This window comes from Lysinibacillus sp. UGB7 (assembly GCF_049058285.1).
GTDB classification, from domain to species: Bacteria; Bacillota; Bacilli; order Bacillales_A; family Planococcaceae; genus Lysinibacillus; species Lysinibacillus sphaericus_B.
Window position 1 is genome coordinate 1 of record NZ_JBMGUV010000025.1, and the last position, 57,671, is coordinate 57,671.

57 protein-coding genes and 2 pseudogenes (1 of these 59 running past the window's edge) are annotated in these 57,671 nt (G+C 35.0%); 20 read left to right on the forward strand and 39 right to left on the reverse strand.

Translation table 11 applies throughout. The features are described from left to right. Window positions 1–242: 242 nt before the first annotated feature. The 3 genes from ACOMCU_RS19525 to ACOMCU_RS19535 all read right to left on the reverse strand — a co-directional run bounded on the left by ACOMCU_RS19525 (window position 243) and on the right by ACOMCU_RS19535 (window position 1,731). Window positions 243–764: a hypothetical protein gene (locus tag ACOMCU_RS19525; protein ID WP_010859545.1), complete on the reverse strand. Its 522-nt coding sequence runs from the start codon at window positions 762–764 to the stop codon at window positions 243–245. 6 nt (window positions 765–770) lie between these two features. Then, entirely contained in the window at window positions 771–1,238 is a 468-nt protein-coding gene (locus tag ACOMCU_RS19530; protein ID WP_421051170.1) for a toxin C-terminal domain-containing protein, read from the reverse strand. 277 nt (window positions 1,239–1,515) lie between these two features. Further along, a complete protein-coding gene (locus ACOMCU_RS19535; RefSeq protein ID WP_421051124.1) occupies window positions 1,516–1,731 on the reverse strand; it encodes a hypothetical protein in 216 nt (71 codons plus the stop codon). A gap of 39 nt (window positions 1,732–1,770) precedes the next feature. On the opposite strand from ACOMCU_RS19535, the gene ACOMCU_RS19540 reads away from it, so the two are divergent. Then, on the forward strand, window positions 1,771–2,061 hold the full coding sequence (locus ACOMCU_RS19540) for a hypothetical protein (RefSeq protein WP_421051126.1): 291 nt from the start codon (window positions 1,771–1,773) through the stop codon (window positions 2,059–2,061). 108 nt (window positions 2,062–2,169) lie between these two features. On the opposite strand, the gene ACOMCU_RS19545 is transcribed toward ACOMCU_RS19540, so the two are convergent. From ACOMCU_RS19545 to ACOMCU_RS19570, 6 genes are all read right to left on the reverse strand, one after another. Beyond that, a complete protein-coding gene (locus ACOMCU_RS19545) occupies window positions 2,170–2,649 on the reverse strand; it encodes a GNAT family N-acetyltransferase (RefSeq protein ID WP_421051127.1) in 480 nt (159 codons plus the stop codon). A gap of 1,217 nt (window positions 2,650–3,866) precedes the next feature. Beyond that, window positions 3,867–4,541 (reverse strand): hypothetical protein, encoded by a 675-nt coding sequence (locus tag ACOMCU_RS19550; RefSeq protein WP_421051128.1) that lies wholly within the window; start codon window positions 4,539–4,541, stop codon window positions 3,867–3,869. Window positions 4,542–5,008: 467 nt separating this feature from the next. Further along, on the reverse strand, window positions 5,009–6,301 hold the full coding sequence (gene hemL / locus ACOMCU_RS19555) for a glutamate-1-semialdehyde 2,1-aminomutase (RefSeq protein ID WP_421051172.1): 1,293 nt from the start codon (window positions 6,299–6,301) through the stop codon (window positions 5,009–5,011). Window positions 6,302–6,686: 385 nt separating this feature from the next. Further along, window positions 6,687–6,857, reverse strand: a complete 171-nt coding sequence (locus ACOMCU_RS19560; RefSeq protein WP_155242438.1) for a hypothetical protein — start codon at window positions 6,855–6,857, stop codon at window positions 6,687–6,689. Between the two features lie 284 nt (window positions 6,858–7,141). Then, complete coding sequence (locus ACOMCU_RS19565; protein ID WP_010859551.1) at window positions 7,142–7,432, reverse strand: hypothetical protein; 291 nt, start codon at window positions 7,430–7,432, stop codon at window positions 7,142–7,144. Between the two features lie 542 nt (window positions 7,433–7,974). Beyond that, the gene (locus ACOMCU_RS19570) at window positions 7,975–11,190 is read right to left on the reverse strand and encodes a collagenase (protein ID WP_421051129.1); all 3,216 of its coding nucleotides are present in this window, start codon (window positions 11,188–11,190) and stop codon (window positions 7,975–7,977) included. A gap of 532 nt (window positions 11,191–11,722) precedes the next feature. Here ACOMCU_RS19570 and ACOMCU_RS19575 point away from each other — a divergent pair. Further along, a pseudogene (locus ACOMCU_RS19575) lies at window positions 11,723–11,833 on the forward strand (IS3 family transposase); the annotation flags it as partial. A 263-nt stretch (window positions 11,834–12,096) separates the two neighbouring features. On the opposite strand, the gene ACOMCU_RS19580 reads toward ACOMCU_RS19575, so the two are convergent. Both ACOMCU_RS19580 and ACOMCU_RS19585 read right to left on the reverse strand, forming a co-directional pair. Further along, window positions 12,097–12,498, reverse strand: a complete 402-nt coding sequence (locus ACOMCU_RS19580; RefSeq protein ID WP_421051130.1) for a hypothetical protein — start codon at window positions 12,496–12,498, stop codon at window positions 12,097–12,099. Window positions 12,499–12,966: 468 nt separating this feature from the next. Then, entirely contained in the window at window positions 12,967–13,419 is a 453-nt protein-coding gene (locus ACOMCU_RS19585; RefSeq protein ID WP_010859555.1) for an OsmC family protein, read from the reverse strand. 1,769 nt (window positions 13,420–15,188) lie between these two features. On the opposite strand from ACOMCU_RS19585, the gene ACOMCU_RS19590 reads away from it, so the two are divergent. The 3 genes from ACOMCU_RS19590 to ACOMCU_RS19600 are packed head-to-tail and all read left to right on the forward strand — an operon-like array spanning window position 15,189 to window position 17,133. After that, the gene (locus tag ACOMCU_RS19590; RefSeq protein ID WP_155242442.1) at window positions 15,189–16,256 is read left to right on the forward strand and encodes a hypothetical protein; all 1,068 of its coding nucleotides are present in this window, start codon (window positions 15,189–15,191) and stop codon (window positions 16,254–16,256) included. Between the two features lie 26 nt (window positions 16,257–16,282). After that, complete coding sequence (locus ACOMCU_RS19595; RefSeq protein ID WP_010859558.1) at window positions 16,283–16,675, forward strand: hypothetical protein; 393 nt, start codon at window positions 16,283–16,285, stop codon at window positions 16,673–16,675. Then, a complete protein-coding gene (locus tag ACOMCU_RS19600; RefSeq protein ID WP_421051131.1) occupies window positions 16,672–17,133 on the forward strand; it encodes a hypothetical protein in 462 nt (153 codons plus the stop codon). The genes ACOMCU_RS19595 and ACOMCU_RS19600 overlap by 4 nt, the downstream gene beginning before the upstream one ends. A 153-nt stretch (window positions 17,134–17,286) precedes the next feature. Here the strand turns inward: ACOMCU_RS19600 and ACOMCU_RS19605 are convergent. Beyond that, window positions 17,287–17,567 (reverse strand): annotated as a pseudogene (locus tag ACOMCU_RS19605) (transposase); the annotation flags it as partial. 314 nt (window positions 17,568–17,881) lie between these two features. Beyond that, complete coding sequence (locus ACOMCU_RS19610; RefSeq protein WP_421051132.1) at window positions 17,882–18,049, reverse strand: hypothetical protein; 168 nt, start codon at window positions 18,047–18,049, stop codon at window positions 17,882–17,884. Window positions 18,050–18,854: 805 nt separating this feature from the next. Here ACOMCU_RS19610 and ACOMCU_RS19615 point away from each other — a divergent pair. Next, a complete protein-coding gene (locus ACOMCU_RS19615) occupies window positions 18,855–19,727 on the forward strand; it encodes a DMT family transporter (protein ID WP_010859560.1) in 873 nt (290 codons plus the stop codon). A gap of 315 nt (window positions 19,728–20,042) precedes the next feature. Here ACOMCU_RS19615 and ACOMCU_RS19620 read toward each other — a convergent pair whose 3' ends face one another. Both ACOMCU_RS19620 and ACOMCU_RS19625 read right to left on the reverse strand, forming a co-directional pair. Continuing rightward, window positions 20,043–21,707 (reverse strand): methyl-accepting chemotaxis protein, encoded by a 1,665-nt coding sequence (locus ACOMCU_RS19620; protein WP_421051133.1) that lies wholly within the window; start codon window positions 21,705–21,707, stop codon window positions 20,043–20,045. A 651-nt stretch (window positions 21,708–22,358) separates the two neighbouring features. Continuing rightward, a complete protein-coding gene (locus ACOMCU_RS19625) occupies window positions 22,359–23,372 on the reverse strand; it encodes an alpha/beta fold hydrolase (RefSeq protein WP_010859562.1) in 1,014 nt (337 codons plus the stop codon). Window positions 23,373–23,727: 355 nt separating this feature from the next. Between ACOMCU_RS19625 and ACOMCU_RS19630 the strand changes: the two genes are divergently transcribed. Next, window positions 23,728–23,844: a YjcZ family sporulation protein gene (locus ACOMCU_RS19630; protein WP_010859563.1), complete on the forward strand. Its 117-nt coding sequence runs from the start codon at window positions 23,728–23,730 to the stop codon at window positions 23,842–23,844. A 420-nt stretch (window positions 23,845–24,264) separates the two neighbouring features. On the opposite strand, the gene ACOMCU_RS19635 is transcribed toward ACOMCU_RS19630, so the two are convergent. From ACOMCU_RS19635 to ACOMCU_RS19645, 3 genes are all read right to left on the reverse strand, one after another. Further along, entirely contained in the window at window positions 24,265–24,573 is a 309-nt protein-coding gene (locus tag ACOMCU_RS19635) for a hypothetical protein (protein ID WP_036130254.1), read from the reverse strand. Window positions 24,574–25,009: 436 nt separating this feature from the next. Then, window positions 25,010–25,483 carry a glutathione peroxidase gene (locus ACOMCU_RS19640; RefSeq protein WP_421051134.1) on the reverse strand — a complete coding sequence of 158 codons (474 nt, stop codon included), beginning with the start codon at window positions 25,481–25,483 and terminating at the stop codon, window positions 25,010–25,012. Then, window positions 25,480–25,935 carry a MarR family winged helix-turn-helix transcriptional regulator gene (locus ACOMCU_RS19645; protein WP_421051135.1) on the reverse strand — a complete coding sequence of 152 codons (456 nt, stop codon included), beginning with the start codon at window positions 25,933–25,935 and terminating at the stop codon, window positions 25,480–25,482. The genes ACOMCU_RS19640 and ACOMCU_RS19645 overlap by 4 nt, the downstream gene beginning before the upstream one ends. A gap of 726 nt (window positions 25,936–26,661) precedes the next feature. On the opposite strand from ACOMCU_RS19645, the gene ACOMCU_RS19650 reads away from it, so the two are divergent. Together ACOMCU_RS19650 and ACOMCU_RS19655 are read left to right on the forward strand one after the other, a co-directional pair. Further along, complete coding sequence (locus tag ACOMCU_RS19650) at window positions 26,662–26,766, forward strand: YjcZ family sporulation protein (RefSeq protein WP_080647666.1); 105 nt, start codon at window positions 26,662–26,664, stop codon at window positions 26,764–26,766. A 1,050-nt stretch (window positions 26,767–27,816) separates the two neighbouring features. Continuing rightward, window positions 27,817–28,236, forward strand: a complete 420-nt coding sequence (locus ACOMCU_RS19655) for a hypothetical protein (protein WP_421051136.1) — start codon at window positions 27,817–27,819, stop codon at window positions 28,234–28,236. Between the two features lie 679 nt (window positions 28,237–28,915). On the opposite strand, the gene ACOMCU_RS19660 is transcribed toward ACOMCU_RS19655, so the two are convergent. The 4 genes from ACOMCU_RS19660 to ACOMCU_RS19675 form a co-directional block, all read right to left on the reverse strand. After that, window positions 28,916–29,554, reverse strand: a complete 639-nt coding sequence (locus ACOMCU_RS19660; RefSeq protein ID WP_010859568.1) for an O-methyltransferase — start codon at window positions 29,552–29,554, stop codon at window positions 28,916–28,918. Beyond that, window positions 29,541–29,957: a hypothetical protein gene (locus ACOMCU_RS19665; protein ID WP_421051137.1), complete on the reverse strand. Its 417-nt coding sequence runs from the start codon at window positions 29,955–29,957 to the stop codon at window positions 29,541–29,543. Before ACOMCU_RS19665 ends, ACOMCU_RS19660 begins: the two co-directional genes overlap by 14 nt. 372 nt (window positions 29,958–30,329) lie before the next feature. Next, window positions 30,330–30,488: a hypothetical protein gene (locus tag ACOMCU_RS19670; protein ID WP_155242448.1), complete on the reverse strand. Its 159-nt coding sequence runs from the start codon at window positions 30,486–30,488 to the stop codon at window positions 30,330–30,332. Between the two features lie 265 nt (window positions 30,489–30,753). Next, window positions 30,754–31,533 carry a TrmB family transcriptional regulator gene (locus tag ACOMCU_RS19675; protein WP_421051138.1) on the reverse strand — a complete coding sequence of 260 codons (780 nt, stop codon included), beginning with the start codon at window positions 31,531–31,533 and terminating at the stop codon, window positions 30,754–30,756. A 125-nt stretch (window positions 31,534–31,658) separates the two neighbouring features. On the opposite strand from ACOMCU_RS19675, the gene ACOMCU_RS19680 reads away from it, so the two are divergent. Beyond that, entirely contained in the window at window positions 31,659–32,423 is a 765-nt protein-coding gene (locus ACOMCU_RS19680; protein ID WP_010859571.1) for a TSUP family transporter, read from the forward strand. A gap of 125 nt (window positions 32,424–32,548) precedes the next feature. Continuing rightward, window positions 32,549–33,376, forward strand: a complete 828-nt coding sequence (locus ACOMCU_RS19685; protein ID WP_421051139.1) for a DNA alkylation repair protein — start codon at window positions 32,549–32,551, stop codon at window positions 33,374–33,376. Window positions 33,377–33,457: 81 nt separating this feature from the next. Here ACOMCU_RS19685 and ACOMCU_RS19690 read toward each other — a convergent pair whose 3' ends face one another. The 4 genes from ACOMCU_RS19690 to ACOMCU_RS19705 form a co-directional block, all read right to left on the reverse strand. Next, window positions 33,458–34,078, reverse strand: a complete 621-nt coding sequence (locus ACOMCU_RS19690; RefSeq protein WP_421051140.1) for an NAD(P)-dependent oxidoreductase — start codon at window positions 34,076–34,078, stop codon at window positions 33,458–33,460. 108 nt (window positions 34,079–34,186) lie between these two features. After that, window positions 34,187–34,612 (reverse strand): hypothetical protein, encoded by a 426-nt coding sequence (locus tag ACOMCU_RS19695; RefSeq protein ID WP_421051141.1) that lies wholly within the window; start codon window positions 34,610–34,612, stop codon window positions 34,187–34,189. 657 nt (window positions 34,613–35,269) lie between these two features. Continuing rightward, window positions 35,270–35,476, reverse strand: coding sequence for a hypothetical protein (locus ACOMCU_RS19700; protein WP_421051142.1), 207 nt, complete (start codon window positions 35,474–35,476; stop codon window positions 35,270–35,272). 577 nt (window positions 35,477–36,053) lie between these two features. After that, a complete protein-coding gene (locus tag ACOMCU_RS19705; protein ID WP_010859576.1) occupies window positions 36,054–36,347 on the reverse strand; it encodes a hypothetical protein in 294 nt (97 codons plus the stop codon). Window positions 36,348–37,148: 801 nt separating this feature from the next. On the opposite strand from ACOMCU_RS19705, the gene ACOMCU_RS19710 reads away from it, so the two are divergent. Then, the gene (locus tag ACOMCU_RS19710; RefSeq protein WP_010859577.1) at window positions 37,149–37,373 is read left to right on the forward strand and encodes a hypothetical protein; all 225 of its coding nucleotides are present in this window, start codon (window positions 37,149–37,151) and stop codon (window positions 37,371–37,373) included. A gap of 379 nt (window positions 37,374–37,752) precedes the next feature. Then, entirely contained in the window at window positions 37,753–38,052 is a 300-nt protein-coding gene (locus ACOMCU_RS19715; protein WP_329600452.1) for a transposase, read from the forward strand. Window positions 38,053–38,193: 141 nt separating this feature from the next. On the opposite strand, the gene ACOMCU_RS19720 is transcribed toward ACOMCU_RS19715, so the two are convergent. From ACOMCU_RS19720 to ACOMCU_RS19755, 8 genes are all read right to left on the reverse strand, one after another. Next, entirely contained in the window at window positions 38,194–38,394 is a 201-nt protein-coding gene (locus ACOMCU_RS19720) for a cold-shock protein (RefSeq protein WP_010859579.1), read from the reverse strand. Between the two features lie 517 nt (window positions 38,395–38,911). Next, a complete protein-coding gene (locus tag ACOMCU_RS19725; protein WP_010859580.1) occupies window positions 38,912–39,496 on the reverse strand; it encodes a DNA-3-methyladenine glycosylase I in 585 nt (194 codons plus the stop codon). Between the two features lie 218 nt (window positions 39,497–39,714). Further along, on the reverse strand, window positions 39,715–39,855 hold the full coding sequence (locus tag ACOMCU_RS19730; RefSeq protein ID WP_421051143.1) for a hypothetical protein: 141 nt from the start codon (window positions 39,853–39,855) through the stop codon (window positions 39,715–39,717). Window positions 39,856–40,395: 540 nt separating this feature from the next. Then, window positions 40,396–40,587: a hypothetical protein gene (locus tag ACOMCU_RS19735; RefSeq protein WP_010859583.1), complete on the reverse strand. Its 192-nt coding sequence runs from the start codon at window positions 40,585–40,587 to the stop codon at window positions 40,396–40,398. 635 nt (window positions 40,588–41,222) lie between these two features. Continuing rightward, window positions 41,223–42,878: a right-handed parallel beta-helix repeat-containing protein gene (locus tag ACOMCU_RS19740; RefSeq protein WP_421051144.1), complete on the reverse strand. Its 1,656-nt coding sequence runs from the start codon at window positions 42,876–42,878 to the stop codon at window positions 41,223–41,225. Window positions 42,879–43,115: 237 nt separating this feature from the next. Continuing rightward, a complete protein-coding gene (gene ade, locus ACOMCU_RS19745; protein WP_421051145.1) occupies window positions 43,116–44,861 on the reverse strand; it encodes an adenine deaminase in 1,746 nt (581 codons plus the stop codon). 346 nt (window positions 44,862–45,207) lie between these two features. Further along, window positions 45,208–45,336 carry a hypothetical protein gene (locus tag ACOMCU_RS19750; protein ID WP_421051174.1) on the reverse strand — a complete coding sequence of 43 codons (129 nt, stop codon included), beginning with the start codon at window positions 45,334–45,336 and terminating at the stop codon, window positions 45,208–45,210. 119 nt (window positions 45,337–45,455) lie between these two features. Further along, window positions 45,456–45,875 carry a pyridoxamine 5'-phosphate oxidase family protein gene (locus ACOMCU_RS19755; protein ID WP_010859587.1) on the reverse strand — a complete coding sequence of 140 codons (420 nt, stop codon included), beginning with the start codon at window positions 45,873–45,875 and terminating at the stop codon, window positions 45,456–45,458. A 163-nt stretch (window positions 45,876–46,038) separates the two neighbouring features. Here ACOMCU_RS19755 and ACOMCU_RS19760 point away from each other — a divergent pair, with 163 nt between their 5' ends. After that, window positions 46,039–46,665: a YczE/YyaS/YitT family protein gene (locus ACOMCU_RS19760; RefSeq protein WP_010859588.1), complete on the forward strand. Its 627-nt coding sequence runs from the start codon at window positions 46,039–46,041 to the stop codon at window positions 46,663–46,665. A gap of 125 nt (window positions 46,666–46,790) precedes the next feature. On the opposite strand, the gene ACOMCU_RS19765 is transcribed toward ACOMCU_RS19760, so the two are convergent. From ACOMCU_RS19765 to ACOMCU_RS19775, 3 genes are all read right to left on the reverse strand, one after another. Then, on the reverse strand, window positions 46,791–47,423 hold the full coding sequence (locus ACOMCU_RS19765) for a 50S ribosomal protein L25/general stress protein Ctc (RefSeq protein ID WP_421051147.1): 633 nt from the start codon (window positions 47,421–47,423) through the stop codon (window positions 46,791–46,793). A 155-nt stretch (window positions 47,424–47,578) separates the two neighbouring features. Next, window positions 47,579–48,493, reverse strand: a complete 915-nt coding sequence (locus ACOMCU_RS19770) for an S-layer homology domain-containing protein (protein ID WP_421051149.1) — start codon at window positions 48,491–48,493, stop codon at window positions 47,579–47,581. A 207-nt stretch (window positions 48,494–48,700) separates the two neighbouring features. Continuing rightward, the gene (locus tag ACOMCU_RS19775) at window positions 48,701–49,390 is read right to left on the reverse strand and encodes a YjjG family noncanonical pyrimidine nucleotidase (protein ID WP_010859591.1); all 690 of its coding nucleotides are present in this window, start codon (window positions 49,388–49,390) and stop codon (window positions 48,701–48,703) included. A 267-nt stretch (window positions 49,391–49,657) separates the two neighbouring features. On the opposite strand from ACOMCU_RS19775, the gene yfkAB reads away from it, so the two are divergent. Continuing rightward, window positions 49,658–50,770 carry a radical SAM/CxCxxxxC motif protein YfkAB gene (gene yfkAB / locus ACOMCU_RS19780; protein WP_421051152.1) on the forward strand — a complete coding sequence of 371 codons (1,113 nt, stop codon included), beginning with the start codon at window positions 49,658–49,660 and terminating at the stop codon, window positions 50,768–50,770. 244 nt (window positions 50,771–51,014) lie between these two features. Here yfkAB and ACOMCU_RS19785 read toward each other — a convergent pair whose 3' ends face one another. After that, window positions 51,015–52,007: an LLM class flavin-dependent oxidoreductase gene (locus tag ACOMCU_RS19785; RefSeq protein ID WP_421051153.1), complete on the reverse strand. Its 993-nt coding sequence runs from the start codon at window positions 52,005–52,007 to the stop codon at window positions 51,015–51,017. A gap of 75 nt (window positions 52,008–52,082) precedes the next feature. Next, on the reverse strand, window positions 52,083–52,514 hold the full coding sequence (locus ACOMCU_RS19790; RefSeq protein WP_230491850.1) for a hypothetical protein: 432 nt from the start codon (window positions 52,512–52,514) through the stop codon (window positions 52,083–52,085). Between the two features lie 240 nt (window positions 52,515–52,754). Here ACOMCU_RS19790 and ACOMCU_RS19795 point away from each other — a divergent pair, with 240 nt between their 5' ends. From ACOMCU_RS19795 to ACOMCU_RS19815, 5 genes are all read left to right on the forward strand, one after another. Beyond that, window positions 52,755–53,522, forward strand: a complete 768-nt coding sequence (locus tag ACOMCU_RS19795; protein ID WP_010859595.1) for a TSUP family transporter — start codon at window positions 52,755–52,757, stop codon at window positions 53,520–53,522. Window positions 53,523–53,846: 324 nt separating this feature from the next. Continuing rightward, entirely contained in the window at window positions 53,847–54,365 is a 519-nt protein-coding gene (locus tag ACOMCU_RS19800; RefSeq protein ID WP_010859596.1) for an RNA polymerase sigma factor, read from the forward strand. Next, window positions 54,358–55,245, forward strand: a complete 888-nt coding sequence (locus ACOMCU_RS19805; protein ID WP_421051154.1) for a DUF3298 domain-containing protein — start codon at window positions 54,358–54,360, stop codon at window positions 55,243–55,245. Before ACOMCU_RS19800 ends, ACOMCU_RS19805 begins: the two co-directional genes overlap by 8 nt. A 263-nt stretch (window positions 55,246–55,508) precedes the next feature. Continuing rightward, complete coding sequence (locus tag ACOMCU_RS19810) at window positions 55,509–56,633, forward strand: endospore germination permease (RefSeq protein ID WP_010859598.1); 1,125 nt, start codon at window positions 55,509–55,511, stop codon at window positions 56,631–56,633. Next, on the forward strand, window positions 56,633–57,671 hold the 5' portion of the coding sequence (locus tag ACOMCU_RS19815) for a spore germination protein (RefSeq protein ID WP_010859599.1). It continues 422 nt past the right edge of the window; 1,039 of the gene's 1,461 nt are visible here — the first part of the coding sequence; it begins with the start codon at window positions 56,633–56,635; the stop codon falls past the right edge of the window. The genes ACOMCU_RS19810 and ACOMCU_RS19815 overlap by 1 nt, the downstream gene beginning before the upstream one ends.

Here is a 57,671-nt window from a genome sequence, read left to right on the forward strand (position 1 = left end):
TGAGGAGGGTTTTTTGTCTTGCGCATTTTTAGTATAACATGAAGTGTTTTTCGATTAAAAATGTTTTTCTTGACATTCTATTAGCTGGTTTAGTTTAAGTATATTTGTTCACAATGTTATTCTTTTCCCACTTCATTTAATACAAGAACGCTGCCCCTTTAGCTACATAACAAAAGGACTCCCCTTTTTCAAGGAAAGCCCCTAAGTACAATACTGCTTTAGTAAATTAACAAATGTTTTAATTATTCATTAGAGATCTCATAATACGTATCATAAAGGTTTTTATAGTTACCTTTTAGCTTATTAATATTAGTGGAGTCATTTGAAATAATATCAATAACATCACTACTTACATATAATAAATATTCATTGGAATAGAATGAAATATATGCTCCTATTAATCTTCTTTTAACATTAAAACAGTAATTATATACATCTAAAGGATCTAAGTTTTTTATAGAAGCATAAATTACCCCATCATTTGTATCGCCTTCTAATACTACATCCTCTTTCCAATTTTTCAAATGAATAATTTGACCAATCTTTGTTTTGGCTGACTTACGTTTTTTATTGAAAATATATTCAGAAACAAAGATAGCATTAATATCTTTATTCCCATTAAATATTTGATTAATAATTAATTGTAGGTTAACACTACTTAGCTCCTCAATATCAAATCGTATCCGATTGTCTTCATGGACTTGGAAAAAAGGTGTCACTTGAGTACAGTCAAAATCAATATTAAAGTCTTTTAATTTTACCAAATTGTATCAATCTCCTATTCTATTTAATTCGGCATCATAGGTTCCTGAACGTGTTTTCTTTGAACCTAAATTTTTTATAGAGTCGGCGCCTTTCCTTACTCCTCCATTATGACCATCTTGATCTATTGAAATATATTTAGGTTTTCCTTTTTTATTATAAAATATATCAATAGAATTACCATATTTATCATCTAATTTGGCACTTACTGTTATAGTATCTGTATCTTCATTAAACTCTAACATACTAATAATAGTAATTTCTTCTGTATTTAAACTAGATTCAACGTATTTAGAGTCGCCTTCTATAAAATAATTATGTTCTACTATTGCACTATTAGAAACTAAATTATTCTCTTCAGTATTAAGTTGAACTATTTCTGGCCCTTCATTTTCAATCGATATTGCATACCCTACACCACCATAAACTATAAATAATGACACAGAAAGTAGTATCGCTATGAATTTTTTCATTATTCTTCCCCCTTATATTGTATTAACCCTTTCCCATAAATACTTGTAGGACCAAGTTCTAATGCTGTTCCATTTAAAAACTGGTTAAGAGAATAGACTGTAGTCAACACCACCAACATATGTCGAAAAGGAAAGATTTGTTGTTTTCATAAATATTTTTCATCAATAAAATTTATAAGAGATATCCTATTTACATAAATCTGCTGCGTTAGTTTAAGTACATTTCTTCCCAAAATTGAAAATCACCTCTAACTAAAAAAACTGCAATAGGCGGTGCTCATTAAGGTGTATCTGGTTCAGATTTTTCAACTAACGCTCGTGTGAAGTTTGTATGCCAAGTTTCCGCAATTTCTGGATCTTCTAACTCAGCTGTAATCGCCTCATAGTAGAATTGGCCATGTGTATCAGCAACTGCACTAAATGCTAGTTCAAGCATCGCTAACTCTTCTTGTGACGTATCAATGTTGATGGTAAATCCACCCGCATTAGAATGCAAATGCTCAAACTCAAGTTTTTAATGAAAGTATTTATCAAGATGTCGATGTCACGGAATCCTCGGAAAATACAAATTATTAAATATTTAGCAAATGACTCCATTTCTAGCAGTCAAATGATTTTAAATTATTCAAATGCAAATTTAGACTTTGGTAATGCAAAATTTATAGATATTAACGATGATCAGAACAAATACACATCTATTACAATTCCTGTCATTGGAGATAAATATAGTTTGTTAAGTAACGTAACTTTAGTTTTTGATTCAAATACGATTGTCGTTAAGGTAGTTGATAACTACGGTGCAAAAGCAAGCAAGACGATAACTTGATGCTAAATTACCGCAAAACAGAAAACCAGAGTTAATCTACAAAATGTAGAATCAACTCTGGTGACGAAGAAAGTAGAAAGTAACCTTACTTTTATTTGTGGTATATTATTATTTTATTAATTGTCTCATGATAATTTCTTCGCCGATACGTCCTATTAATCTCTCATTTGTATCTTCAAATCCCACTTTTAAATATAGTTTTTGTGCCGGTATATTATCTTTGTCTACAACTAAAACAATTTCATCGAAATTAGGAAATTCTGTTTTAACAAACTCAACTAGTAATGTCATTCCTTGTTTTGCGTAACCTTTTCCTTGTTCAGTATGATTAATTGATAGTGCAGTTAATAACATAGCATTCAAATTATTAGAGTATTTCTTTACTCTTTCATTTGAATTTAGGAGAAAGAAACCAACGGGTGTATTATCGCTTAAAATTACAATACGATACTGTCCTTCATTAATTTCCTCAAATTTGCTTGGAAGTGCAGAAAATTGTTTTTGTTCTTCTGTAAGTACAAAAGAGTTCAATTCTTTCATATATTCATTTGAAAAATGCTTTAATTCAACCCTTTTCAATTTTTCCATAACATAATTCTCCATTCATTTTTTCTATACTTTACCACCTAATTAGCTTTTGGTCATTCATTTGTTTGAAATTTCAAAAATATATTATCGACTTAAATATTTTGCTTTTTCAAAAGTCTATTGCTCCGTTAATTTAAAAACAAATAGGGGCACTACGCCCCATCAACATCTGTTTAACTATACAGTCTCTTGTACGAATAATCGTTGTGCTGGAAAGTTTCATGTGCTTGCCAATAGCTCTCATGCTATCACCATCTAGCAATCTATGAAGTACTTCAACCTCTCTGTCGCCAATCACATAAGGAATCGTTTTTGCACCTCTGCAATCTTTTCCTCATATTCCTTGATACGCTAATTTAGTGAATAATCACGGCGTTGTACCTCTGTAAATACCGGATCACTTGTACCACCGGATGCTTTTGGTAATGTCGCTTCAAATCCATACATTGCTGTTTTTGTACAGTCAAGTCACTAAAATACTCACTAGCCTTTTTCCATTTAACAATGGTTATTTTTTGATTCGCCAGTACCCTTTTAAGTTTGAAATAATCGTTTCGTATGGCCTTTAATAATCCGTCCAATATCGGTAAATAAACATTTTTCATTTTTAAGTTTTCGATGAATTAATAATCACGTTGCAAGGATTGTTGTTAACCCCATAATCTTTACGATATCTCCATTTACAGCACTTGTTCAATTTGTTGTTTTTCCAGAGAAGAAGTGCTGTAACCCCGTCACCTTGTTGGTAAATTTCATTAGTTCCCCTGCTTTACATATAATCTAAAACTCCAACCCTATCATAGGTTGATAGATAAGGTAATAATACAAGTAGTATATGGAATAATTGGAAGATATAATAGTTAAAAACTGTAGTTTTAAATAAATGTTGATTTTCTATTTTCTAATAGAATAGTGTAAACAAAAACCCACCTATAATCTCCAAATCAGATGGATTTAGGTGGGCTTTGTATGTGCTAATTAAGTTATCGATTCTTCTTGAGAAATAAAACTAATGCTAACGAAGCCAAAAAGAATAAACTTAGATGGAAACTCAACAAATTAGCAATGTATTGAATGTAATAATGTGTATTAAGTATTGTGCTTTGTTGTAGCATTAAAGAAGAAACAATGATCGGACTAAATAACGTAATTATAGCTATGAAAATTATGCAAATCGAAAAAATTTTTTTATCCAAAAAATCACCTACCAATTCTGTCTATAAGTATCTATAAGTTTTAGTATAAGATACTCCTACTGGTTTTCCTGCAACCCCACTCCCAGCACGTACATATTTAGTAGAAATAATTTGTCTTTCCGGAACCCAATAATCAAAATGATACTGATCGAGTACAGGATAAGCGCTTAGTTCTACCCGTCTTACTTTTTTTTCATTGTGGATAACTGGGGCTGTATATTTACCAGTATAGCTTACTGTATGCGTACTTGACACACTAAATCCAACTGCAATTGAAACTGCATTTTTATTAAAACCGCTCATTGTACCATCCAGAGTAGCTGAAGCCGAAAAAGTATTAGTTAAGCTAATCTCTATTCCAGGTTCTCCCCATAACGTATTAAGTAATTGTGAACCTTGAGTTCTACCTGCATGAAATACATTGTCTGCATACGGTATGAATGCACTCATTGGTTGGACACTTAAGTTATCCTCGAAGTTTTCTTCAATTGTACTATTACTATCAATAACTGTAACAGTTAAAATATTTTCATCGTTCATATAACCATTGACTGCATTTTCGAAATCTAATCCAGAATTGTAATTTGCTCTATCAACTACTATTTCCCCTTCATTTAATTCTGCTGCTGAACTTGGTGTAATTGAAAATCCTAAAAATAACATTAATCCAAAAAATGGTGATAATAAGTATCTCATTTCCTCACTCCTATTTTTATTTTTTGGTATAAAACAACCAATTAACTAACAGATTAACATATTTAGAAAATATTTCAAATTAAATCTACAAAAGCACTCAATCGTTACTAAGTGGTTTAATGGAATTAAACATCATGAGTAAATATAAACTGAGCCGAGTATTATGAGCTGCTCTAAATGACGTTAAAAATAAATAATTAAATGAAGGAAACGGTTTTTATGCACAAAAAAGACTGTCTTTAGACAGTCTCATTACCTGTATTTCAACCAATTATGTCAGTGCTCCGGTATTCTCCATAAAGGTTGCTATAAGCCTTCAATCAATTGTTATAGTTTTTTCATTTTTATTGAATGAATTATTATTTCAATCTTTTGTATTCTGCTATAAAGTTCGAAGTAAAAAAAATTTTCTTCCCCAAAAGATTGTTTTGTCATTACTCCTGTTCTATTTAAAGAAAATACATCTTCTAAATAAATGATAAAATCCTTTTAAAAGCTACATCTGCAGCATTAATGGTTCTATCAATATCATTTATTGAATGGGCAGTCGATATAAATATACTTTCATATTGAGATGGAGGTAAAAGTATACCTTGTTTAAGCATTTCTACATAGAAACGCCGAAACATCTCAGCATCTATTTTTCGAGTATCATCAAAATTTTGTAAGGGATTTTCTATGAATGAGAAACCAATCATCGTTCCAGCTTTAGTTGTTTGAAGTGGGATATTATACTTAGTAGCGACTGTTGATAATCCTTGAATAAGTCTGTCTGCTAGCTCTTCTATATACTTGTAACTGCCATGATCTAATTTATTTATTGTGGTATAGCCAGCTACCATAGCTATTGGATTACCCGATAAAGTTCCAGCTTGATAAATATCACCTTCAGGCGCAATTAGATTCATAATCTCTTTTCTTCCTCCATATGCACCAACAGGCATCCCTCCACCAATTATCTTTCCTAAACAAGTTAAGTCTGGTTTAATGTTATAAAGCCCTTGAGCGGAGTGGTAATCTATACGGAAACCAGTCATTACCTCGTCAAGAATAAATAGCCCACCATATTTTTTAGTTAATAAACGTATAGCTTGTAAGAATTCGGGGTCAGCAGGTATTCCTGCCATATTACCAGCAAAGGGTTCTACTATAACTGCTGCAATTTCTGACCCAAATTTTTCAAATATTTTATTAAGTGCTTCAATATTGTTATATTGAACTGATAAGGTATTTTTTGTTATCTCTAAAGGTACACCAGGACTATCTGGAAGGCCTAATGTAGCAATTCCTGAACCTGCCTTTACCAATAGATCGTCACTGTGTCCATGATAATTTCCATCAAATTTAACAATAATGTTTTTGCCAGTAAAACCTCTAGCCAGCCTAATAGCACTCATTGTTGCTTCTGTACCCGAGTTAACCATTCTAATCTTCTCTATGGAAGGAATCCGAGTTGTTATTAATTTTGCTAGTTTATTTTCTTGCAACGTAGGCAACCCAAAACTTGTCCCACTATTTATTGCTTTAAGTAGTGCACTTGAAACCTCTTTATCTGCATGGCCATGAATTAATGGTCCCCAGGAAAGAACATAATCTATATAACTATTACCATCAATATCATATATTTTCGAACCTATCCCATGGCTAATAAAAATTGGTTCGATACCAACAGATTTAAATGCTCTTACTGGGCTATTTACTCCACCTGGCATAAGTTTGTTTGCTAATTTGAAGGCTTCTGTTGATTTGATTGTATTTATTTTAAAAACCACCTTTATTATTTAGATGTTTTGGAACGATGAAGTAATTTTTTGTCTAACAATCTTCTTTCTTGCGTCCTGAAGCTTGGCAAGCTAATTCCATCTTCTTCCTTACAGTTGCATACTGTCTTCAACTAAATAGACTAATATATGATGCCCCCTCTTTGTTCGTTGCCAGTTCTATGAAATGAACGCTCTAATCATAACGAATTAAGGATTGATAAAAAACATCCAAAAACATATTTTTCAGCAGTCCATAATTGGATTCATACTTTTCTCGTTTACAATCCACTTACCGGAAAATAGAACCTAAAGTATAAGAAAGTGAGAAAAGACGATTATTTTTACACATAAAGAAAAGCCACTCAATTGAGTGACCCAAAAATTAAACCTTTTGAATGTAAACTACACTTAGTATAGGTGCACTAAAAATCATGTCCCCATTTGTATCATATAAAAAGTATGCCTCATCTTCCACTACGATTTCATCTACACCATTTACAATTTTTTTAATTAAACCTTCATTCCCATAAGCAACTGCCACTTCATAATTCACTAGTATGCCCCCTAACTCACTTATAAAATAAAGTAAATTATACCATTTATTATATAACTAGGTAAATATCTTGCTCTGAAAATGATACCTAAATCTTTAAATGCTGTACTTGGTATATATCTGACGACGATAATCAAAAGATGAAAGTATCATTTTTGGCAGTGGTCGGTCGCTGGTCTGTCCTTCTCCAAATATTTTGGTTTTTATAAATACCAATGGAAGAAAACTTTCCACACCACTTACCTCAAACTATCGTACATGTATACCATCTGTTCCTTTTAGCCTTAGCCCATTGATATCTTTCCTTTATCTTTCAATACGATTATTAACATATATAGGCTAAATAATAGAAAGATTGCAATTGTTATTGCAAAAGAGTATGTATCGTTCATCTTAAAGTAAAAAGTATTTATAGAATTTAATAGACCAAGTATTACTAAAAATCCCCAAAAAGTGTTTTGTCTTTTGGAGTTATCTCTTTTTGATTTATTCATATAACTAGCAGAAAGCCAGATAAAGAAAGGTAGATAACATACAATTGCAAAAGTAAGAATAATCCATCCACTAAACGTCATAGTATACACCTCCTTGAACCTTCTTTATTTTATACGAATAGCAAGTTCAATAGTTTCATTTTATTATTCTAAAAAAACGAATTCACTCTTCGAATACTTCATATATTGCCTCTCACCTTGAATATTATCGTACTTGATAGTTTCATGTACTTGCCAATAGCTCGCATGCTATTCCTTTTAAGGAGTCAGTGAAGTCTCTCTATCCCTACGTATAACCGATACGCTATTGTAACTCAGCAACCTTAAATTCATATTTAAGAATGCGTTTGTTACTTGAATACACTCGTCGTTGTACCTCAATAAAAACTGGTCATGCGTACGAAATATTGCCTTTATTCCATACACCGCATAGAAAATGACTCCGGCACAATACCGAAGTCATTTAATTGCAGCTTAAACTATTAAGGTAGCTTTTATTAAACTATCCATCCAATGGATTAAGTGTGTTGCCTATCATCTCTTTAGGTATCATATGATAGATATTTGCACAGTGGCACCTCTACTATTGAAACTTAAACTTTCGTATACGCTTAAACATATAATTATTGTACTTCTACTGTATATGTCCCGTTTTCATTATCGAATTTATAAATACATAAATAATACTTTCCTGGTTCCGCTTTATAGTTAGCTTTTATAATATTTCCATCTTCCTGTCCATATGATGCGTAATTTTGCATATCAGACTCATGGAAAAGGACCCATGTCATGCCAATGTGATTTTCATTTACGACTGAAATATCTATGTCTTTTGGAGACGTAACATCGAATGTGTATACATCCGTTTCATCAGCATCAATCAAACTACCTTTGAGGAGCAGATTAAATGGAATCATATTCGCTTCTTCTGGACGATTATTTGGTTCTATCTCTGTTTGTGCTCCATTCCGTACATTTACTGTATATGTTCCGTTGTCATTATCAAATTTATAAATATATAAATAATACTTTCCTGGTTCCGCATTAAATTTACCTTTTATAGTATTTCCATCTTCCTGTCCATAGGTTGCGTAATTTTGCATATCAGACTCATGATAAAGCACCCATGTCATGCCAATTTGATTTTCATTTAAGACAGAAATATCTATTTCTTCTGGAGACGTAACATCGAATTGATATACATCCGTATTATCATCAACCAAACTACCTTTTAGGGGCATATTAAATGGAATTATCTTCGCCTCTTCTGGATGATGTGCTCCCTTCCGTACAGTTACAATTGCTTGATCTTTACTTTCTATTCCCATATCATCTTTCACTGTTAATGTCACATTATATGTTCCTTCTTTTTCGTATACATGAGTAGGGTTTGCCTCATCACTTGTTTTTCCATCACCAAAATCCCAAAGGTAAGAAACTATTTCCCCATCCTCATCTTTTGAACCATCGCTTTTGAACTGGATTGTTTCATTTTCGATTCCAGCATATGGACCATTTACATTGACAATAGGTGCTTGATTTTCTCCCTCATCCGTTGCAACGCCGTGGAAAACAATATCATATTCAAACTGGTTTGCTGCATTCACACGGTAGTTTACAAAATACGCTGTCAATGTTTTATAGCCGCTCCACTCTTTTTGCGATAGTTGCTCCAGTACTTGGTTCACTTGTTTACTCATCGTTTTCCAATCGTTTGATTCACCGTTTGTTTCACTTCCTACATAGGTACCTTCGACTGTAAATGTATCAAAAAATTGAGAGTTATGTTTTGTAATTTTTGCATCTTTTACGTTAGCAACATCGGCAATTTCTTGCTGCACTTCGTTTAACGCTTTCGGTTTATGTTCCACTAAATAATCTTCTGATACTTGTGGCACCTCGTATTTTTCTTGATTATCAATCAATTGCTGCATATAGGCTTGGTACTCCGTATTCAGTTGTGAATCTTTACTTAAAGCGTCACGATACGCATCATAATTTTTCACATCGTTCGCACGAATTAAATCTTGAATCCTATCAAATGTATCAAATTGATGATTATACATATAAGACTGTAGTGCAAATGAATAATTATAAAAATCCCATGATCCATATTTTGCAAACATTGTTTGTTCAGCTGTATAGCGTTGTGATGGTTCATCTGATAATCCACTAATAATGCTCTTACGTGGAACAACGTCATTTGTACGTGTTGATCCTGCAAAGAATTCTGCATTTCCTTCTTGGAACCATGTTAGTCGTTCATTTTGATACATATCTCCTGTTCCAAATAAACCAGGAACCTCATACCTTCCCTGTAAATAATGTGTAAATTCATGGCGGAACAACTCTTCTAAACTATAAATACTTTGCTCAGGCGTACGTTCATATGTAAAGAACGTTCCCTTCTCTTCAATATAAATACCACCATTATTTGTTTCATACCCGTACAATTGACGGTTTAATTGATATTGATCTGGAGAGTCATAAATTACAACTGTTAATACATCGTCAGCATTGCCTTGTTCTAATGCTTTATCATTCCCAATTACACGGTGATATTGTGCTTTTACTTCTTTTGCAGCCCAGTATAATCTTTGAATTTTGTCTTCTGTTACTTTGTCTCCCGTCTTAAATACAATTGATCCATCATCAAATGTATATGTTTTGGGTAAATACTGCTTCTTTCCTTCTTCACGTATTTTCTGTAAATCTACTGTATTTCCACTATAGTCTTTTCCACCATAATTTGTTGTAATTTGCTCTACTGCTACAAAATAAGCTTCACTTAAATAAGGATATATATGCATCGCTTGTGTAACCACTTCTAAACCTTTATCCGGATTACTATGGAATCCTCCTAAACGTCCTGCATAATAAATGCCATTATTGATTAACCAACCATTGTCATCAGTCACATTATGCATAAGAGCAATTGTATTAACTTCATCTATGAAGCTATCAATCTTTCCATACCACATCGTCGTATTAGGTTCTTTACGTGTCTCATACAAATACGACTGCAAGTCATAATCAATCCCTTGCATTAAATCATATATAGCTTGTCCTTTTAAAGGATCGCTTTCATATGTAGAGAGATTTTCGTTATACTGTTTTAAAATCTTCGCAGCATACTGAACTGTTGCTACATCACTTGAGGCATTACCTATTAATTTTCCATAGGCGGATACCACTTTATCTTGCTCAGCTGTACCAAGTTTAAAGTTTGGATTCTTAGCCATTTCCGTTAATGCTGATAAACACTTATCGTGAAAACTTCTGTCGTTTAAATAACCTAGTTCGTTATTATAAAATGCTACATAAAAAGCAGAACGCAATAGCTCAACAAATGTCTCAATACCCTTTGAATCATCTTTCGTAAAAGTACTTCCTCTTTTCCCTAACTCATTGATGATCACTTGCATGCGCTCTTCATTTTGATAAAAAACTTTTGTTTCCTCACTGAATTGGAATAAGTCTGTAATTTGATGCCAACGAATATTTCCTAGCGTATCAATTAGCTCACTATCGCTCATGCTATTAAGCTCTGCCATCGAGTATTGTTGCTGCAATTGCTTCGTATCAGCACGTTCTATAATTGGAGCTGGATGTTGCGAAAAATCGCCAATTTCCAATCGTTTTTCAAATGATAATGTTTCATCAGCCTTTGTAGAATGTACAATTTCATCTTTCGGAGTTTCTATGCCAATAGGTTTCATTTGTAATACATTATAAGGCGTTTTTTCTGCTGCTGATACTTCTGCTTGTAACCCTCCTAGAGATAGTGCCATTGTACTGATCCCAATTAACATTTGATTGAATTTTAATTTTTTCTTCATAACAAGTCCTCCTCTAGCACCACATTAGTTATTTGGTACTACATTCATTATTCGGTAATATATTAATTATTTGGTACTATATTACTCCTCTAAAAATAACATATTATGTGAATAAAACAATATAAAATGTTATATTTAGTAAAATTTTCTTGTATAATTTGAACGCTAAGACACAATTAGACCATATACATAAAAAAAGAATCCGAAATTCAGATTCTTTTTTTGTTAAAGCGAACTTTATAGCATTTTGATGAAAAATATGTAGAAAAATTTTAATATTATTTGAATAAGTGTCCTGTTTTATACATTGTGCTGCTACTTCCAAGAGTTAAATGTTCATAGATGTCATTATTAGCACTTAATAGAGCTTTCAATTCTATGACTTGGCTTATATATACTTCATCTACATCCTTTTTAGATTAGTAGTATTAGTAGGTCAAAGTTTTATAGTTTTTACGCACCAGAACCAAGATTTCTTTTATATTTAATTGTTGTTGATTTTACAAGCTCTATCACTTTTTTATACCAATATTTAAAAAACAGGATTAACGAATACATTGAGGTATATAACACAAGAAGATATCTATGGGACTTAAAGGAAATGACTCCGGCACAATACCGAAGCCATTTAATTGCAGCTTAAACTGCACAGGTAGCTTTTATTAAACTGTCCATTTTTTTAGGGCGCAGTTCAATTAGCCACTTTATGGAGGTTTTTTTATATGAAGTTATACTAAATTTGTTTGCAGAGGTAACCTTTACGGTTGTTAATACGAATTACTTGGTCTATCCATATCTTACATTGTCCGAACAATTTAGACTATCTGTATCTTGTGAAGAAGCTATTGCGCTTGTTGAAAATAAATTCGCTGTAGCAGTTCTTGAATGGCCTGTTGATAGTGTTTTTTAAATAGCTAAATACATTTCTTTTACATATCTTGAATACTCATTTTGCCAATTTTCATTTGAGTCCTCGATATTATTTAATTCTATAGAATCCCCATTTGCGAATGTAGCTTTTAGATAATGTTCTTCATTTGAAAAATGAGGGATTTGAATTTCTTTCGTAACGACTCCGCTTTGATTGTAATGACAAACAAAGCTATTTTGGTTAACGAGCACTCTCAATATTCCTTTAGAACTAAAATAAAATAACTCAGTCTGTTTTTGATTTAAAAGATTCTTGGCATAAAAAGCTTTTATATCTTCTCCTAAAAGATCGTCTATGTATTTAATTACTTTATTAAGCGTAACTCGATCATCAAGTATGCCCTCAACTACATTTTTTCTAAAATCTTGGTATTCCATCTCCTTCACCTCTAACTCAATCATAATCCGAGAGGGACTAGATTGGAACAATTTTCTACAATAAAATAACCTCCATCCCCGCTCAGGATAAAGGCTCGTCTATTGTGGTAAACCTATTTAATTGACGATAGCTCATTTTTAGAAAAAACGTGGAGCTCGCCATATTTCGATGTATGGGCATTGTGTTTTTATCGTGCACTTTTAGTCAGTTTGGTTGGAAAATAGAAGAAGATCACATAATCTCTTAAAAAATATGAGCCGGCCAGGTATGTCATGACTCGGACACGTATATGGAGCGCTGGTCGGTCGTCAGTCTATCTATAATACCAAGGGAGGAAAATATTGCCTCGTCGTCCCCCCTCTTTACACTATAGATTGCTTAAAAAATACGCTTGGAACATTTGTCATTCGCTCTTAAACTCACACCACTAATCAGACTTATTCGATATTTTGGAAATAAAAAATAGATTAAATTATAGGATTCTCCATAACAATCCCTGAAGAGACAAGATTTACTGTATTAGTAATCGTATCACCTACAGGGCAATGGGCTTCAATGAATTTTTTAAATTCCTCTACCTTTTCTTCTGATGCGTTCGTTTCGATATGAAAAGTATATCGAATTGCTAAAAATCCAGGTCTTACATCGGATTTCCCTAAAAAGCCATCTGTATCAAGGTCTCCTTCTAATTCAACCCAAAAATTTTGAAGGTCTATATCAAATTTTTTAGCAAAAGTTCTCGCTACTATTGATTGACATGCACCTAAAGCAGCAAGAAGGAGTTCTACAGGATTTGCACCTTGATTATCTCCACCTAATTCTTTTGGTTCATCTACAATAATTTTATGTCCTCTTACATTAGCTTCTACTAAAACCTTTTCTTTTAAATATGTGTTTGCCTTAAATGTTGTTACCGCCATTTAAAATCACTCCTAATTATTACAATTTTTTCCTCTATGTTACTTGTAGCTCTTTCTTTAGTCAACTACTAATTATTTAATTTAAATTGCAATAATACATATTATAATTTCTTACAACATCAAACATGCCCTTAAAATACAAAAATGATGAAGCATCTGGAAATTCACTTCATCATCAGATCAATTACTCGTTCCCGCACTCGCTGTACACTTGTATGGCACATATTAGGCTTTGCTGCAATCACTGAACAGGCATGGCCTCTAGCAATCGGAAAGCACTTCCCTGTTCAATGTTTACCAGTTAAATTGTGTACCATCATCATTTCATCGTTGATTTATTGATACGAACTTTGCGTAAGCTTTGATTGAACTTGTGCATGGATTAGATTACTTTGGCCAGCAATAGCTTTAGGCATTTTTGCTTAAATACCGTATTTGGCGTTGGCTGCAGTTGCCGTTATTGAATCAAGCTCGTCCTTCATTCTCATGACCTTACACATATTTGTCGTCCTAGTCTAGTTGATAACGGTTTAATTCTGTTTCCCCTCCTAAGTTGTGGTATAATATCTTTCTGACTAACCGTCAAAAGGGCTTGAACCAATTCTAGGCTGCAGCGTCTACAAACGTTGCGGCTTTTTTTAATTTATTTCTCAGGCAATTAACTATACAAAAATAGCTATCACATCATATTAATAATGGGGTGGTGATGCTAATTTTGCCTTACTCACTTTTTATACTGAGGGTTACTTTCGTCGAGTGACCCTTTTACTATTTTCTTTTCTCGTGCAGCGCAATATCAATTCCCGAAACTTTTTTCAATTTCATCCGTACATTAACTAGGTATGGTTCTCCTCCCTAATTTCTTATTTAAAAATTACTTTCCCATATACTAGGAAGTATTCAATGTCTTTTGCACTGATAGCTTTTTTGCTTGTCTGGCATTTGCACTTGCTACTTCGGCTGATTCTAATATTAAAAAGTTGAAAAATGAGTTGATGAACTTACAAAAAGGTAATCATCTTAAAATTACATAATGAGGTAATGCTATGGACATATTTTCATGGATTTCAGTTGTTGGAAATCTGCTACATTTTATACCACCTATGATTCTGCTACCTATTGTGATGGTAGTCTGTGTGGTCTTTTACAAGATGATATTCGGTAAAATCTTACCTACAAAGATCTATAATTTCTTTATTGGTCCCATCGCCCTTCTTGGTTTCTTCGTATGGGCTATACCAATGAATATGGGATTTTACGCATTCTTTAGAGCGATGTTTTGATCGCTCTTTTTTCGTTTCCCACATGTGCAGTAAAAGTGCATTTTTACATTGCTTTATTTACAAGCTAAAACAACTTCAATGCTTGCTCCACCAAAATGAAAGTTTCTTTCAACCTTTATTGTCGCGTTAGATGTTTCCACTATTGAAAGATCAACCTGTTGATGAATTATTTCGCATATTGTCTACGCTTTTCACCATTACTAAAAACCAATAGAGAGGTATTAGTAAAAGGCTGTAAATCGTAAGGCATTATTCCAATGGTATTTTGTCGTGAATTTTATATTTTTCTTACTTCTATTTTTGCCTATGACGGCATAAATCCTTTTTACGTGCATATGTTCTAAATAAGGAAATTAAAATATTCCATTCAACTGTATATTCAATACTTATTTATGATTTTTTGTCATTCTTAACAAATAATTATCTTTTTATGGTAATATATAGAATATATTATTAAATTCGACTATATAATTCCAGAGGTGAGAAATGAATACAATTAAATCTTTGATTTTCCCCCAAGACTTGAATAGATTAAATAAAGCCCTACTCAAAGAGGTCTGTAATGGTATGACTTTAGATTCAACAGGAAATGTAAATGAATTAACAAGTAGAGTGTGGACAGCGTTTGAGCATATTGAAGGTGATGCCCTGGAAATAATAAGCAATAACATTTTTTCAGGAGTTGTTTCTTTAGCTTGGTATCAAACTACAAATCAATCTGGTTTATCGGGGCTTAAACAAAGTATTATTGATAATATGCCATTTGATCCTTTTGAAACAGTAATTACGCCAAACAGCGAGAATATTCCAAATGAACCTACAATTATTGCTGCAGCCGAAATCGAAGGGTCACAGGCTTATTATTTAAGGTTTATTCATCGTACAGGGGTTAATGTTGATTACTTTTTAGCTAACCGTAGAGAATACGTTAAACACGAAATTACGACAGTTTATATTGATGAAATTAAGGGAATAATCGAAGTACGAGCAAGTTTAGCTGTTGCAAAGAAAATTATTGCTGGATTAGCCGAAATTGTGGATGAGGAATACGAATTCAAACAGTTTGATTTTTTAGAGAGATACGGTGGTACTCTTGATTCTTTAGTTGATGTTCTTGAAGGAAAGCTTATTGATGCTACAGGAAGACCAGCAGGAATAGTAAGTACATTTGAAGAAACACAAGGTAAATCTTTTGTAAGTATACTTTCTGCAATTGATGAATACTATACTAATGGTGAATTAGCCGTTCTTGAGCAAAATTTAAATAGCGAGAATATTACCGGTACATTACAAACCACACCTTTTACTATGTTACTTTTAAGTGGTCTTGAAACAATAGGATTAGGTAGTATTAGAGAACTAAGAGGGTTGCCATTATATGATTATTTAGAGCCTTACTTAGCCAAACAAAAAGGATCTATAATATTTGAACATAGTGTTGGTGGCGTAGTACAAGAATATTCTATAAGAATTGGCTTAACGACAAAGACATTTAAATTCAATGTATTTGCGTCTGAGCATGTATTGCATTATATTAGAGAAAAATTGATTTAACAAATTTATTCTGTGAGGTAAAAGTTGTGAGCAATTTAAAACCATGGGAAATTTCTCAAAAAATTGATAATGCACTTGAGGCAATTGCGAATAGTAAGATTGAAAAATTTTACCATAGTTATATTGCAAAAATAACTGACTTACCTCTCGGAGTAGTTATTGATAAATTATCTGAATTGGAAGAACAGGAAGCGCTTATCATAAAATTAGAGTTCCTCTGCGAGGAATGCAGTAGAAGCATCTTAACTACTACTAAATGTGAACTAGATAATATTGATTCTGAAATTACTTGCAAATATTGTGGAACAGAAAATTGTTTTAATCCTTTAGACACTATTCCAATAATTGAATTAAGTGAGGATTTCAAACAAAATTTTTCAAAAAAAAAACCAATAACAAAAGACTACATGGTGGTTTGAATCAACAAATTAAACCTAAGAGTTTAAGAGAAATGATCGATATTTTAGAAAAAGAAAATTCTAGTCAATTATTAGATTTAGTATCAAAGCTTGGGAGTTTAACTATAATTTTAGGAGATGGTTATATGAGTGAATCTAGTAAATATGGTGGGTTAACTTTTGGAGAAAACAAAGGGAATATAACTATTGAAAACAACGGTACCCTCAATCAAGGGATAGCTAGCCATTCTGATGATATTATCAATGCTTTACAACAATTACACGAAGAAATTCAACTACTATCAGATGAGCAACGAGAAATTGCAGAAGCCAATTTTGAGCTACTTCAAACTCATATAGAAAACGGAGATAAAGAGAAAGCTAAAAAACCATTAGAAAAATTGAGTAGTTTATTAGGTGTTATTACCTCTATTTTATCTATCGCTTCATTCGTAGGACTTAGAATACCTATCAAATAATACTTTAAACAATAACATGTTAGAAATGTTATTAGATAAGTAGCTTCGAAGGATTGAGTTCCGGTATTATACCGGACTTAATCCTTTTAATTTTGCCTTACTCCGTTACCTGTGCAGTTTCCTTTATGAGACATATTTTGTGAGTATATTGTTTCAACGTTTAAAACTCAACGCAAATATTGTTGTATCTCCTTGGATTTCCAGGCCAAATAAACCCGCCCATTTTGCTTTATTGTAGCCATGCGGATTTTTCAGCTTACTATTCTTCGATTCAATCTTATAGCCCTTTTCGCTAAGTCTTTGAATTTTTCCGTTTCTTGCAAAGCTGCTTGCTCTTCATGTTCGGTTTATTATATTGAAACTGAATACGTTTTGCTTTTGGCACCGTCTTTATAACAGCCATCTCATAGTGGACAAATCTTACATTTTTCTATGTGAGCGCCGAGGAGGCTCAAGGTTCTCCCCCAGGAAAGCGTCCGCAGAAACGGCAATCAAAGGCATCGAAGAAAAAGCTACGGCGGAAACGTTAATCGTTTCCGCCATGGCTAAAATTCATTTTATTGACTTTTTCAGTGTCCCACATTAGTGTAAGTGCCTGTTCACTCTGCCCATATCGTCCTCAAATTTAAATACTTTAGGCTGTCAAACACCTATCTCAATGTTTATACGCCATTATCATTCTTTCTCACTTTTTCGGCTCCCGCTCTATGTACAATAACCTAAATACTGTTTTGGCATCAAAAAGACGTCACTCAGACTTCCTCAGTGTTTTATCAATACTGTCAATCAATCGGTCAACGCATTCTTTAGTGATTTTTGTATTACTCATGGCTTTACTGTTGTTCAGACTTTTATGCCCACTATGTGGTGTGTTGTTTACGAGATTGTTAAAATCTATTGTAATATCTTTCGCCATAAAATCACCTCATTAACAAAATAGCATAAAATCCACTATTAATCATCATAAAGTTTAGGCATTATATCCCCTTCATAAGCACGAATTCGTTTGTTTAATAACAAGAGGATGTCTGCTTGCTGTTCACTTTTTAGAACAAAACAAAAACACCCTCATGGTTTTTATTACGCTCGAATTGTTTTTTAATAACATCCCGATTAAATTGAGCCTAATATTGCATCATTTTTATGTTAAAATTTACATAACGAGATGATATTATGGAAGACAGCAAATTAATTTGTAAGTCCTGTGGCAATGATTCCTTTTCTAAAGGTAAACTTGATGGTTATGCTGCCTTAAGACCAATTGACACGATATTTTCTTCAGGTTCTCCACTTATTTTTACGGTGTGTCAAAATTGCGGAGAAGTAGCTTCCATCAAGGTTTCAAAGCCTAAAAAATTCATTAGTACTTTGTAGTATGGTCTAGGGTCAGTCTCAGCCTAGTGATCCTTTCAGTACATCAACGTATGTCGATAATCGTGAAGTAAACATTGGACAGATTTAACCCCTTAATAACAAAGAATTTAAAAAAACAAAGCTCTTATACTGGGGTTATTATATCCATTGTTGAACGCTTTAACTATGCCTATTCAAACGATTGCACTTGAATTATACTAAATAAAAAATGAAAACAGAATGGAGTGATTGATATGATGTTTTCACCATTATTTGAACAAGACGTACCAACAATCCTTCTTCCTTAACGGTAGAAGTGTTTTTCTCCGTTAAGGGCATAGATACCTATGAAAAACGGAGGAGAAAATATGAGCATTAAAGTAATAGGCGCCTTATTTTTATCACTTGCAGCAAGTATTTGGGGCGCAATGTATGTTGTTGTAAAAGTAGTGGTTGATGTTGTTCCACCTTTGGAACTTGTCTGGATACGTTATGTGATTGCTGTCATGGTGCTTGCAATTGTTGGTTTATGCATGAAGCAATCATGGAAAATAGCTAAAAAAGACTGGTTGATTATTTTTCTTGTAGGTCTCATCGGTAATACAATATCGATTGTCACACAAGAAATAGGCACGATGTTATCGACTGCTCAAATGGGTGCAATGATTACAGCAACAACACCTGCCTTTATGGTCGTGTTTGCACGCTTTATTTTAAAAGAAAAAATAACGATAAAAAAATGTATTTCCATCCTGCTAGCAACATTTGGGGTTGTCATTATTGTTGGAAATGGACAAATTGACGGGACGCAACAATTAGGCGGCTTCTCCTTATTAATTGCTGCATTATCATGGGCATTGATGTCCGTTTTAGTCAAAAAAGTTCCTGGTCATTATTCACAAATTGTTTTTACAACTTATTCAGCTATGATCGCAGTAATTTTATTGACGCCATTTGTTCTACCAAAGTTAAATGATTTAAATCTATCTAGCCTATTACAACCGACAATTTCAGGAGGATTACTGTATTTAGGCGTTATTTCAACAGCTGGTGGTTTTTTATTATGGAACAAAGGCCTACAATTAATGAATGCTTCTAGTGGTGGATTGTTCTTTTTCTTCCAACCAATTGTCGGGACCTTCTTGGGTTGGCTATTGTTAGGAGAGACAATAGGAATGTCTTTTTGGTTTGGTACAATTTTAATTTTTAGTGGTGTTTTTATAGTTATTAAAGACGAATAACTAATGTACGTACACTAGTTTATTGGAGCGCAGGCGGCGACTTCTGCAAGGAATAGCATGAGCGAAAAGGCCGCAGGAGCGTAGCGACGAGGAGACTGAAGCCATGTCAGCGAAAAACGTCCGCCGTAGCGGAAAACAACGGATTCATATAGATACTTCTATTTGAAAAAAAATGACTGTAAACAAACTCCATTTTTGAGTTTGCTTACAGTCTGAAGTGCGTTTCTATATTATATAGAGACGCACTTTATTCATTACAAGTTTTATTGTCAGCTGCTTAGAGTTAATGACTGACTGGATGTATCTTTACTTCTTTCAAATAGTGAACTTTTTCATTTCTCCACTTAAAGTATCGGCAATTGTATTTAGATCCTTCGCTTTTTCTGAAACGGTTTCAATACTTTTTAGCTGTTCATGTGCTGAAGCAGAAACTTGTTCTGTGCCTGCAGAGGTTTCTACTGCAGAAGCTGATATGTTTTGAACTACACTAATGATTTGCTCCTTGCGTTCATTCATCTCATTTGATAAATGTTTCACCTCTTGCGCAACTTTACTTGTTTGGTCTAGAGCAGTCTTTATGGTATTAAATATCTCACTCGTATTTTCCGTAGCTTTAGCATTTTGTTCGACAATGCTAAGGCTCGTACCAATTTCATGCACAGCACTTTTGGAAATATCTTGAATAGCAGCTATTTTATTTTTAATATCTTCAGTGGCATTCGATGTCTGTTCGGATAATTTTCGAATTTCATCTGCAACTACTGCGAAACCTTTTCCAGCTTCGCCTACGCGAGCTGACTCAATAGATGCATTCAGTGCCAATAAATTTGTTTGAGTTGCAATTTCTGTAATTGTATTAATAATACTTGATATATCAGATGAAGTTCTATCTACTTCTTGAACGATGCTACTTACCTGTTGTGAAGACACGCGATTCTTTTCTGACCAAATAGAGAGTTGGTTGACGGTTTCCACACCCTGATTACTTAAATTATCAATATCCTCTGTCATGGACGCTATCTTCTCTGTACGATTAATAACATTATCAATATTCACTGAAAGTTGATTCAATTGTTCAGCACCTTTTTCTGTATCATTAGCCTGTTCTTCTGTTGCTTTTGCTATTTCATTAATGGCAGAGCTAATTTCATCAGTTGTACGTACCGTATCATCTGATATTTGCATAAGGATTTTGGAGGAATCTGATAACTCGAAACTGGTATTTTGTATGTTAACGGTAACATCCTTTAATGCCGTCCGCATGCCAGAAATACCTTTTGACATGAGTCCAATTTCATCCTGTCGATTTAATAACGTTTCAAGTTCTGGGCTTTCTGTAAAATCTAAACTTGCGGTTTGATGAATGACGTTTTCAAGATTTTTAATTGCCGCTACAATGCGCCCGATAATCCACCACATTAAAGCACCTATAACTAAAAAACTTACGATGCCTGTAATAATCTGATAACTTAGAACAGAGTTGATAATTGATTTAATGCCGCTTTCAGGCACTCCAATGTCAATAACCCCATAAAGCTCGCCGTCTTTAAATACAGGTTCCATAATGTCATACGTCCATATACCTTGGACTTCAGCATACCATCTTGTAAATTGGTTTTTCCCGTTTTTAGCACCATCTATCGTGTAGTCATCCTCATACACTTTTCCTAATTTTTGTTTATCACTATGCGCCACCGCCTGAACATTGGTATCAATGATAACAGCATACGTCACATTGTCTTGTTTTTCCTTTAATTCCACAAATTCTTGTAATGATGAAATGGGGTCGCTCTCTGAATTTAATATCGTTTCCACTTGCTTGGCCATTTCAAAAACCTGTTCCTTGGCTTTCTCAATTAATACTTCTTGACTATTCTTGCCAACAATCCATACACCTAATACAGAATTTAGTACTGATGACAATAACAGTAAACCTAATGTAAAAAACAATAATTGTCGCTTAATACTTTTGCTTTTCATCTAATCTGCCCCTTTCCAAACCGCTATATATCTTGTATCGTCATAATTCTTTATACCTAAAAAACTATAACAATTACTGAAGTATAGTATTATTCAAAAGAACTATAATGTCAACGTAAAATTATCAATATAGCGCCTTAAACTCTAATATTATTAGACAAAATAGCGGTAATATAATGTTAATTTTTCACTTATAAATAAATAAAAATACCTATATTTAGTGAATGAATTGGATCATGATAATTAAACTTAAATAGTAAAGTACACAAAAGCGGTTTCAGCTACCGCTCTACTGTATGGACAGCCTTGTGCTTAAAGAACATTGAATCCCGACAGCTTCCGTTGTTTCAGCTATCAAGCGATGCTTGGACTAATTGGAATCCAGTACCTATATTCACGGATAACTACCAACTAACATAATAAACAGAAATAAGTTACTCATTTTTTTCAAATTTAAATGAGTGACTTTTTTTATATTAAATCATCGGAGAATATTTATTGAGATAAGTATCGTCGTTTTCATTACGTTTAATAGGTAACAAAAAAACTGCAAACATCTTGCCATGATGTTCGCTAGTTTTAGCGGCAATACAAGATGCGAAACTCCAAGGACCTTTAAAAGTTATTGAGTCCATTTCACAATCAATTTATTTAATCAGTCATGTTCAGTACTGCTTCTATTATTGCCTCGGGCTGGTCATACATAACAGAATGACTACTATTAGGAACTGAAACGAAATTACTATTAGTTGATAATTTGGTCAATTGTTTTTGGGAATCATTCCATTGCTTGTTCAGTTTACTCTCCTCTTGTTGCGAAAAACCTAATTCTGACGCAAATAATTCTACCTCCATTGGTGTGATGATTGTTAATGGCTTATCCCCTAATGGCTGAATGTCTTTTAGTAACTTTTCAGAAACTTTAATTTCCTTAATTTCTTCATCTAATACTTTAAAAAATGGTGCGTCCCAATGAACATTGATATATTTATCTGCGGAAATGTAATCAGGCATAGAATTAGAGAACATATTTTTTCCAATTAGTCGTACGATTCCAAACTGAGATAAAATACGATTCATAGTTTGGTCTTGTGTCTCGAAAAACTTGTTATTAAATTCTGTAGCTTGATCTGCAAAATATTCATTCCTGGAATCCACAAGAACTAATCCAAATACCTTTTCTGGGTACTTGTCTGCAAAAAAACGAGAATAAATCCCGCCAACAGAATGACCAACTACTATCACAGGCGTGTCAATTTTAGAAGATTCGAGAATCTTACTTAAATCTTCTATCGTCTCATCGACAGAAAATCCATTGGGTGGTGGGTCACTCCAGCCATATCCTGCTCGGTCATATGTGATAACTTGGGTATGCTTTGATAATGCTTTCTGAACTTTTTCCCAATCATAGGACCAAGTACCTGTTCCCGTTTCAATGACAACGGGTGGGAGATTCGTTTTGGTTCCTTGAATTTTCACATGGAGTTCTCTATTTCCAACATCAATCATTTGTCCATCTGGTGGGAATTTACTTTTAACATTTTTATAACTGCTATACTCATAAAGGAACCCTGACATCAATGCGAGTGAAATGAAAATAATAAAAGCTAGCCCTAGCAATTTTAACCTTCGAAATGTTTTACTTACTGTCGAATACTGACTCACCAACCTACCACATCCTTTCCTAAACTCTTTCATAGATATCGCTATTATGTAAATCACTCTAATTATTTCAAAATTCATACTTTACATCAATATTTATTTCATAAATGGCAATACACTCCTAATTTTTGGGGATTCAAGCAAAGTGAACTCGCTATGTTTTCATACCAGTGTATGCAAAAAAGTGTTCGTGGTGACTTCGAACTGAGGCAATTGGCTATTAAAATACGTTTTTGATACTAAGGGTCACCTTCACCCGAGTGATCCTAAGTATCGATTACTTGATATAGATAGTTGAATAACACTGCTCATTTTTACAACGTTACATATTATAAAAAGCAGAGAGGAGGGAATTTCTATGGGTTACAGCTGTGGTTATGATGGTGGCGGCAGCAGCTATAGTGGTTCAACATTCGTTCTAATCGTTGTACTATTTATTCTGCTAATTATTGTCGGCGCTAGTTTCATGTATTAACAAAATGATTTTTTGCTAGCAGTTAGCCAAATAACAGTTTGGCACCTCCTGGTTGCGAGTTAGGGTCACTTTTCATCGTGACCCTTTTATAGTTGCCTTTTTTAGAATTTCATATCCTTACTAAAAGAGTTATGGAAATGAAGAAACTAAAGTATAAAAGATTCAGCATCTCAACAATACCGTATATTATATGTATCACACAAAAAGACCAAAACTCATTTAATTATGAGTGATTGGTCTTTTATGCCTATAAATAGCAGAAAAAATTAAAAAAATTTCCGTTATCCCTTAGACATTTTCTCTCCCACCTGCTTTTATTTAGTTTGTGCTGAATACAATTTGCAAGGAAAATAGCTTAATAAATTTTATCGCAGTCATTATGATAATTACTTTGCTTTTCGCTCATTGACTTGGGATATTTTATTTTACGTACTTCAAATGCTTTTTAACAAAATTTACGATGTAATGTACTTCATCATCTGTAATGTTTAATAAATGACAAACTCTTTGTATTTTAGCAGGTGACTTTAATTGTTCTCGCACTTTATCAATCCACATGTATTTACACTTACGGGGATTTACACAATTTCTTATCTGCTTGTATCGAAAGTAAGCATAGCGAGCAAATGCATTCAGCATGTCTCGCTCATCCCCTTCTCGTTGTGGATTCTTGACAGCAGCTTCTATCTCTTCTGTATCAAATGTCCTTGTGTCATCTGTAAATTGCATCTTACCACCTCTCTTCATGAATAAACTTAGTGCTCTTGTTTAATTCCAAACGCTTATGCATATCGTTATAACGCTTGAAGCATAGGCATTGTCAGTTGCTTAGAGTCAATGATAGATGTGGATGCGTCTTTACTTCTTTATAAGTGCTGAACGTTCTCTGTCTTGTGAGAACGCCCAACTGCTTTACACAGTTGGTATCCAGGATGATTTTGTTGCTATGCTTTTTGCTGTACTACATCTATTCACTTACTCTTATAAAACCTCTTCAACTTTCCAGTCTGGATGAAGATGATGAGGTGTTGTTTGCGTGTTACCTTAATCATTTATCATCCCTTCACACATAGTTATTAAATGCACAATAAAAAGCCACATCTGGTTAGATGTGACTCTTTATGTATATTTATAATGACGCCTATATCGTAAAACGAAAACATATTCAGTCTAAAATTTTTTTAATATTGTCCTCAAAACTTTTAGGTTTATCAGTTGAAGCGAAGCGAGATACTACTTCTCCATTTCGATTGACTAAAAATTTTGTAAAGTTCCACTTAACGCTTCTTCCTAAAAATCCCTTTGAATGCGTTGTTAAATGCTCAAAAAGAGGATGTGCATCTTTACCGTTTACCTTTACAATTTCATGCATTGGGAAGGTAACTCCATATGTCAAACGGCAAGCTTCGGCAGCCTCTGTGGCAGAATCAACCTCTTGTTTAAACTGATCAGAAGGAAATCCTAGTACCTCAAAGCCCTGTGCTTGATATTTTTTGTACAATTCTTCTAACTCCTCAAATTGTGGTGTAAAACCACATTTTGTTGCGGTGTTCACAATGAGTAACGCCTTACCCTTGTATTGCTCTAAACTATATTCTAATCCATCTTCTAATTTTACATTGATGTCGTAAATACTCATCTTTTTTCCTCCCTGTCATTCAATTGAGATAATGTCTCGTTTAAATTTTGTAACTGTGCTCTGAGATCTCCATCAATAACAGTTAATGCATCACAACGAGTCAATTTTTCAACTAGCTTTTCTGTAATAGCTGTTTCCATCGATCTGGCTTTCTCTGTTAATGAAATGACAACAGCCCTTTTGTCACTTGAAGAAGTTTCTTTCTTGACCCAGCCTTTAACAACAAGCTTATTTAATATTGGATTTAACGTACCTATTCCGAGACTCAATTTTTCACTAATTTGCTTTACGACAAGATTATCTTGTTCCCATAATGCAAGTAGCACCAAATACTGCGGGTAGGTCAAATCAAATGGTTCAAGTACTTGGCGATATAATTTTGTAAATTGATTAGCTGCTTTATATATCGCAAAACATAGCTGATTCTCTAGTAAAAATGCTTTAATTTTCAAGTCACCCCCCATATACATCGTATGCGATTCATTATATATCGCACACGATATAATTTCAAGAAATAGCATTTTTGCTTCCCAATCGATATTATACTGTCGCCATTCAACAATCTAAGCAACTTGAACCAATCGGGCTTTTACGGTCAGTTGATAGACCACCACGTTAATTTCCATTTGAGGTGGGCGGCGGCTTACTGACCGTTCATGCGGGATATACACTGAAACACTTGTGTCATCACTTGCGGCAACTTGTAAACAAATGCTCCAACGCAAGATAAAAAAGCCATAGCGTCGTCAAACGCTACAGCTCAGATTTGTTTTTTTACCTAGTAAATAGGATAGTCAGTAACTGTATACTACCAAAATTGTAGTATGAGCAACCTGTTTGAGTAAACAAGCGCAAATCAAGCTTACAAAAGAGTATTTACTTCGGTGGATTGAAAATTGCCGTACCTGTTGTGAATTTATATTATTAATTTTCACAGGCAAAGAACTATACAAACATAACTATCCAATCATAGAAATAGTAGTGTAAAGCTAATTTAGCTTTGTACCTCCGAAACTTGTTACTAGGGTCACTTTCACCAAAGTGACCTTTTTTATCGACTCGTTTCTCAACCTTCGTAACCTAATTAACCATTTTTAAATAATTTATTAATTAGATTAATACCGTCTTTCATTTTTACAACTATACATACTATAGATTATAGAAAGGAGGTGAATTTTATGAGTAATCAAGGTTATGGCAACAGCTATGGTGGTTCATCATTCGTTTTGATCGTTGTACTATTTATTCTGCTAATTATCGTGGGCGCAAGTTTCCTGTATTAAGCCAAGAGTTTTACTAGCTAGCACTGCCTAGTTACAGTAGAGTAGTGGAAATAATGATTTGACATATCTGATTAATTAGGGTCACTTTCACCAAAGTGACCCTTTTAAAATTTTCTTCCCTTGTATTGTTCAGTAACTCATACATAAAATTCTTATCTATCTAAATAACAACAAATGAAGAAAGTACCGGTGGTTAAGCGACTATCAGACCTACAGATGCTGTATTTCTTTTGTTCTCCATTCATTTATATTTTTTTGTATATATTGTGGAGAAGTAGCTTCACTCAAATAGTAAGTCCAAATAAGTTCAAATAGCCCGTTCGACAGTTTCATTATGGTTGGACACTGCGAAATTTTAAAATTTTTAAAGCTATTTCTCGGGCAATTAACTATACAAAAATAGCTATCACATCATATTAATAGTAGTGTAAAGCTAATTTAGCCTTACATCCCCTGATTTGTTGGTTTGGGTCACTTCGGATAGGGAAGTGACCCTTTTTAATTTCTTTCACATTGTTGTAAAGAGCACTGTATAGTATGATTTCATCCAACAAATATTAGGAGATAAACACATGAATAATTCTACATTATTCACTATTCTGTAAGTCCGCTTCTTCCAAATACATATTGAGATATACTATGGCTATTTTCTGATTTATCATTTGCCTGGAATTTTTTTTTTCAAACCACAGCTGACAAAGGTTGATAATTTCTTTGTTAGCCTGCTTGCTCTTCTTAATTTCTGTAAATAGGCTATACCAATGAAAATAGGCATTTACGATTTTTTTAGAGTGATGCTATAATTGCTCTTTTATCGTTTAATCCTCCTATTGTTCGGTAAAGGTGAAAGTCTATTCTCCCTTTACTCCTCTATTGTCATAGCTTCCCTTTCCCTTAGCTATTCAAACAATATCAATTTCTATAGAAATAAATTAATTATCTTCTTACATTATGGACATATTACCAATCACTATACATTTTCAAATCATAGATTATTAGTGTAAGGCTAGCGCTAAGCCATAAACTAACAAAAAGGGAGATTGTAAATATATGAAACAAATAAAGTGGGATTTTAATAAATTCGAAAAATGCCATTGCGAATCTAAAAAATATTATTACGAATACCACAAGTGTGATTGCGAACATGAACGTAAACACCACAAATGTGATTGCAAACATGATAAACATGACTGCGAGTGCAAACATGATAAAAAACATCACAAAGATGAAAAACATAAAGAGCATCACTGTAAAGGTTGCGTTTGTAATTTACTAAAATGCTTTGAACCAGGAACTTTAGTAGACATTTTCCTGTCAAATGGCGGACGATTTACTGGTGTTTATTTCACTTCCCTAGATCCTCGAAATTGCTGTGCATACTTCCTTGAAATAGGAGATGATGCTGCTACACCAGTTATCATTGACTGTCAAAAAATTGACGCTATTATCAAAAGAAATTCCGCGGCGTAACTTATAATCGGTCTCTTCTTTTGTGGAAGGGGCTCAGATTGTAGACAAATTCTACGTGATCAGTGAAGATAGACATAGTCAGTTTTAACCTCCTGATAAGGATTGAGTTCGGTATTGTACTGAACTTAATTCTTTTTGTTTTGTTTTAAATTGTTGGTAGTTTTAGTAATTTATCTATTCTTCAACTTCAGGTTTAGGTTTAAAATCATCCATTCGCTTAAATTCCTATAAGTAAAGTAATGCTGAATTCAATAAACCTAGGTAGTTCTCTAAACTGCCTTATCGTTTTTGCCAATAAATGAGTATCTTGTTTCATTTGCTTATGTCTTCCTTGAAAAAACTACTCCTTCTCACGCACGAACCGTCTAGCCTCTCATTCGCTACGTTTCATACAGGAGATATCTCGCTCGTTCTTCCACAAGAGGTCTCACTGCTTTTACTAGAATTAAGGAATGTTGTGCATTGATGTCAACAAACTTACAGAAAGAACGTGGTTGAAAGACTTTGTATGGTCGTTTGATTTGTATATTAACAGATATCTAGTAGATTTTTCACAAAAAAACTGTAGGTTCAACTCAATTATTCTTGAGCATGCCAACAGTTTATGAATTACTATTTAATTGGAATTTAACACTTGGCCGTTTACGAAATACAGTTGCTTTTTTATTTGCTGTACACTTTATTTCTTCACTTTTGAAAGGGTCATCCCATCACCAATTGGAACAATGACAGATTCTAGTTGAGGATGATTAGCGACAATTTCATTGAATTTTTTCATTGTTTCAGTATAACGTTTTGATATAGCTTTCGAGTCTGCAACACTACCGTTAGCAAGTACATTATCAGTTACTATTAAGGCACCCGAATTTGCAAGTCTAATACAGTAATTTAGATAATTTTCATAATTATCTTTATCAGCATCTATAAAGAAGAAATCGAATCGCTTATTTTCCTCAGCTAGTTTTTCGAGGCTCTGTAATGCAGGTCCAGTTAAATATAATACTTGATTACCAAAACCGGCTTTCGATAAATTGTTGTGTGCTAACTTCGCGTATTTCTCCTCTAACTCAAGGGACGTTAATTGTCCTTCACTACCAAAGCCTCTGGCAAGACAAATCCCGCTATAGCCCCCAAGAGCACCTATTTCAAGTACATTTCTAGCCCCTGAAATTGATGTAAGCATAGTTAAAAGTTTTCCTGAGGATGGCGATACCGAGATGGAAGGCATTTCGTTTGCCTCAATGGACGATATAACTTCTTCCAACAAAGTATCTTGATTATAAAATAAAGAATCGATATAACTATTAATTTGTTTCATTAATTTTATTTTCCTCTTTATCAATAACTAATGGTTTTTGACTATCCAGCTTCGAAATTGCTGTTTCTACATCTTCAGAGGATGAATCAATTGTTTCACTGTCATGTATTTCGAATAATTGAGTAAATTCACTGATAATCATATCAATTGCTTTTAATTCCCCGACTAAAATTGCTTGAATAGATTGAAACTCCGGTAGCTCTAACTGTTGCTTAATTGTCGAACGCTTCAGATTCATCATATCTAAAAAGGCAATTGCTCTCCCCCGGCGAAATGTTTTCGCCCCACGTTGATGTGACCCCTCTCTGCCTTTGTAGCGTCCACCACGTTGATGTGAACCTTCTCTGCCTTCGTATCGCTCACCACGTGAATGTCCCTCTTCCTTAAATCTATCATCTCTCAAGATAAAAAACCTCCCTTTGTATACAAATGTATACGTATATTTACATCAATATTGTATACGTTTGTATACATCGTGTCAAACCTAAGAACTTTTTCTTGAATTTCACAATGTTAAATGAACTAGCCCATGAATGAATGTCTTATCGTTAAAGCAGTTCTTAATCGAGCAGATTTCATTGAATTTCTTCTTAAAATAACTAAAAAACATTGTGTCCGTTCAGAGTTCTTCGTCATTCAAGAAGCGTTAATGTACACAAATCTTATTGTCGTCAAAACTATAATGAATCTCCTTGACTAAAAAATGACCAAAATAGCATTTTGCTATCTTGGTCATTGTAAAGTTTAATTTAAGAATTGCTGAGCAACTTACCTCTTATAAAATTCGTTTTACCATCGAAATGAGGTACCCGAGTGCATCACCATCACTCATACGGTCTACACGATCACTATGATCGATTTTTAAAATCCCTCTGGTTTTAGCTTCTTTAAATAGTGCTTTTAAATCCTCTTTTGCTGTACTTGTAATTGTCATGTGATCTTTCTCCTTTTGTTGCGTTGATATTACCGGGTTCTAAGGTTTTTAATACAATAAGTGAAGCACCTCGGCTTAAATACGACGTAGACTTTTTTCTTTATTCCATCGTAATGTTGTTTTACCCGTTCCTTTTCCCCGCTAAACGTATAACGTGAAACTTCAATTCCGTGGTTTCCACTTGTAGTGAACGTTTTACTGACCGTTCATACGGGATGAAGTAATTTTCACACAGTACAGCAACAGCTCTGATTCAAAGAAAGATTTATGACCCGAAAAACGCATTTCGTTCTTTTGTAATCCACTCCCCTAAGTCATCTTTGCTACGCTTCACTAACCGATTTACAAGTACATCATGCCAAATATAATCCTCTAATAAGTAAATATGAATGGGGTCATCTGTAAAGAACGCAAGCTCACGGTTATCAGGGGATGGCCCATAAATCATTTCTTTTCCATCGATTGATAGTATAAACCAATGGTCCGTAGTAGTCCTTTCTGTAAAATCAGTCACACGATGTTGCTCTAATGTAACTAAAGGCTCCGCCACATGTAGCGTAATTCCATGTACTTTCACTTGCTGTGCAACCTTTTCCAAGTCCACTCGTAATTCCTCATACACATCATCCCACATCGATAACAGTACTCTTTTTTCCGCCTTTTTTAACATCGACTGACAATAAGCTAAAATGGTATTTCTATCTTTAATACTTAAAACTTTATTGTCCTCCACAGGCTCCTGCTGTTCTATGGTTTCTAAGTTATTTGACATCGATTTAAAACTCGACTGCCAATTCTTTTCTACCTTTTGTAAAAACACGGATACCGCTAACGCCGTATAGGTTGTTATTTCTGGCGTTTCCTCTTTCATTACAAGACCTTTGTCAACTAATAAATCAAGAATCCCATAAATACGCGCACGGGGAATACCTGAATGCTTACTTACTTGATAAGCCGTCACATGATTATTCTGCACCAGTGCTATGTATGCCTTGGCTTCATATTCTGTATAGCCTAATTGTTTTAACTGGTTAATTAATTCCACTAGTGAATCCCTCCATTTCTTTTATTATAGTCAAATTCCCTATTCTATTGCGATAAAACTTACACTTTACAAACGCGATTTATTTAGTTACTATTTCAGTAGTAACTAAATGAAAGAGTGATTTTATGCAACTAGATTTACAATTATTACTGATACTCATACTAATTGGCTTTCTCGCGGCGTTTATTGATTCAGTCGTTGGTGGAGGCGGGCTCATTGCACTACCTGCTTTATTATTTCTTGGTCTAAATCCAACTACGGCCATTGCTACAAGTAAACTAGCCAGTTCGATAGGATTAGTTACTTCGACCATTTCATTTTATCGTTCTGGAAAAATTGATTTTCATTCTGTCACAAAATTTTTCCCACTCGCATTTTTCGGCTCTCTTCTTGGTGCCTGGACCGTCACATTAATTAGTCCAGACATATTAAAGCCACTGATGCTATTTATGCTCGCTGCTATTGCTATCTATACAATTTTCAAAAAAGATTGGGGCAGCATCTCAGTCATTAAGAATTTATCTCCTATTCAATTAGCTGGGTTTATCATTCTTCTCTTTACCATTGGATTTTACGATGGTTTCCTTGGTCCAGGCACTGGCTCCTTTTTTATTTTTGCTTTTATCATGATTGGCACCGATTTTTTAAAGGCTGCAGGTAATGCAAAATTGTTGAACCTTGGTAGTAACATAGCTGCACTATTTTTGTTTATGTATCTAGGTCACATTCACTATTTTTACGGGTTAGTGATGGGAGCTGCTCAAATATTCGGGTCAATTGTCGGCTCTCAGGTAGCTATTAGAAAAGGAAGTGGCTTCGTACGACAGCTATTTATCATCGTATCAATTACTCTTCTAATCAAAAATTCGTATGATTACTTTTTTAGTTAAAGTAATCATACATGTTTTTACTTCTTAACCTCCGCCCTCTCTAAATTGATGCTCATCAATACTTAAGATATAATAAAGTATAATTATTTTTTACAATTATACTAATATAAGGATGATACGATAAAATGACTCAAGAACATATTCTAAATCGAAAAGGTGCTAGGAAGACCAGTGATATACCCAGTGAAATACTAGCTTCCCTAAATCGCGGTTTAATAGAAAGCGTCAATCTTATTGAATGGCAAGCTGTGGATCATCCTACTTTATTGGAGCATGTATTACCTGCATTCAATTTGAAGGTAAAATTGGATGTCCTATTAACTGAAATGGCCAATCAAAATGCTGTCACTGGGATGAAGGCGATACGTACCACTAGTGATTTACTAACAACAGCCATGATTGATGAAAGTAAAGCCAAAAAGCTAGAAATATTGACGTACTGCTCCAATCATATTTCAGATAGTGTAAGATGTTGGGCAGCCTTTATGGGTAAACACTCCACACAAACTTTAGAGGAAAAACTGTTGTTTATCAGACATTTTGCGGCGGATCATCATTTTGGTGTTCGAGAAATTGCTTGGATGGCTATAAGAGAAGACCTTTCCGAAGACATAGATAAAAGCGTGGCATTGTTAACTGAATGGGCTATTGTCGATAATGAAAATATACGACGTTTTGCAGTAGAGTCTATCCGACCTCGAGGAGTTTGGACGAAACATATTGATATCCTCAAGCAAGAACCACAAAAAGCACTTCCCATTTTAGATTTACTGAAAGCAGATACATCGAAATATGTTCAGGATTCTGTTGGTAATTGGTTAAACGATGCAAGTAAAACTCAAGCAAATTGGGTACTAGCTATTTGCGAAAAATGGAAAAAAGAATCTGAAGTAAGCGCAACGGATAAAATTATCAAAAAAGCGACACGAACAATAATGAAAAATAATGCTTAATGACAGCAAAAAAACCCAAATATCACACTTTTTCAAGTGCATTATTTGGGTTTTTCTATTTAAAAATGTATTTTCTAAGTATTAGTATGAAATGCCGACGCGGGATTTCAAATAATCAGTACGTAGACTTTGTTGATAGGTGAATTCCGCCGTATCCGCCACTGAAATTTTAGTGCCGCCTTCAGGCAAGAAATTTCGCTCTATCCGATATACGCCAGTATATTCTCCGTCAGGCAGATATGTAGGACAGACAATTGTCCAATCAACGTCAGATTGGCTTAACATATCAAAGACTTTGTGATGCTCTTCTGCGGCATTAGTAGTCTTACGTTTGGATTCACTTGACTGATATCGAAGTAAATGAGGCGTTAGCCGACTTTGTAAGATTCCAGCTGTACCAACCGTAATAATTCGTTTCACATTTGCTTTTTTCATCGTTTCAAGAATCAGTAGCATACTTTCCGATAGTGTATTTGTGCCATCTGTATTTAAAGCGCTAATAACAATATCTATCTCAGACATCACTGATTGTAGGTTATGTTGGTTTAATACGTTTCCATGAATAATGTGTAAATTTGAATCTATTGTGCTGATTTTATTGGGTGTGCGTACTAAGGCCATAACATGGTGACCATCACGTAGCGCAAGTGAAACAATATGGCTACCAACCCGACCCGTTGCACCTAAAACTAAAATTTTCACGAGAATCACCTCTTCATGTACATTATACCATATGGCATTTACCCAGGAAAAAAGACCAATTTTTTTCTTTATGCTATCTTGATATTTATCATGTGAACAACAGTCTACTTAGTTTGATTCCTGTATATCAACAATGAATGAATTTATATTATTATTTTTCGCGACAGCATTTACAATTTTTTGAATCTCTTCCTTCGACGATTTTTCCAATTCATCTGAGTTATGTAGATAAATTGAGATAAATTGATTATCAGGTGAATCGATCAAATAGCCCACGGTACTGTCAGGAAAATACCCTTCTGCTCTTAAAGCTACTAAAACTTCTTTAGTAAAGTTCGAACTTTGTAATCTTTCACCAATTTCCTGCGCATAATTTTGTCTAAAGTCAGTTTGAGGAGTCTGTGCAATTGGAGATGGTTTATTTTTAATCGCTATATCTGTGATAAATATCAAGAAAAGCAAAATAAAGCAGTACATTTTTAGTCCCCTCATCCATTCTCTCCATTTCTCCTTTTTACATAAAATACGTTTCATTTTACAAGTTAATACTAAAAGATTGATGAATTGCACATCTAGTGAAAGTAAGTTGAGACATTGTAAAACTTTCCTTGAATGGTTGACAATTATTTTTTAAATTGAAATTCAATCGTTCAACCATGAGAACTTATATGTTGAAAACTGTTTTATCTTCTGTAATGCCAGTTGGTGAGGAGGCTATATTTCAAGACGCTAAGTCCAGTCACATAGCCTTTTCTAACCTGATTTTTTACATAAAAATCTTAGTTTTCTCACCATTTACTTATAGCATTCATACACACTTATTTTCCCCATCGTGGAAGTTTAAGTTGCTTAATTAAGGCAAAAGTCTATAGTCCTCTTCATTAAAATTCTCATTGTCCTAGTATTTATATCCTTTAGGTACTCATACAATTTAATTTTAATGGAAAATCATTATATTTTATACTGTTTTCAGGACAAATTACCAGTCACATTTCATTCTAAATTCATAGATTATTAATGTAAGGCAGCGCTCGCACTACACAAAAAAACTAACACAAAAAGGGAGATTAAAGTATGCAAGATAATAGATTTGTTAAGCACATGAATTGGAATTATAACAATTTAAATAAAGGTGACAAATGTAGTCATTATAAGTGTTATTGTGAATATGAAAAAAAATGTTACTGCAAATTAGACAAGTGCGAACATAAACATGATAAATGCAAACATAAATGCGACAAGTGCGAGCATAAACATGATAAATGTTGGCATGATCACGACAAATGCGAGCATAAACACGATAAATGTTGGCATGATCACGACAAATGCGAGCATAAACACGATAAATGTTGGCATGATCACGACAAATGCGAGCATAAACACGATAAATGTTGGCATGATCACGACAAATGTGATTGCAAGAAAAAGGAACACAAAAAAGATAAATGCGATGATAAATTTGACCACAACTGTAAAGGTTGCATCTGTAATCTTTTAAAACGCTTTGAACCAGGTACTTTAGTAGACGTTCTCTTATCAGGTGGAGGCAGTTTCCTTGGCGTTATTTTCGTAAGCTTGGATCCGAAAAATTGCTGTGCTTACTTCCTTGAAGTAGGGGCTGCTGCTGCAGCTACACCAATCGTTATTGATTGCCAAAAAATAGACGCTATCCGAAAAAACCCAGCTGCATAACAATAAAAGGCATCGAGAAGTCTATTCTCGATGCCTTTTATTGTAAACAAACTAAAAAAATTGAGTTTGTCTACAGTCTGAAGGATCTCTTCTTAAAATGGAAGAAATCCTTTATAAATTAAACAATTTTTCAATTCTAGATACACAATTACCTGTTCTAGTACTAAACCTTTTGTGGTCGTTTGGATTAGATAGAAACAAAGCTACTTCATATTCGCTCAAACAGCATATTTGTATATCTGGAAGGTCCGCAGATTGAATCTACTCCCCTCTCCTAGATGTTTTATTCATTCACAATTACTTTTACTACAGGTTCTAATTTGCCAACAAATATGTCTCCAAGATAATCTACATCGATAACAACTGCACGTGGCTCAAAACGTCTAATGCTATCAATTATGCGTGCGGTATTACGTCTCTTTGTAAGGTAAAAAGGTGCGTCTGTATTTGACTTCTTACCATATAGAGGACAAGATATTACAAATGTGGATAAAATATAAGCTACATTTTGCAATATTTCATCAACGCCTGTAGCACCGAAATCAATATTGCTCGTAGCGGTAACTTGATGTGTCATCTTATCAACCCTTCTTCAATGATGCAGGCTTAGTTGTATGAAATTTGAAACATGCCTCCTGATAGTGAATGGCATCCATCCTTTTTTCCGAATAGTGTGAGCTTGTTATTCCAGATGACAATAACCAGCACTTAGTTATTTATGCCAGACTCGCTTCAAATATGAACGGTATATACTATTTCATTCTTCAATTAATACAACCTCTCTTATTTTTACCCGCTTCAAAATTCATTTAAACTTTTGCACGAAGACTTGTTGCTATTGAGTAAAGATTATATTGTAATCACCTCAAATTACTGTGAAACTTCAATGCGTGGGGGTTCTCTTCATCCCCCATGGATTGCTAGTGGATTCAATCGAGCTTTTACGATCAGTTGATTGTACTTGTCAGCTCTCACTTGTGGTGGACGCCTTACTGACCGTTCATGTGGGATCCGATTACCTTGTCAAAGCATAGTAAATAACATATAACCAACTGAAACACCCATGAATAATAGCCCATAATATTGAGTGATGAACACTCCATGAGATTGTAATAGCTAATACTGAACCAAAGCCAATTCCATTTTTCACAACCGATTTATTTTCCAATTTATTCACCCGCTTTATCTTTTTACTATTCATTATCTGTTTATTCAGCAAATTCCTACTCCTTTCTGGTTTTGCTTTAAAGATGGATATCACATTATATGTATCTCATAGTCAAATAAAGTTAGTTAGGTCGAAGTGATGAGATGTCCCTTAAACCATGAGCACCTAACAGTAACAAGAACATATTATGTACTGAAAGGAGTGACCATTATGCACTGGCAACATAAAATTCGGTTTTTAATTGGTCAACCAGTTGGAATATCATTGTCAAACGGTCAAGGGACTTCAGGCATTTTATGTGGTGTAGCAGAGGGCAAGTTACTTGTCCTTGAATACTTGTATCAATCTCAATTTGCTTTAAAACAATATGATTTTCATATGATTCAAGATGTCAATGGATTTCCTTCATGCCATAACCCACAACCATTATACTAAGAGACAAACTTTACATTACCCAAGCCTTACATCCTCTATCCATACCGTTCATTGTGCAAGCAATGGCACCGACAAAAGAAAAGTAATGAGTCGTCGGTGCCTGCTTCGGTATACTTTATTTGTTAGTCGGCGTTCACTCATCAATCAAAGGGGATAAGATACAAATTTATACTTTTTTTGAAGTATACAATTTGGCAAATTGTTGGCCATTTTTGTATATTTCATAACTGAAGCTTTGGACAACCCTATGCTATGCTTTTACATATACACACTTTAAATTTTAAGTTTAGTTAATATGTCCAAAAATGTTTATTACCCTCTTGTGATTATGTGCAATTTTTCAAGGGCATAATGGCAAAAAGGACGTGATGTTTTGAAAGTGTTAATAATTGCATCTACCATAGCTGTACCAACCCTTATGCTTTACTTACAATATTTAAGTGATAGATTTCGCCTCTTTTTTAATGTTGTAGCCATCATCTCATCCATCATCTTCGGTTGTATTGCGGCCACTTCCATCTATCAAATCATTGTTGATGATGCTGTATTTATGACAACCATTCATGCCATATTTTTAAATCCGCTATTTTTAGTAGTTGGTTCTTACATAGGGATGTTCATAATTTATCGATTGTTGTTACTTACAGTCGACGAGAAAAAACATCCTGCTGGCATGTAAGTTCTTTAAGAGTCTATGGTCAGTTAAAAATGCAGTAAAGGATTTGATAATGCATTTAAAATCTCCTATGTAAGATCTTCACCCGTCGATGTACATAAAAAAAGAAGCATTCCCTAAGGATGCCTCTTTTTTATGTGTTAATTAAAGTTTAACGATGTTTTTAGCTTGTGGTCCGCGGTTACCGTCTTCCACTTCAAACTCAACTTTTTGACCTTCGTCAAGTGATTTGAAACCTTCGCTTTGAATCGCTGAGAAGTGAGCGAATACGTCTGCTTCACCTTCAACTTCGATAAATCCAAAACCTTTTTCTGCGTTAAACCATTTTACTGTACCTTGTTTCATTTAAGAAAACCTCCAAAAAAATAAAATTGTAATATATAATTTCTTCTATAAAATAAAAAAATTCACATATTACAAAAAGTACCGAATAAACACGATTACTTTTTGTAATAGGTGAATTCAATATTTCCACTAAAGGAATGTATTTATTAGTTTCACTATACACCATTTTTTTTTATTTGTCTAATGAAATAATTTTTAATTGAAGATAAATACTTAATCAAAAAATGAAATCCTCCATTTTGAGATTTCATCTTTCACTAAGTAATGGCACTTGCGATATCAACATTCGGAAAGACCCTTTTGTCTTTTACCCGGCTCACTTGCATACTTTTCTATATATATGGCTGATTGAACCTCTTCTTTTTATTGAAGCAATAAAAATGCCCATTCAAAAAACAAATGAATAGTTCTCACCAAAATCGCTGCACTTTGACATAAAGCTGGGTCTATTGATTTTATGGAGACAGCGTAGGTCTCCTATATTTTAGCCTATCTCATTCATTCCGATTTGATTTCATCAATGACCATTCCCCTGTACTTCACGGCTGACATGACGACAAAGACAATCAACTACATGATCATTTATCATTCCCGTTGCCTGCATAAATGAATAACAAATCGTACCACCCACGAATTTGAATCCGTCTTTTTTTAATTGCTTGCTCATGCGTTCACTTAGTTCTGTTGTCACCGGCACTTGGGCTAAGGTAGACCACTGATTGATTATAGGTTGATGGTTGACGAAGCCCCAAATATAAGTAGAAAATGAACCATATTGTTGCTGTATTCGAAGAAATGCTTGTGCATTCGTAACAACACTTGCGATTTTGAGTTTATTGCGAACAATTCTTTGATCCTCTTTAAGCGCTGTCAGCTTGTCCTCGGTATAGAGCGCAATTTTCGTCGCATCAAATTGATCGAAAGCATCTCGATAGCCTTGTCTTTTCTGTAAAATTGTCCACCAGCTCAGTCCTGCTTGTGCCCCCTCTAAGCATAGCATCTCAAATAAGTGCTGATCTTCATAAACTGGCACACCCCATTCCTTGTCATGATAGTCGACATATAGTGGTTCATCCAGTTTCACCCATGCACATCTCTTCATCAATTCTGCCTCCATTTCTAAGTATCCCCGTAATTTAGATACTACCTATTTAACTCCTATAATACATAACCAACCTTTTTTTGTATTTTCTTTTATGTCCGCCTCTTTAAATCCAATATTTTCTAATAGCTGCTTTATTTCTATTTTGGTTTTATAGTCGCTCATGTGATAATTGATTTTATAAAACACGGAAATTATTATAAATTGTCCGCCAATTTTCAACAACCTAAATGATTGATTTTAGCCAATGACTGTAGTGTTTCCCCACCCACACAACCAATATCTAAAACCATGTCTCCATCTTTAATAACCCCACTGTCAATTAACCATTTATTCATTCCACGATGAGCTACATTCATAATATGTAACACGGAAAATTCTGCAAATTATTCAGGACTTTCAGCTTGTTCAATTAATCATTGTAACAGTGTCATTTACTTCATTCCTTTAACTATAAGGTGAATTGTTCTGATAATTCGAGGGAATATAATCAATGCACATTTGGTTGCTAATTTAATTTGGTGCTTTGCTACGGATATTTTGACTTGTTTACATATGCGGTATGATTGGTTATGTCTTATTTCTAATCTCGAAAAAATGGTTTATGACCATTGATTGGTGGAAAAAGATGATTAGGGTTAATAATTAAAACATTTAGGTTTTCTTACCAAGAACCATTTAATAAAAAAGAAAAAATCACAAGTGTTTAGGTTTTGTAGATAATATTAAACACTGTGATTTTCTTCTATGTATCCTATTTGATTTATCGATCTAAGGTAAATTTAGGTAAAACGCAAATACGACACCTTTTTCTATGTCCATCATTTTATTTTCAGACAAAAAGTGATATGTATTATGTCAAAGACAGATTCCTCTTACTTTCGACAAAATGTTTACGTTTAATTTAAATATGTATTGTTTGTTAAGTTTCGTTCGCGCTCATCTATCACTAAGTGGATAATAAATGCTAGCTGTTGCTCAATTCGCATATTGTTAAGATGAAAAATATCAGCGATTGCATTTTTTTGACTATCTGCCAACTCCACTTTTTCGAGCATCATCATTATTTCTTCTTTCGAAAGCCCAAACATTTTCCTTTTCCACCTCCATTTCACTAAGCCATTTTATTATTCCAAAATTATTATCTAAAGATCTAGAACATTACATCCATACTGCTATTAATGAATCATTTTTACTAATTATAGGATAAAACATAGAAATTAATCAATCTAAAAACTAAATTTTCTAACAACATTTTCTACTGGGGCAATTCATCATTAATATTTTTGCTATAATTTTCTCACTCAATAAATCCTTCTTCTAGAATAACAAGGTTTATAATAGTAAAAATTTCTAAATCGAACGGATAATTACCACTCTTCCATTATAACGGAAAAAATCACAAAGCCTTTAGGTGTCGAAATTAAATATTTTTTGTAAAACGATTTATACACAATTCACATAAAAGCGCTCACATTCAATTCATTCTAACATGATACATTTAGGAAGGACCTTTTTCACGCTTCTTCAAAATTAACAGCTAGGCTAGTTAACATTACCTGTAATTATAAATTTGTAAACATTACCCAATAATTTCATCTAAACTTCCAAATCATTCAAAACCACCCAAACGCAGCTCTACTACCGATGCATCTTTTTTCTTTTCACAACAGAAAAAAAGTAATTTCAAAATTTGAAACTACTTTTTTTATTGAAGTTTTAAGCATTAAATTGTTTTCTTAACATCTGTGCTTTTAAGCGTTGTATATATTTCCTGTAATACTTCAGCTGGTATTTGCAATTCTTTATTTAATTCCTGAATGGATTTTGAACTGCTTAGCATGTTCACGATGTGTTGTATTTTTTCATTAGATGTAGTTGGCTTAACGTCCCTATCGACAATTTTAGAAGAGGTATCTCCATGCCATTTAGCGGTATTTGCATAGCCTCGTACATATAGTTGACTCTGCTCTTGAACAATTGCTGCCGTCTTTACATTGGCAAGATTCGTGTTCACAATTTCAAGTAGTGACTGATTTGTCATGGCTAAAAATATTCGCTCAGTGTCTTCGACGAAGCACTGCTCTATGCGGCCCATTGACTTATCAGACCAAACGATTGCGTAAGGGCTCTGTCTAGCATATATAAAATCACTACTTATAATTTCAAAAATGGCATCGATGCAGGTGATACCATTCCCAATGATATGAGCAAATGTACTATTTTCCACAAATAATCGGGCATTATTGATATAAAGATGGTGGCTGTCTACCTCTCGAATCGTTGTATGCTTTAGCGTAATTTTCGCATGTTCATTTCCATAAATACCACCCGCCTGACCAGACTCAATGATGGACTCATTTAATTGTAGACCACTAGCATCCACAATAAAATGGAACTGTGGATGTTGCTGTATCTTACATGCTGTCATCGTCACGTCGGCCTCATTAATAATAGTAACCCCTGTAGTAACTCCATTTCTTATAGAACATTTATGAATCTCAGCTTTACTATTTTCTATAAAAAGCTGTGGCTTGTTATGCTCACTCAACTGACAGTCATAGATTACCGCCTTCGAATGCTCCCCCACATAAATACCGTTTCCTTGCCCCTCTGCAAAAATTGAATGCGAGACCTTTAACTCACTTTCATGTACTACTATATTTGTGCCTATATGTTGTTTGACTTCACAAAACTCCATTATCATCTGAGAATGATCCACTATTTGAATGCCTAAATCCTGTCCTTGATGAATGAGCGTATCCTTCATAGAAATCGTACTGGAGGCTGCAACCATTTGCGTTTTTTGGTGGCCGTGCATCTCACAATTTACTATGTCCATTTTCACATTGCTAATAGCAAAAATTGCATTCATTTGCCCCTCTAACAACAGACAATTCGTTAAGACAAGCTCACTATTTTGTGCTATGATTTGAGCTTTTGTATGGTGCTGAATCGTTGAATCTGTCAGCATAACACTCGAACCATTATCGATCCGCAATCCATATTGATTTAATGGGCTCGCTATTATATCAACATTTTTCAACATCAAACTTCCATAGTTGACAGTAACTTGGGTCCTTATCATTTGTTGCTCTATTATGCAGTTTTCTAGCTGTAAATCCCCTTTAATATAAATTCCCTGACCCTGACTAAAACGGAGATTTCGCATTTCCACATGTGTATGGTAACGAATAAACACTCCGCCTTTAATGGTTACATCCCCCACTCCATAAATGGTCAGTCTTTTAGGAACATCAATGTTTTCTTCGTAAACACCATCTCTAATTTCTATAAAATCCCCCGCTTCAGCATCTTGTATTGCTTGTCCAACACTTTGATAACGGTGCATAATGTTCTTCTTTACAACAAGTATTGCCATCTTCACGCTCCTCCTGTCTAAACAAAGCTCCCTATTCTTACAGACATTTTATTTTTACCTCGTTTTCATTCTATTTATATACCCAATGATCTTCCTGTTATTCAATTATGTACAAATAATTTACAAATGGCTCTAAAGAACTGCTTTTACATAAAAAGAGAGCAAAGGCTGGTAACCTTGCTCTCTTTTTATGTAAAATATGACTAATTTAGTATTGGAAAACTCCGTTGTTTATCGTTATGCCTCTACTTCTATATGCTGGAATGTTGTCACATTAAATAGACCTGTGTCTGTTAGTTTTAGGGCTGGAATAACAGGTAACGCGACAAATGAGAAAGTCAATAAAAAATGGAAATCTAAATGGGGATTTAGCTCATATAGGGCGTTGTGCAAGCCTGCTAATTGTGCTTTAGCCTCATCTGCTGGTGCATCCGTCATTAAGCCGCCAATTGTTAAAGGCATCTCCGCTATAATTTCACCATTTGCTACGATGACAAAACCACCTTGGATTTCTTGAATCCGCGTGAGGGCAATTAACATATCTTCATCATTTGTTCCAACCACTAATGCATTATGCGAATCATGCGCAACGGTTGTCGCAACTGCACCTTTTTGCAAGCCGAAGCCTTTGACAATACCAAGCCCAGTCGTATGCAAATTGTGGTGACGTTCAATAACAGCAAGCTTCAGTAGATCCTGTTCCACTGATGGTTCGAATACGCCATCTTTAACTGGTACATCTACTACCAAATGATTGGTAATAAGTTGATTTGGCACGATTTCCATCACATTGGCCTTCGTACCTTTTGTAAACGGTATCGATAGCATCTCTTTCGTCACTATAGGCAAATGAACAGATTGCTGGATATGCGCAGGTACATCCGTTTTTATACGAGACGTTAGCATTACGCCATTTTCAGCAACCTTCACACCATTTTTCCAAACTACTTTCGCACGCATTTCCTTTATATCTTCTAGTAAAACAAAATCCGCTTTATACCCCGGTGCTAATGCACCTCGATCATACAAACGATAGCACTCAGCTGTATTGACGGTTGCAAGCTGAATAGCCTGTAATGGATCCATCCCTTCATTAATAGCCATAGCTACATCAAAGTTGATGCTCCCTTCTTCTAACAATTCATCCACGTACTTATCATCCGTACAAAAACCAAAACGACGAGCATTGGCTGGATTGACAGCGGGCAATAGATCGCGTAAATTCTTTGCCGCAGAACCTTCACGAATTAAGACGTACATCCCTTGCTCCACACGGTCTATCGCTTCGTCTGCCGTTACACATTCATGATCGGTATGAATACCAGCAGCACGGTAGCCTGTAATTTGCGCACGATTTAAGCCTGCACAATGTCCATCAACAACAAGATTTGCTTGCTGTGCAAGCATGATTTTTTCAAGCATGTTTTCTTCACCATTCAATACAGCTGGAAAATCCATAACCTCCGCTAATCCACGTACATCTTCATGGGATAAAAATGGCGCTAAATCGCTGGCTGTTAATGTAGCACCTGCGTTCTCGAAACTAGTGCCCGGTACACTCGAAGGCAACATAACAAAAATATCCATGTCTGCTTTTTTAGCGTCATCTAGCATAAAGTGAATCCCCTCAGTCCCAGCAACATTTGCGATTTCATGTGGGTCCGTTATGACTGTAGTTATTCCGTGTGGCACGAGCACACGACTAAATTCAGCAGGGGTTAGCATAGAAGATTCAATATGTATATGCCCGTCAATAAGTCCTGGCACAACATAGTGTCCTGCTGCATCCTCTTCATATGTAGCTTTAAATCGATTGTCGGTATCAAGGGCAACTATTAGTCCATTGTTTACGACGATATCGGCCTTTTTCCAAGTCAGTGTAAAAACATCCGCAACCAATGCGTTACGTAAGATAAAGTCTGCTTCAACTTGTCCTTGAGACGTCAATATGTTTTGTGCGAGCTGTTGTAGTTTTGTTGGCATTCAATGCACCCCTTTTTTTCTTTAAGAATTATCATGCATGAATTGCCGCATAGATTCAAGTCATGTATAATTTTTTTCTTCTAATTTGAACTTTATATTAAACTTTTGCACATTTCATTGACCTTACTTCTATATATAGCAAGAACAATTTAATAAATTCACTCCAACTTTCAAAACCGAAAATATAACTATATTTTAATGGTCGTTACAGATTGACGACAATAGGCATTCACAATGTTCATATTCTGAATGCCTTTTTCCATTTCGTTTAAAATTGCACATGAAATCAGCCATGATTAACGAGAGTAGCACGCTACGAGTTGACCTATTATGCCATATCTGGACTTCACCATGTCCAGTTAGCAAGTTTCTTCAAATTCTTTGCAGCAAAACTAAGCATCGCCTGCATGGACCATTTTTTTAAGCCCTCTGAGGATAGTCCAACGTATACCATGACGGCTGTAAAATTAGCCATAAAAAACACCCCTAAATCGTTAGATTTGGTGTCTAACAATTTAGGGGCAGTTCAAACCCAAATGTTTGAGTTTGTCTACAGTCTTGAGCGACCTCATCTCAATGGTCGTTAAGTACTAACTATTCTGCTGTAAATTCTAATTCTTTTGGGGACTCCCCTTTTTTATTCATCAAGCGCATCCGAATGGGTTCGATTTTTAGGGTCACCATTTCATCTTTGTTGCCAATGAAAATACCCGTGAAAAATTCAGCCAATTTGTTTTTTAAGCCTTCCTCATGAATTTCAGTTAGCTTACCTTCTATTTCCACAAAAGTATCACCAAAGCCTCTATTTTCATAGCCATATAAAATATGTGTATACGGATTTTTTTGTAACTCCTCTATCTTTTCTGAGTGTTTATTTGTCACTGTATACAATACAAACTCATCGTTTTGAAAAGTCATATAACGTGAGTACGGTTTCCCGTTCTCAACGGTTGCCATCGTTCCTATTTTTTCACGATTTAACACTTCTAAAATTTCATCTCGTACAGAAGTCATTTATCTCATCCTCTCTCTTGATTCATTTTTATATTGCCCTTCCTGTGTTAAGATAAAACCTCTTTTTTGAAAAATAAGAAATGTTAGTCTTTGGTAATATGCACAATCTCTTGTTATAATGTTTTTTTGGACAACATGAATTTTGAGAATGAGGGTATTAAGTATGAAGCAAGCATTTTTTACGCGATGTCTATTCTTCTTTACAGGCATCTTGGTCTTATCCTTTGGTATAACTTTGACAATAAAGGGTCAACTTTTTGGCGTAGGCTCTTGGGATGTTTTACATATCGGACTAACTAAAACTCTCGGTTTATCTATTGGCACTTGGTCTATTTTAATTGGACTAGCCATCTTAGCATTTGATATGCTGGTGACAAAGAAATGGCCTCTTCCTGGTACATTTGTAGATATGTTTTTAGCTGGTATTTTCATAGATATTTTTAACTATTGGTTACCAGATATTGATGGTTTTTGGATGCAGTTACTATCCTACCTTACTGGACTTGTATTGCTTGGTTGGGGCTGTGGGATGTACATGGTTGCAAGTTTAGGCATTGGGCCACGAGATACATTAATGCTTCTTTTTGTCCATAAATTTGGTTGGAGTGTGACACGCGCTCGTACAACGATGGAAGTAACTGTCGCTATACTAGGTTTCTTGCTTGGAGGTCCTGTTGGAGTTGGTACAGTACTGATGGCATTCGGGCTTGGACCAATCGTGCAATTCGCCTTAACTTACAATGAAAAATTATTTACAAAATGGACTGGCATTAAAAGTGCAGTTGTATAAGAACACAAAAGGAGCTAACTCACATTTAAGTTGGCTCCTTTTTCTTATAGACAATGACTTTTCTAAGAACCAAAAAACGTCATAAATCAAAACTTTGACTGATGACGTAGCCTGTTCAAACTTTTTTATTTCTTTGGTTCAGATGTATTTTGCCCTGTTGCTTCTATTACTTCTGGCGTTTCATCTACCATATCTTCTTGTACATTTTGTACAGGTGGTGGTGTGATTGCCACTAATGTAAAGTCGTCTTCGTTTAAAATTTCAAAGGAACATTTATGTCGAATATCTGCAACATAAAGAGAAGTACCAATTGCTACATCCGAAACATCCACTTCTATCGTTTCCGGTATTTCAGCAGGTTTCACTTTAATGCGAACTTCACGATTTGGCTGTAATAGGAAACCACCATCTGCAACTCCAATGGCATCTCCTACTACTGTAATTGGGATATCGACTTCTAATTCTTCAGACATATTGATTGATTTAAAGTCTACATGCTTCACAAATCCCTTTAAAGCACTACGCTGCATTTCTGTTAACACCGCATTTACCTTTGTTCCTTCAACATCTAATTGAAACACACTTTTACTTCCTAATTCTGCAAGTACTTTTGCAAACGCTCTTGCATCAAGAGATATCGAAGTTGACTCCATTTGGTAACCGTAAACAACTCCAGGAATAGCACCATTTTCTCTAAGTTGTGTTAATGATGAGTGTCTTCCTTTATCACGTTTTTTGGCTTTTAATACTGTACTCATTACTTTTTCTCCCCTTTCATGAAACTAGTCTCATAAAAGGTTTTGCCCGTTAAACAGATTTTTATACCTCCTATGCACTCGTTTACAATCTACAAAACCACAGTAAAAAGCCGAAGACAAAAAGTGTCCTCGGCTTTTACGTTTTTATTATACAATTATAATCTCCCTGAAGCCTCTAAAGTTACCGCTAGCATTTTAGCAAATTGGCCACGAGTAATGTATTGATTTGGCAATAAATCTGTATTATCATCAAGTGCACCAATGCCATACAATGTTTTTGTGTAACGTAATAATTCACCTTGGAAATCATTGCTATCTTCATAGGGTAGTGCACCATATTCTTCTGGTACAAAATCAACTACATCTAATGTTCGTCCAAGCATCAAAATGGCTTGCTGACGAGTAATTTTACCATTTGGATCAAATATATTTGGCGTTTTCCCATTAATAATCCCTAATGAATGTAAGGCACCAACATGACCACCATACCATGATTTTTTTGCATTGACGTCTTTGTACTGTTTCGTTTGTTTCTGTTCGAAGCTAAATGCACGGACGAGTAAGGCACTAAACTGCGCACGTGTTAAGGAATCATTGACCCCGAAGTACTCAGGCTGACTTCCTTGAACAATGCCGCGTTGTGCTAATGTTGTAATGTATGTGCTGTATGCCGAATTTTCTATATCACGAAAATAAATTTGTGCAGGATATTCAAACTTTAATTCGGCATTATAATGAATCGTCGCAATCACTCGGTCCCCTTCATCTCGATAGGCAACTGGCTCCATTACACCTTTTTTAACCATTTGCTTTAAGACTCCAGATTGCCCATTTTTGAAAATTTCTACCTCAAGTGGCTGACGATTGTTGACTATATTAGCTTTCACACTATAAGTTCCTTGTTTTTCAGATGCGGCAATTTTAGCCCCATATGCAGAGTAAACCGTCATATTTTCCGTTTTCATATGTACATAATCCGTTGGCTCTTGATATGCATGGGTTTGTATTGGAATGGTTATTGATGTGCATAACAGTGTCACCATTATCGCTTTTCGGAATTTCCCATTCATATTACCCCTCCCTTTCATCTTTCTGTAACTATCATAATAGATTTTTTCGTGTAAAAATATAGTATTATTTGCACACAATACCATTAGTTGCACTAGTTCTATTTTGGCAATTGCAATCTAACGTGTGTCAGAGTTAACTGTCACTTCCTACTATCCGTTAAAAACTATAAATCCCCGCAAAAGTAACATTGTACTCGCGGGGATGCATTATTTTTCTAATACCGTATAAAGTTCGTGTAACTTTTTTATCTCATAGTTTGGCAGGATATCACTTGTATTTTCGATATCGTGAATATTAAACCAACACGTATCAATCCCTGCTAATAAGCCACCCTTCACATCAGAAGTTAGTGAATCCCCAACAATAAGTGCTTTTTCTTTGCTTATTCCTTCAATTCGGTCAAAAACATAATCGAAAAATGCTGGCATTGGCTTCTGATAACCTGTCTGCTCCGAGATAAAAATCCCTTTAAAGTATTTCGCTAAATCTGCATCTACCAATCGTTTATTTTGTGTGATCGTTTTACCATTTGAAACGACATATAAATTATAGTTGTCTGAAAGCTGCGCAATCAGTTCATATGCTCCATCAACGTAATGGTGCGCCTCTTGCAAATACTTTTGAAAGATCGCTTCAAAATATTCACCGTCTACTTCTAAGCCAAATTCTTTCAGCGCTATCGAAAATCTTGTATTATGTAGGACATTCTTTGTCACTTCGCCTCGTTCAAAGGCACGCCACATTGATTCATTAATTTCTTTATAGCGAGCAATCATCGTTGGTGTTGTAGCAATTTTTTCCTGTGCAAATAATCGGTCAAGTGCTGCATTTTCAGCTAAATCAAAATCTAATAATGTATCATCTACATCAAACAATAGTGTTTCATATTTACTCAACTTATTTCCTACTTTCTTCTAAACGGTCTTGCCGTCTTGCTCCTTCTATCATAACGTTTTTTGCAAAAAATAGCAGTAAAATTACTCCATATTACCTATTTACGGAATTGTTCGAAAAATCCCACTATTAAAATCAGAAGCAATACTACCTTAGAAAGGTGACAAAAATGTTCCCCTAACCGTAAAAAAATCCTTTCAAGAATTTCATATTTGAAAATATCCTTGAATATGAGACAATAGAATGCTAGAAAGGAAGATGTACGAATTATGACGACCTTACAAAAAATTACGCCCGTCTTTGATCCATGGGAAGCCTATTTAGATGTCGAACAGCATGGACAGATGACACTATCAAATATTGAATTTACCACAACAAACCTTTGTAATATGCGCTGCGCACACTGTGCAGTTGGCTATACACTACAACATAAAGATCCCGAAGCATTATCAATGGAGCTAATCACAAAGCGCCTTGATGAAATCCCGCATTTAAAAACACTGAGCATTACTGGTGGAGAACCGATGATGAGCAAAAAATCGGTGCAAAACTATGTATTGCCGCTGTTAAAATATGCACATACACGAGGCGTACGCACACAAATCAACTCGAATCTAACAATAGAGCCTGAACGTTACTTACTTATTGCACCGTATCTGGATGTGCTTCATATTTCACATAACTGGGGCACAGTCGATGAATTTGTCGAAACAGGCTTTGCGATGATGGACCGTAAACCAACCTATGAACAACGCGCTGCACTTTTCCAACGCATGATCGATAACTCAAAAATGCTCGCGCAGCACGGTGTTATGGTATCGGCAGAAACGATGCTCAACAAAAAAACATTGCCATACTTAGATCATATCCACAACCAAATCATTCATGACATGAAATGCGCCCGACATGAAGTACATCCAATGTATCCCTCAGACTTTGCAAGTGCACTGTCATCACTTTCGCTAGAAGAAACACGCGAAGCCATTCATCATCTTCTTGATGTGCGTGATGACAGTACTTGGATGTTGTTTGGTACATTACCATTCTATCCTTGTAGCTCAAACGAGGAGGATCAAAGGTTATTAAAACGTTTGCGTGAGGCGAAGAACGTTACAATGCGCAATGATCCGGATGGTCGCTCACGCTTAAACGTTAATATTTTTACAGGCGATGTCATCGTCACAGACTTTGGTGATACTCCTGCTCTTGGCAATATCGTCAAGGACGAGTTACCTGCCATTTTCGACAAATGGATGGAAACGGATTTAGCAAAATCACTAAATTGCCACTGTCCAGCGGTGAAATGCTTAGGTCCAAACGTTCTAGTCAAAAATATGTATTATAAAGATGCCCCTTTCGTAAGTGGCTCAGCGATAGGATAAAGTGAAACTTCAAACTGTGGGGGGTTCACAGTTTGATAGTTGAACCAATCGGGCTTTTACGGTCAGTTGATCGCCCACCTCGTATCTTTCACTTGAGGTAGGCGGCTTACTGACCGTTACTGCGGGATAAATTGAGACTCAATAATATTGAGTCGTTCAAGTTCAAATAGGATAGAAAAAAGGAGCGTTCACTCTTTTTCTATAAAAATAGCTACCACATGCCGAAGCATTAGGTAGCTATTTTCTATAATAATTCTTTTGCCAGTAGTTTATAGCAATTTAATCGACTTTCCTGTGCATATTGATTGCAATTTAGCATCACTTCATCAAAACCATACTGTTGTTGTTCTGCTACTAAGTATTGGGCAATAGCCTTCGGTGTACCAACAAGATTTGCCTTACGATTATTAGCAATCGTCATTTTATCCATCTCAGAGAGCGGGTAATCCTTCGCCTCTTCAGGTGACATCGATTGGATAATTTGTCCCTTCATCAACTGGAGACGTGTAATATCTATTGGCTTTGCCAAATATTCGGCCTCTTCTAATGTATCCGCAACCGTAGTCGCATAGGTAACGATAATTTGTGGCTTTTCCATATAATAAGAAGGTGTAAAGGTTGACTTATACGTATCAAAAATATCTTTTGACATATTACCAGTGAAAAATTGAGCAAATGAATAACCAACACCTAGTTGTCCAGCCTGCATGGCACTTTGGCCACTTGAGCCAAGTAACCATGCCTCGGGTAACTGAATATTTGTCGGAGACGCAATCACCTGATCATATACATACTCACCTGATTTTTGCTCGTTCATGAGCTTCAAAATAACATCAAGTTTGTCGTACTGCTCTGTCATACGTTGTCTACGTCCTTCTGCAAGCGCATAAATGGATGGATGGTCACCACCAGGAGCACGTCCTACACCAAAGTCAATACGATTAGGTGCTAGCGCGCTTAATGTTTTAAATACTTCGGCCAGCTTATACGGCGAATAATGCATCATCATAACGCCACCTGTACCGATGCGCAGACGTTTTGTTTTTGCAGCTAAAAACGCAGCTGTAATTTCTGGCGCCGAACTCGCAAGGGATTCACTATTATGATGCTCTGCTAGCCACATACGATGGAAACCAAGCTCTTCACCTAACAGTGCTAACTGCTCTGTTCGCTTGAAGGCGTCCTCAGCAGTATGTCCTTTAGGTACAGGAATTTGATCTAAAATACTTAATATCATCGAAAAACACCCTTTCTGTATGTAGCTCTCCTTTCTACTGTAATATAGGAACCTCTTTTTCCAAAGTAAAAGGCACTAGTGATAGGCAAGTTGCTTCATCTGCCATGTTTCATAAACCGTCACTACTAGTGTCCATCTTTGTTCTAAATCTAACACGGAGTCGTTAAACTTCATGGCAAAGAGGGTAAATTCTGTAGCCTCTTCATTCACTACAAACTGTAAAACGGCATGGCCCACTTCCCCTGAATGTGAAGTTTCCCCCGATAATTCCACAACATGTTGACCTGTTTTTGCCTCGTAATATCGCCAATAAGGCTCTATAAACGCGTAGTTAAAAGCATCTCGGACAGTTACATCCGTGTAATTAGCTAAGTAACCTTGCTTTACTGCATCAATATATACATTATCCGTTACATCTTTTTTGGTGTTATAAACATATCCAACAAGTACACCCATGAACACAACACAAACAAAAACCCTAAAATGATTTCCTAAACTCAATGTCATCACGCCCCCTTTACGCAAAAACACTATTTCCTTTATGATACATTAAAATAATTACTTAAAATAGAATATTATTGTTTTTTGCAGAATTTTTCATATTTCTTCAAAAATCGACACATACTATTTATGAGAAAAAAATCTATGATGTTCTAGTAGTTGAAAGTGAAAAATCTTACAGACTATTTACAGTCACTCTTAGTTCCGATAGTATCAGATTATTCTAATAGAAAAGAGTTGACTGTTGTGCCTTTTGATTTAGATTTAAATGTCTTATTGATTCTTATTCTTTTTGGTTTTTTAGCGGCTTTCATCGATTCTGTTGTCGGCGGTGGTGGACTGATTTCTTTACCAGCCCTTATGTTCGTCGGATTACCACCATCAGCAGCTGTGGCAACAAATAAACTAGCAGGTACGATGGGCTCCCTAACAAGTACGATTACGTTTTATCGTTCTGGTAAATTAGATATTAAATCTGTTTATAAGCTGTTCCCATTTGTCTTTTTCGGCTCGATGATTGGAGCGTGGATTGTCCATTTAATAGACCCTAGTGTCTTAAAGCCATTAATGCTTGTGATGTTAGCAGCTGTAGCCGTCTATACGATTTTCAAAAAAGACTGGGGCAGCATTTCCACTTATAAAAAACTAACACCAAAGCGCTATGCGTTTTTCATCGTTATCATTACATTAATTGGCTTTTATGATGGCTTTTTAGGTCCTGGTACGGGTTCATTTTTTCTATTTGCCTTTTTAATCGTCGGTTTTGACTTTTTAAAATCTGCTGGCAATGCTAAATTTCTAAATTTCGGGAGCAATGTTGCCGCACTTCTTATGTTTATGTACCTAGGTCAGATACATTATGCTTATGGTTTATCAATGGGCCTCGCACAAATTGCTGGTGCGATTGTTGGCTCTAAATTTGCTATTAAACGTGGTAGTGGTTACGTACGTAAACTCTTTATTGTCGTAACAATTCTATTACTACTGAAAAATACATATGACTATTTTTCGTGATCTATCAAATACAGGACGTAATTGAAAAAAGGTACAATCTTACCTCGCTACGGGGTAAGTTTTTTTCATTCCATCAACTTTTTCTCCCCTTTCACACGTCTAGTAGTTGTATACAATGAAATGATAAATACGCCACAGTTTAATTGCGTCCAGATTTTCACCAGAGCTTGCTCTGAAAAATCTGTGACAAATCTGCCGTAAGCATGAACTTGTTTCAGATGGCGCATTACTACCACTGAATCAAAAGCTTATAGTATTCATTTCAACACTCTATAAAGAGTGGAAAATTCAGCTGAATTAAGTTATAAAGGAGCTTCTTTAAACATGAAAACAAGAAATGCATTTCAACATGAAGAGGTGTTTGTCCAGTTTATTCGTGAACAGAAAGATCGTTTTTATTTGCTCGCGTATAGCTACACAAAGAATGAACAGGATGCCCTCGATGTTGTACAAGACAGTATTCAAAAAGCTATGCTTTCTCTCGACCGACTAGAAAATGTGGATTACATGAAAAGCTGGTTTTACAAAATTGTCGTTCGTACAGCAATTGATTTTTTACGCAAGCATAAACGCTTACAGGTGACGGATGATGACACAATGCAATATTTAACGCCCCCTCAAGAGGATGTCTACGAAAACGTTGACTTGGAGCATGCGTTAGAAGAGTTGCCTCAGATGTTTCGTGAAGTTGTCATTTTGCACTATTTTGAGGATTTAAAGCTCGCAGATGTTGCCAACATACTCGACATTAAGTTAAGTACAGCCAAATCGCGACTTTATAAAGCGTTAAAACTACTAAAAATACAATTGCAAGATGTGAAGGGAGAAACATCACATGGATAAAAAATTAGAAGAGTTAGAAAAACAATATAATGAAGTACCTATACCAAAGGAGCTAGATTTCATCGTGGAGAATGCATTAAAACAAGGGAAAAAAAAGAAAAAGAATCGCACACCAAAATGGTTACTTGGCTCTGCTGCTGCCGCTATGCTTTTTACAGCTGGTTTAAATGTCAGTCCTGCAATGGCACGTACCCTTTCTGACATTCCTGTTGTCGGAAGTGTTGTAAAGGTTTTAACATGGACAGAATATGAGGTAGCAGAAGACACATACGATGCCAACATTAAAGTACCTTCCATAGAAAATTTAGAAAATAAAGATCTTGCCAATACATTAAATGAAAAATACCGTTCAGAAGGTAAAGCCCTTTATAATGACTTTAAAGCAGAGGTTGGCGATTTAAAGGCAAATGGAGGCGGTCATTTAGGTGTTGATAGCGGCTATGAAATTAAAACGGATACCGAGCAGATTTTATCGATTGGTCGATATACTGTGAATACTGTCGGTTCATCTTCAACCGTTATGCATTACGACACAATTGATAAAGAAAATGAAATTTTAATCACGTTACCAATGCTCTTTAAAGATGATAGTTATATGCAGGTGATTAGTGAAAATATCAAAGAGCAAATGCGTGCAGAAAGCGCAAGTGATGAAGATAAAGTGTACTGGGTCAAAGGTGCTGGTATAGCTGATGAGGAACTTTTTGACGAATTTACGAGCATAAAAACACAACAGGAATTTTACATTAACGATAAGGGCAAACTCGTGATTTCCTTCGATAAATATGATGTGGCTCCAGGATATATGGGCGTTGTAGAGTTTGAAATACCTACAGATGTCCTCCAAAAAGAACTTGTAAGCAATAAATATATACATTAGTAACAAGCACTAATAATATCAATACTTGATTGGAGCGCAGGCGGCGACTTCTGCGGGAATAGCATGAGCTGAAGTCATGCTCGAGAAAAGCGTCCGCCGCAGCGGAAATCAACAGCTTCATATAGATACTTCTATACTTTGAGTTTATCTACAGTCTGAGGCACTATCTCAATTAATATGAGATAGTGCCTTTTTCATTACTTATAATCCTTCAACTTTTTGTCAAGGCTATATGGTATCAATATAGGTTAGAGGGTTTTCATATGAAAAACGTAGGAACTATTAGTATATTACATGTTATCTTCCTATCAATGACAGTTATTGGCTTAAAAAATCACGTTACGATTCTCCCCCCACTGTTAGATGTTGCTGGTAGGGATGGTTGGCTATCTGTGATTATTGCGGCTATCATTATATTCTTTTGGCTATTCTTATTAGTTTATATTCAAAATAAGACAAAGCAAGAACCTTTAAAGGATTGGTTAGAGCAAAAAATTGGGAAAGTTAGCTCTAGGATTATTATTTATATTATAGTGGGTTATTTAGTCATTATTACTGCCTTCACAATGGTTGAAACACTGCAATGGGTAAATACCACCTTTTTACCACAAACACCAGTTATTCTCTTGTTATTTATCTATACAATTCTCTGTATACTACTGGTTACCACAAACCTACAAACAATTGTTATTTTAAATGTTTTTGTATTATTTGGAGTTGTAGTCTTTGGATTTTTTGTGGCCTTTACAAATATGCAGGTAAAAGATTATTCATTATTGCGACCATTTTTCGAGCATGGCTTCAAACCTATTGTTAATGGCTTCATCTACCCTGCATCTGGATTTGTGGAACTGCTGATGCTTTTGTTTCTTCAGCATCAAATTAAAACTCGTATTCGTTGGTATCATTTTTCCATCATGCTTTTTATTTTGATGGGGCTGACAATCGGACCACTGATAGGAGCAATTACAGAATTCGGACCAAGTGAAGCAGCCAAGCAACGCTATCCAGCCTATGAAGAATGGGGACTTGTAACAATCGGACGCTATATCGAGCATCTAGATTTTTTCTCTATCTATCAATGGCTTACAGGCACATTTATACGCGTCGGCTTCATTTTATATATTGTTACCGATTTGTTAAATATGACTGGAGATCCTAAACGCATATGGAAATTTCTCGCTCCTCCCTTCTTCTTCCTGTGTTTACCGCTAATGATGTTGAATGAAAACATATTTTTAAAGGTTAAAGGGAATTATATATTGACATCTACTTTTATTTTCTTTTTACTTTTATCAATTTTTTTCGTCATTGTAGCATTCATATCAGATAAGTCATCTAAAAAGGTTAATCCGGATAAACAAGAAATGGAAAGCGGTGAATCATAATGCCCCAGTTAGAAAAGGCCATAGATTTATACACCTTGAAACAATTATTCCAAAAATCCGCCGATATTGAATTTCAAGAATATACATTTCACCAACATAAAGTGCAGTTCATTACGTGTCAAGCAATGATTGATCAGCAATTACTCAATGATGTGATTATTCAACGTGTTCAACACTTTTTTGACAATTTAGCTGATACATCCATTGCAGAAAACATATTTTCTCAATTACACATTCCGCACTTCAAACAAGTAACTGACAAAGCAGAGGCCATTACTCTTGTATACACCGGAAATCTACTGCTGTATTTTGAAGACGAGGGACTTTTATACGCAAGTAATATCGCCAAAAAACCAAATCGAAATCCCGAAGAGACAAGGTTAGAAGTACTTATTAAAGGGCCTAGGGATAACTTTATTGAAGACATCTCCGTTAATATCGCTCTATTACGGAAACGGCTCCCTACTAATTCTTTATGTGTCGAAAAAATGGATTTGGGAGAACGTTCGAAGACAACAGTGGCTATTCTTTATTTTGATGATATTGTTGATTTTGAAATTTTACATGGCATCAAAAGGCAATTAGCTGCCGTAGACACAGATATTGTATTTAGTGGAGATTTATTGATGGAACGGATTAATAAAGACTCAAAATTATTCCCCAAATTCGATTATACTGGTAGACCCGATTATGCAATTCAGGCTCTTGTCAGAGGACGTTTCTTAATATTCGTAGACGGTGTAGCCTATGTCATGATTACACCTGTTAATTTATTTTTACTTTTAAAATCCGCTGAAGATAATGAGTATCCCGTTATTTTCAGCTCACTTGAACGGTTATTACGAATCGTTGGTATTTTAATTGGTTTGCTTTTACCGGCATTTTGGCTTGCTTTAACGACTTTCCACCAAAATCAGTTACCATTGCAGCTATTAGCAACTATCGTACAAGCAAAAACAGGCCTGCCCCTCCCTTCGTCTCTTGAAATGCTACTGATGCTACTGATGTTTGAACTGTTTCGCGAAGCAGGCTTACGAC

Bases quoted from the DNA above. Each gene is read 5' to 3' on its own strand.
- ACOMCU_RS19540 (WP_421051126.1), top strand. From the start codon at position 1,771: ATGTCGATGTCACGGAATCCTCGGAAAATACAAATTATTAAATATTTA.
- ACOMCU_RS19545 (WP_421051127.1), bottom strand. From the start codon at position 2,649: ATGGAAAAATTGAAAAGGGTTGAATTAAAGCATTTTTCAAATGAATAT.
- ACOMCU_RS19550 (WP_421051128.1), bottom strand. From the start codon at position 4,541: ATGAGATACTTATTATCACCATTTTTTGGATTAATGTTATTTTTAGGA.
- ACOMCU_RS19565 (WP_010859551.1), bottom strand. From the start codon at position 7,432: ATGACGTTTAGTGGATGGATTATTCTTACTTTTGCAATTGTATGTTAT.
- ACOMCU_RS19570 (WP_421051129.1), bottom strand. From the start codon at position 11,190: ATGAAGAAAAAATTAAAATTCAATCAAATGTTAATTGGGATCAGTACA.
- ACOMCU_RS19580 (WP_421051130.1), bottom strand. From the start codon at position 12,498: ATGGAATACCAAGATTTTAGAAAAAATGTAGTTGAGGGCATACTTGAT.
- ACOMCU_RS19585 (WP_010859555.1), bottom strand. From the start codon at position 13,419: ATGGCGGTAACAACATTTAAGGCAAACACATATTTAAAAGAAAAGGTT.
- ACOMCU_RS19590 (WP_155242442.1), top strand. From the start codon at position 15,189: ATGAATACAATTAAATCTTTGATTTTCCCCCAAGACTTGAATAGATTA.
- ACOMCU_RS19610 (WP_421051132.1), bottom strand. From the start codon at position 18,049: ATGGCGAAAGATATTACAATAGATTTTAACAATCTCGTAAACAACACA.
- ACOMCU_RS19615 (WP_010859560.1), top strand. From the start codon at position 18,855: ATGAGCATTAAAGTAATAGGCGCCTTATTTTTATCACTTGCAGCAAGT.
- ACOMCU_RS19620 (WP_421051133.1), bottom strand. From the start codon at position 21,707: ATGAAAAGCAAAAGTATTAAGCGACAATTATTGTTTTTTACATTAGGT.
- ACOMCU_RS19630 (WP_010859563.1), top strand. From the start codon at position 23,728: ATGGGTTACAGCTGTGGTTATGATGGTGGCGGCAGCAGCTATAGTGGT.
- ACOMCU_RS19635 (WP_036130254.1), bottom strand. From the start codon at position 24,573: ATGCAATTTACAGATGACACAAGGACATTTGATACAGAAGAGATAGAA.
- ACOMCU_RS19640 (WP_421051134.1), bottom strand. From the start codon at position 25,483: ATGAGTATTTACGACATCAATGTAAAATTAGAAGATGGATTAGAATAT.
- ACOMCU_RS19650 (WP_080647666.1), top strand. From the start codon at position 26,662: ATGAGTAATCAAGGTTATGGCAACAGCTATGGTGGTTCATCATTCGTT.
- ACOMCU_RS19655 (WP_421051136.1), top strand. From the start codon at position 27,817: ATGAAACAAATAAAGTGGGATTTTAATAAATTCGAAAAATGCCATTGC.
- ACOMCU_RS19660 (WP_010859568.1), bottom strand. From the start codon at position 29,554: ATGAAACAAATTAATAGTTATATCGATTCTTTATTTTATAATCAAGAT.
- ACOMCU_RS19670 (WP_155242448.1), bottom strand. From the start codon at position 30,488: ATGACAATTACAAGTACAGCAAAAGAGGATTTAAAAGCACTATTTAAA.
- ACOMCU_RS19680 (WP_010859571.1), top strand. From the start codon at position 31,659: ATGCAACTAGATTTACAATTATTACTGATACTCATACTAATTGGCTTT.
- ACOMCU_RS19685 (WP_421051139.1), top strand. From the start codon at position 32,549: ATGACTCAAGAACATATTCTAAATCGAAAAGGTGCTAGGAAGACCAGT.
- ACOMCU_RS19695 (WP_421051141.1), bottom strand. From the start codon at position 34,612: ATGAAACGTATTTTATGTAAAAAGGAGAAATGGAGAGAATGGATGAGG.
- ACOMCU_RS19700 (WP_421051142.1), bottom strand. From the start codon at position 35,476: ATGCCAACATTTATCGTGTTTATGCTCGCATTTGTCGTGATCATGCCA.
- ACOMCU_RS19705 (WP_010859576.1), bottom strand. From the start codon at position 36,347: ATGACACATCAAGTTACCGCTACGAGCAATATTGATTTCGGTGCTACA.
- ACOMCU_RS19710 (WP_010859577.1), top strand. From the start codon at position 37,149: ATGCACTGGCAACATAAAATTCGGTTTTTAATTGGTCAACCAGTTGGA.
- ACOMCU_RS19720 (WP_010859579.1), bottom strand. From the start codon at position 38,394: ATGAAACAAGGTACAGTAAAATGGTTTAACGCAGAAAAAGGTTTTGGA.
- ACOMCU_RS19725 (WP_010859580.1), bottom strand. From the start codon at position 39,496: ATGAAGAGATGTGCATGGGTGAAACTGGATGAACCACTATATGTCGAC.
- ACOMCU_RS19730 (WP_421051143.1), bottom strand. From the start codon at position 39,855: ATGAATGTAGCTCATCGTGGAATGAATAAATGGTTAATTGACAGTGGG.
- ACOMCU_RS19735 (WP_010859583.1), bottom strand. From the start codon at position 40,587: ATGTTTGGGCTTTCGAAAGAAGAAATAATGATGATGCTCGAAAAAGTG.
- ACOMCU_RS19740 (WP_421051144.1), bottom strand. From the start codon at position 42,878: ATGGCAATACTTGTTGTAAAGAAGAACATTATGCACCGTTATCAAAGT.
- ade (WP_421051145.1), bottom strand. From the start codon at position 44,861: ATGCCAACAAAACTACAACAGCTCGCACAAAACATATTGACGTCTCAA.
- ACOMCU_RS19750 (WP_421051174.1), bottom strand. From the start codon at position 45,336: ATGGCTAATTTTACAGCCGTCATGGTATACGTTGGACTATCCTCAGAG.
- ACOMCU_RS19755 (WP_010859587.1), bottom strand. From the start codon at position 45,875: ATGACTTCTGTACGAGATGAAATTTTAGAAGTGTTAAATCGTGAAAAA.
- ACOMCU_RS19760 (WP_010859588.1), top strand. From the start codon at position 46,039: ATGAAGCAAGCATTTTTTACGCGATGTCTATTCTTCTTTACAGGCATC.
- ACOMCU_RS19765 (WP_421051147.1), bottom strand. From the start codon at position 47,423: ATGAGTACAGTATTAAAAGCCAAAAAACGTGATAAAGGAAGACACTCA.
- ACOMCU_RS19770 (WP_421051149.1), bottom strand. From the start codon at position 48,493: ATGAATGGGAAATTCCGAAAAGCGATAATGGTGACACTGTTATGCACA.
- yfkAB (WP_421051152.1), top strand. From the start codon at position 49,658: ATGACGACCTTACAAAAAATTACGCCCGTCTTTGATCCATGGGAAGCC.
- ACOMCU_RS19785 (WP_421051153.1), bottom strand. From the start codon at position 52,007: ATGATATTAAGTATTTTAGATCAAATTCCTGTACCTAAAGGACATACT.
- ACOMCU_RS19790 (WP_230491850.1), bottom strand. From the start codon at position 52,514: ATGACATTGAGTTTAGGAAATCATTTTAGGGTTTTTGTTTGTGTTGTG.
- ACOMCU_RS19800 (WP_010859596.1), top strand. From the start codon at position 53,847: ATGAAAACAAGAAATGCATTTCAACATGAAGAGGTGTTTGTCCAGTTT.
- ACOMCU_RS19805 (WP_421051154.1), top strand. From the start codon at position 54,358: ATGGATAAAAAATTAGAAGAGTTAGAAAAACAATATAATGAAGTACCT.
- ACOMCU_RS19810 (WP_010859598.1), top strand. From the start codon at position 55,509: ATGAAAAACGTAGGAACTATTAGTATATTACATGTTATCTTCCTATCA.